General features: G+C 53.5%; 59 protein-coding genes and 2 tRNA genes (2 of these 61 cut by a window edge). 19 read left to right on the top strand and 42 right to left on the bottom strand.

Features of this window, described 5'->3' with window-relative positions; translation table 11 throughout:
* Nucleotides 1-576 carry the start of a sodium:alanine symporter family protein gene (locus IZU99_04515; GenBank protein UOO38519.1) on the bottom strand. The gene continues 870 nt to the left of window position 1, outside the view, so only the first 576 of its 1446 coding nucleotides appear in the window; it begins with the start codon at nt 574-576; its stop codon lies off the left edge, out of view.
* 177 nt (nt 577-753) lie between these two features.
* On the opposite strand from IZU99_04515, the gene IZU99_04510 reads away from it, so the two are divergent.
* Nucleotides 754-841 (top strand) — tRNA-Leu (locus tag IZU99_04510).
* A gap of 268 nt (nt 842-1109) precedes the next feature.
* Nucleotides 1110-1772: a hypothetical protein gene (locus IZU99_04505; GenBank protein ID UOO38518.1), complete on the top strand. Its 663-nt coding sequence runs from the start codon at nt 1110-1112 to the stop codon at nt 1770-1772.
* Nucleotides 1773-1903: 131 nt separating this feature from the next.
* Here the strand turns inward: IZU99_04505 and IZU99_04500 are convergent, their stop codons facing one another.
* A complete protein-coding gene (locus tag IZU99_04500) occupies nt 1904-2218 on the bottom strand; it encodes a hypothetical protein (protein UOO38517.1) in 315 nt (104 codons plus the stop codon).
* A gap of 358 nt (nt 2219-2576) precedes the next feature.
* Between IZU99_04500 and IZU99_04495 the strand changes: the two genes are divergently transcribed.
* The 7 genes from IZU99_04495 to IZU99_04465 all read left to right on the top strand — a co-directional run bounded on the left by IZU99_04495 (nt 2577) and on the right by IZU99_04465 (nt 9127).
* On the top strand, nt 2577-3437 hold the full coding sequence (locus IZU99_04495) for an ADP-ribosylglycohydrolase family protein (GenBank protein ID UOO38516.1): 861 nt from the start codon (nt 2577-2579) through the stop codon (nt 3435-3437).
* On the top strand, nt 3434-3637 hold the full coding sequence (locus IZU99_04490) for a hypothetical protein (protein ID UOO38515.1): 204 nt from the start codon (nt 3434-3436) through the stop codon (nt 3635-3637). Before IZU99_04495 ends, IZU99_04490 begins: the two co-directional genes overlap by 4 nt.
* A gap of 386 nt (nt 3638-4023) precedes the next feature.
* Nucleotides 4024-5286: a hypothetical protein gene (locus IZU99_04485; protein UOO38514.1), complete on the top strand. Its 1263-nt coding sequence runs from the start codon at nt 4024-4026 to the stop codon at nt 5284-5286.
* A gap of 67 nt (nt 5287-5353) precedes the next feature.
* On the top strand, nt 5354-5998 hold the full coding sequence (locus IZU99_04480) for a cobalamin-dependent protein (GenBank protein UOO38513.1): 645 nt from the start codon (nt 5354-5356) through the stop codon (nt 5996-5998).
* Between the two features lie 83 nt (nt 5999-6081).
* The gene (locus IZU99_04475) at nt 6082-6897 is read left to right on the top strand and encodes a methyltetrahydrofolate cobalamin methyltransferase (GenBank protein UOO38512.1); all 816 of its coding nucleotides are present in this window, start codon (nt 6082-6084) and stop codon (nt 6895-6897) included.
* Between the two features lie 314 nt (nt 6898-7211).
* Nucleotides 7212-8435 (top strand): cation:proton antiporter, encoded by a 1224-nt coding sequence (locus tag IZU99_04470; protein UOO38511.1) that lies wholly within the window; start codon nt 7212-7214, stop codon nt 8433-8435.
* 38 nt (nt 8436-8473) lie between these two features.
* Nucleotides 8474-9127, top strand: a complete 654-nt coding sequence (locus IZU99_04465) for a DUF1638 domain-containing protein (protein UOO38510.1) — start codon at nt 8474-8476, stop codon at nt 9125-9127.
* A gap of 72 nt (nt 9128-9199) precedes the next feature.
* On the opposite strand, the gene IZU99_04460 is transcribed toward IZU99_04465, so the two are convergent.
* Nucleotides 9200-9424: a 4Fe-4S binding protein gene (locus tag IZU99_04460; protein UOO38509.1), complete on the bottom strand. Its 225-nt coding sequence runs from the start codon at nt 9422-9424 to the stop codon at nt 9200-9202.
* 216 nt (nt 9425-9640) lie between these two features.
* Between IZU99_04460 and IZU99_04455 the strand changes: the two genes are divergently transcribed.
* Nucleotides 9641-10843 (top strand): FprA family A-type flavoprotein, encoded by a 1203-nt coding sequence (locus tag IZU99_04455; GenBank protein ID UOO38508.1) that lies wholly within the window; start codon nt 9641-9643, stop codon nt 10841-10843.
* A gap of 69 nt (nt 10844-10912) precedes the next feature.
* Here IZU99_04455 and IZU99_04450 read toward each other — a convergent pair whose 3' ends face one another.
* Nucleotides 10913-12121: an aspartate kinase gene (locus IZU99_04450; GenBank protein ID UOO38507.1), complete on the bottom strand. Its 1209-nt coding sequence runs from the start codon at nt 12119-12121 to the stop codon at nt 10913-10915.
* A gap of 70 nt (nt 12122-12191) precedes the next feature.
* On the bottom strand, nt 12192-13394 hold the full coding sequence (locus IZU99_04445; GenBank protein ID UOO38506.1) for a homoserine dehydrogenase: 1203 nt from the start codon (nt 13392-13394) through the stop codon (nt 12192-12194).
* 156 nt (nt 13395-13550) lie between these two features.
* On the opposite strand from IZU99_04445, the gene ytvI reads away from it, so the two are divergent.
* Genes ytvI through IZU99_04430 form a run of 3 tightly spaced genes read left to right on the top strand, consistent with a single transcriptional unit; the run spans nt 13551 to nt 15396 of the window.
* A complete protein-coding gene (gene ytvI / locus IZU99_04440) occupies nt 13551-14624 on the top strand; it encodes a sporulation integral membrane protein YtvI (GenBank protein UOO38505.1) in 1074 nt (357 codons plus the stop codon).
* Nucleotides 14625-14650: 26 nt separating this feature from the next.
* Nucleotides 14651-15004, top strand: coding sequence for a TSUP family transporter (locus IZU99_04435; protein UOO38504.1), 354 nt, complete (start codon nt 14651-14653; stop codon nt 15002-15004).
* A 14-nt stretch (nt 15005-15018) separates the two neighbouring features.
* On the top strand, nt 15019-15396 hold the full coding sequence (locus IZU99_04430; GenBank protein UOO38742.1) for a sulfite exporter TauE/SafE family protein: 378 nt from the start codon (nt 15019-15021) through the stop codon (nt 15394-15396).
* Between the two features lie 10 nt (nt 15397-15406).
* On the opposite strand, the gene ruvX is transcribed toward IZU99_04430, so the two are convergent.
* On the bottom strand, nt 15407-15817 hold the full coding sequence (gene ruvX / locus IZU99_04425) for a Holliday junction resolvase RuvX (GenBank protein UOO38503.1): 411 nt from the start codon (nt 15815-15817) through the stop codon (nt 15407-15409).
* Between the two features lie 344 nt (nt 15818-16161).
* On the opposite strand from ruvX, the gene IZU99_04420 reads away from it, so the two are divergent.
* Nucleotides 16162-19584, top strand: a complete 3423-nt coding sequence (locus IZU99_04420) for a pyruvate carboxylase (protein ID UOO38502.1) — start codon at nt 16162-16164, stop codon at nt 19582-19584.
* An 84-nt stretch (nt 19585-19668) separates the two neighbouring features.
* On the opposite strand, the gene IZU99_04415 is transcribed toward IZU99_04420, so the two are convergent.
* The 12 genes from IZU99_04415 to ruvC form a co-directional block, all read right to left on the bottom strand.
* The gene (locus IZU99_04415) at nt 19669-20670 is read right to left on the bottom strand and encodes a potassium channel protein (protein ID UOO38501.1); all 1002 of its coding nucleotides are present in this window, start codon (nt 20668-20670) and stop codon (nt 19669-19671) included.
* Between the two features lie 135 nt (nt 20671-20805).
* Entirely contained in the window at nt 20806-21576 is a 771-nt protein-coding gene (locus tag IZU99_04410; GenBank protein ID UOO38500.1) for a type III pantothenate kinase, read from the bottom strand.
* Between the two features lie 14 nt (nt 21577-21590).
* Nucleotides 21591-22208: an ECF transporter S component gene (locus IZU99_04405; protein UOO38499.1), complete on the bottom strand. Its 618-nt coding sequence runs from the start codon at nt 22206-22208 to the stop codon at nt 21591-21593.
* Between the two features lie 124 nt (nt 22209-22332).
* Nucleotides 22333-23121: a Nif3-like dinuclear metal center hexameric protein gene (locus tag IZU99_04400; protein ID UOO38498.1), complete on the bottom strand. Its 789-nt coding sequence runs from the start codon at nt 23119-23121 to the stop codon at nt 22333-22335.
* Complete coding sequence (locus tag IZU99_04395; protein ID UOO38497.1) at nt 23115-23807, bottom strand: SAM-dependent methyltransferase; 693 nt, start codon at nt 23805-23807, stop codon at nt 23115-23117. Before IZU99_04395 ends, IZU99_04400 begins: the two co-directional genes overlap by 7 nt.
* 55 nt (nt 23808-23862) lie before the next feature.
* Nucleotides 23863-24063, bottom strand: a complete 201-nt coding sequence (locus IZU99_04390; GenBank protein ID UOO38496.1) for a DUF1858 domain-containing protein — start codon at nt 24061-24063, stop codon at nt 23863-23865.
* Between the two features lie 248 nt (nt 24064-24311).
* Complete coding sequence (locus IZU99_04385; GenBank protein ID UOO38495.1) at nt 24312-24587, bottom strand: zinc-ribbon domain containing protein; 276 nt, start codon at nt 24585-24587, stop codon at nt 24312-24314.
* 65 nt (nt 24588-24652) lie between these two features.
* The gene (locus tag IZU99_04380; protein UOO38494.1) at nt 24653-25255 is read right to left on the bottom strand and encodes a sigma-70 family RNA polymerase sigma factor; all 603 of its coding nucleotides are present in this window, start codon (nt 25253-25255) and stop codon (nt 24653-24655) included.
* A 114-nt stretch (nt 25256-25369) separates the two neighbouring features.
* Nucleotides 25370-26719 carry a phosphoglucosamine mutase gene (locus IZU99_04375; protein UOO38493.1) on the bottom strand — a complete coding sequence of 450 codons (1350 nt, stop codon included), beginning with the start codon at nt 26717-26719 and terminating at the stop codon, nt 25370-25372.
* 206 nt (nt 26720-26925) lie between these two features.
* The gene (gene ruvB / locus IZU99_04370; GenBank protein UOO38492.1) at nt 26926-27981 is read right to left on the bottom strand and encodes a Holliday junction branch migration DNA helicase RuvB; all 1056 of its coding nucleotides are present in this window, start codon (nt 27979-27981) and stop codon (nt 26926-26928) included.
* A gap of 15 nt (nt 27982-27996) precedes the next feature.
* Nucleotides 27997-28608 (bottom strand): Holliday junction branch migration protein RuvA, encoded by a 612-nt coding sequence (gene ruvA / locus IZU99_04365; GenBank protein UOO38491.1) that lies wholly within the window; start codon nt 28606-28608, stop codon nt 27997-27999.
* Nucleotides 28593-29105: a crossover junction endodeoxyribonuclease RuvC gene (ruvC, locus tag IZU99_04360; protein UOO38490.1), complete on the bottom strand. Its 513-nt coding sequence runs from the start codon at nt 29103-29105 to the stop codon at nt 28593-28595. The genes ruvA and ruvC overlap by 16 nt, the downstream gene beginning before the upstream one ends.
* A gap of 225 nt (nt 29106-29330) precedes the next feature.
* Here ruvC and IZU99_04355 point away from each other — a divergent pair, with 225 nt between their 5' ends.
* Nucleotides 29331-30164: a hypothetical protein gene (locus tag IZU99_04355; protein ID UOO38489.1), complete on the top strand. Its 834-nt coding sequence runs from the start codon at nt 29331-29333 to the stop codon at nt 30162-30164.
* A gap of 59 nt (nt 30165-30223) precedes the next feature.
* Here the strand turns inward: IZU99_04355 and IZU99_04350 are convergent, their stop codons facing one another.
* From IZU99_04350 to IZU99_04325, 6 genes are all read right to left on the bottom strand, one after another.
* On the bottom strand, nt 30224-30469 hold the full coding sequence (locus IZU99_04350; protein UOO38488.1) for a 30S ribosomal protein S18: 246 nt from the start codon (nt 30467-30469) through the stop codon (nt 30224-30226).
* Nucleotides 30470-30513: 44 nt separating this feature from the next.
* The gene (locus IZU99_04345; protein UOO38487.1) at nt 30514-30960 is read right to left on the bottom strand and encodes a single-stranded DNA-binding protein; all 447 of its coding nucleotides are present in this window, start codon (nt 30958-30960) and stop codon (nt 30514-30516) included.
* Between the two features lie 10 nt (nt 30961-30970).
* Nucleotides 30971-31267 (bottom strand): 30S ribosomal protein S6, encoded by a 297-nt coding sequence (gene rpsF / locus IZU99_04340; protein UOO38741.1) that lies wholly within the window; start codon nt 31265-31267, stop codon nt 30971-30973.
* Between the two features lie 262 nt (nt 31268-31529).
* Nucleotides 31530-32912: a TrpB-like pyridoxal phosphate-dependent enzyme gene (locus tag IZU99_04335; protein UOO38486.1), complete on the bottom strand. Its 1383-nt coding sequence runs from the start codon at nt 32910-32912 to the stop codon at nt 31530-31532.
* A gap of 64 nt (nt 32913-32976) precedes the next feature.
* Nucleotides 32977-33855 carry a hypothetical protein gene (locus IZU99_04330; protein UOO38485.1) on the bottom strand — a complete coding sequence of 293 codons (879 nt, stop codon included), beginning with the start codon at nt 33853-33855 and terminating at the stop codon, nt 32977-32979.
* Between the two features lie 105 nt (nt 33856-33960).
* Nucleotides 33961-34443 (bottom strand): cytidine deaminase, encoded by a 483-nt coding sequence (locus tag IZU99_04325; GenBank protein UOO38484.1) that lies wholly within the window; start codon nt 34441-34443, stop codon nt 33961-33963.
* A gap of 196 nt (nt 34444-34639) precedes the next feature.
* Between IZU99_04325 and IZU99_04320 the strand changes: the two genes are divergently transcribed.
* The 4 genes from IZU99_04320 to IZU99_04305 all read left to right on the top strand — a co-directional run bounded on the left by IZU99_04320 (nt 34640) and on the right by IZU99_04305 (nt 35877).
* A tRNA-Arg gene (locus IZU99_04320) sits at nt 34640-34716 on the top strand.
* A 123-nt stretch (nt 34717-34839) separates the two neighbouring features.
* Complete coding sequence (locus tag IZU99_04315) at nt 34840-35280, top strand: hypothetical protein (protein ID UOO38483.1); 441 nt, start codon at nt 34840-34842, stop codon at nt 35278-35280.
* Complete coding sequence (locus tag IZU99_04310) at nt 35255-35464, top strand: helix-turn-helix transcriptional regulator (GenBank protein UOO38482.1); 210 nt, start codon at nt 35255-35257, stop codon at nt 35462-35464. The genes IZU99_04315 and IZU99_04310 overlap by 26 nt, the downstream gene beginning before the upstream one ends.
* A gap of 101 nt (nt 35465-35565) precedes the next feature.
* Entirely contained in the window at nt 35566-35877 is a 312-nt protein-coding gene (locus tag IZU99_04305) for a hypothetical protein (GenBank protein ID UOO38481.1), read from the top strand.
* Nucleotides 35878-36132: 255 nt separating this feature from the next.
* Here IZU99_04305 and IZU99_04300 read toward each other — a convergent pair whose 3' ends face one another.
* The 18 genes from IZU99_04300 to lysS all read right to left on the bottom strand — a co-directional run.
* The gene (locus IZU99_04300; GenBank protein UOO38480.1) at nt 36133-36321 is read right to left on the bottom strand and encodes a 30S ribosomal protein S21; all 189 of its coding nucleotides are present in this window, start codon (nt 36319-36321) and stop codon (nt 36133-36135) included.
* 132 nt (nt 36322-36453) lie between these two features.
* Nucleotides 36454-38859 (bottom strand): leucine--tRNA ligase, encoded by a 2406-nt coding sequence (locus IZU99_04295; protein UOO38479.1) that lies wholly within the window; start codon nt 38857-38859, stop codon nt 36454-36456.
* Complete coding sequence (gene rsfS / locus IZU99_04290) at nt 38859-39239, bottom strand: ribosome silencing factor (GenBank protein UOO38740.1); 381 nt, start codon at nt 39237-39239, stop codon at nt 38859-38861. The genes IZU99_04295 and rsfS overlap by 1 nt, the downstream gene beginning before the upstream one ends.
* 79 nt (nt 39240-39318) lie before the next feature.
* Nucleotides 39319-40650 (bottom strand): LCP family protein, encoded by a 1332-nt coding sequence (locus IZU99_04285; GenBank protein UOO38478.1) that lies wholly within the window; start codon nt 40648-40650, stop codon nt 39319-39321.
* Between the two features lie 3 nt (nt 40651-40653).
* Nucleotides 40654-41835, bottom strand: a complete 1182-nt coding sequence (gene nadD / locus IZU99_04280) for a nicotinate (nicotinamide) nucleotide adenylyltransferase (GenBank protein UOO38477.1) — start codon at nt 41833-41835, stop codon at nt 40654-40656.
* Nucleotides 41836-41844: 9 nt separating this feature from the next.
* Nucleotides 41845-42147 carry a YhbY family RNA-binding protein gene (locus IZU99_04275; GenBank protein UOO38476.1) on the bottom strand — a complete coding sequence of 101 codons (303 nt, stop codon included), beginning with the start codon at nt 42145-42147 and terminating at the stop codon, nt 41845-41847.
* Nucleotides 42144-42746, bottom strand: a complete 603-nt coding sequence (locus tag IZU99_04270) for an XTP/dITP diphosphatase (protein ID UOO38475.1) — start codon at nt 42744-42746, stop codon at nt 42144-42146. Before IZU99_04270 ends, IZU99_04275 begins: the two co-directional genes overlap by 4 nt.
* Nucleotides 42743-43651, bottom strand: coding sequence for a signal recognition particle-docking protein FtsY (ftsY, locus tag IZU99_04265; protein ID UOO38474.1), 909 nt, complete (start codon nt 43649-43651; stop codon nt 42743-42745). The genes IZU99_04270 and ftsY overlap by 4 nt, the downstream gene beginning before the upstream one ends.
* Before the next feature lie 21 nt (nt 43652-43672).
* Complete coding sequence (gene smc, locus IZU99_04260; protein UOO38739.1) at nt 43673-47245, bottom strand: chromosome segregation protein SMC; 3573 nt, start codon at nt 47243-47245, stop codon at nt 43673-43675.
* 148 nt (nt 47246-47393) lie between these two features.
* Nucleotides 47394-48410, bottom strand: a complete 1017-nt coding sequence (locus IZU99_04255; GenBank protein ID UOO38473.1) for a radical SAM protein — start codon at nt 48408-48410, stop codon at nt 47394-47396.
* On the bottom strand, nt 48407-49084 hold the full coding sequence (gene rnc / locus IZU99_04250) for a ribonuclease III (protein UOO38472.1): 678 nt from the start codon (nt 49082-49084) through the stop codon (nt 48407-48409). The genes IZU99_04255 and rnc overlap by 4 nt, the downstream gene beginning before the upstream one ends.
* Nucleotides 49085-49167: 83 nt before the next feature.
* Nucleotides 49168-49401, bottom strand: a complete 234-nt coding sequence (gene acpP / locus IZU99_04245; GenBank protein ID UOO38471.1) for an acyl carrier protein — start codon at nt 49399-49401, stop codon at nt 49168-49170.
* Nucleotides 49402-49504: 103 nt separating this feature from the next.
* A complete protein-coding gene (gene plsX / locus IZU99_04240; GenBank protein UOO38470.1) occupies nt 49505-50542 on the bottom strand; it encodes a phosphate acyltransferase PlsX in 1038 nt (345 codons plus the stop codon).
* The gene (gene trmFO, locus IZU99_04235) at nt 50526-51848 is read right to left on the bottom strand and encodes a methylenetetrahydrofolate--tRNA-(uracil(54)-C(5))-methyltransferase (FADH(2)-oxidizing) TrmFO (protein ID UOO38469.1); all 1323 of its coding nucleotides are present in this window, start codon (nt 51846-51848) and stop codon (nt 50526-50528) included. Before trmFO ends, plsX begins: the two co-directional genes overlap by 17 nt.
* Nucleotides 51848-54133, bottom strand: a complete 2286-nt coding sequence (gene topA, locus IZU99_04230) for a type I DNA topoisomerase (protein UOO38468.1) — start codon at nt 54131-54133, stop codon at nt 51848-51850. The genes trmFO and topA overlap by 1 nt, the downstream gene beginning before the upstream one ends.
* 81 nt (nt 54134-54214) lie before the next feature.
* Nucleotides 54215-55444 carry a DNA-processing protein DprA gene (gene dprA, locus IZU99_04225; GenBank protein ID UOO38467.1) on the bottom strand — a complete coding sequence of 410 codons (1230 nt, stop codon included), beginning with the start codon at nt 55442-55444 and terminating at the stop codon, nt 54215-54217.
* A 26-nt stretch (nt 55445-55470) separates the two neighbouring features.
* Nucleotides 55471-56235 carry an RNA methyltransferase gene (locus IZU99_04220; GenBank protein UOO38466.1) on the bottom strand — a complete coding sequence of 255 codons (765 nt, stop codon included), beginning with the start codon at nt 56233-56235 and terminating at the stop codon, nt 55471-55473.
* Between the two features lie 61 nt (nt 56236-56296).
* Nucleotides 56297-57671 carry the 3' portion of a lysine--tRNA ligase gene (lysS, locus tag IZU99_04215; GenBank protein ID UOO38465.1) on the bottom strand. The gene runs 125 nt beyond the window's last position, so the window shows 1375 of its 1500 coding nt (coding positions 126-1500); the start codon falls outside the window, past its right edge; the stop codon is at nt 56297-56299.

Raw genomic sequence — 57671 nt, 5'->3', positions numbered from 1 at the left:
GCCTGCCGCCGCTGGGTAAAAAGACCCGATTGCGCTGGTGATGGAGCTTGTCATCGTCCCGACCTGCACGGCGTTGCCAACGCCGAAGGCGGCCACCGCGCCAAAAATGCTGAAGGTGACAGCCAGCCACCGAAAATGCCCGCCAAGGCCGTTTTGAATGGTGTACATCGGACCGCCGACGTAGTCGCCCTTGGCGTTTTTTTCTCTGTAGTGAACGGCCAGCAGGATCTCGGCATATTTCGTCCCCATGCCGATGATTGCCGATATCCACAGCCAGAAAATTGACCCCGCCCCGCCAAGCGTGACGGCAGAGGTAATCCCGGCGATGTTGCCGGTGCCGACTGTTGCCGCCAGCGCCGTTGTCAGCGCCTGAAAGGGCGTGACGGCACCCTTTGCCGATTTTTGCTTCTTGAAGGCTTTGCCAATTGTGTTTTTCATGGCATAGCGGAATTCGAAAATCTGAATAAACCCGGTGCGGATGCCGATATAAAGGCCGGAGCCGACGATGAGCGCCAGCATCGGCCACCCCCAGACAAACCCGCTTAAAGCCGCGTTGAATTCCTTAAACCCTACCATTTGCTCCGCTCCCGTCGCGCCGGGTATCCGCCCGGCTGTTTTGCCAACATCTTGTACTATGCTTATTAGTAAAACACTGTCGGCAGAACAGGCAAACAGACGCGCACAAGGCGACATTTTACAGCGGTTGGGGCTTGACATTGATTTGACGTAATGTTACTATATCAAAGCACTCACGCGCGAGTGGTGGAATTGGCAGACTCGCTAGATTCAGGTTCTAGTGTCCGTAACGGACGTGGGGGTTCAAGTCCCCCCTCGCGCACCATGATAAAAACAAAGGGTTGAAGCTTTTTTATGCTTTCAACCCTTTGCTTTTTAGTTTAATAATTGGAGACCACTATAACCACTTTACAAAATATTTTAGTGTATATTATCTTAAATGGTTATTATTTATATTATTGGCAAATAGGCGATAAAATAACTGTCCGACGTTTTCATATGCTGTAAGTTTTCCAATTACTTTGACTTCAAATGATAAGGCTTCATATGATGCCGCTTATGCTAAATACAATTTGTTTTAGGGAGTAGAAATCATGAAAAAAATAACTCAGAATAGAAATATGCTGTTCTTTATATCATTGATTTCCTTTGTAATTCTTGCGGGTGCTGCGTATATTAGTATCGATCATTTTGCAGGCAAGGATACTATACCAACTTATTACGTACATGCATTATATCCTATAAATCGAGAAGACAAACAGATTACAGTAGGTGATGCGGACTATGTTTTTGTTGGGTATGTGGACAAATTAGTAAATACAATTTATAAATATCCTCTAACAATCGAAACAGAAAACGGGACAAAAACTGTAACCAGCCCGTACACAAATTATTATGTTACAGTTCTCAAAAACATAAAAGGTAATTTGCAAACAAACGTTTCTATTCCTGTTCAAAAAAATGGTGGGATAAGCGAAGATGGATCTATGTATATTATTCCTGAAAATGATGTTCTGCCGCAGGTTAATAACACGTACATTTTTTTAGTCTATGTACAGGAAGATGGCACCATTTTAGTTACAGGCGTTAATTCAAATGTTAAACTAGATATTTCAAATAGAGATAAAATAAACATAAGTTCTTCTCAGATCATAAGCACTAAAGGCTATAGTGATTATGTATGGGCTTATAATAATGAGAAAAGCACAAATAGGGTAAGATTTAATTCGAAATATGAAGTCACAAACCAAAAATAGTTCGTACTCGGCACTTAACCCCAAATCCAGTTTACAAAAAACAGTGACCGATATAACGGTCACTTTTTTTCTTCGGTTGTGTTTAATACTCCGATGGTCTAGTCTTTGTCTTTTTAATCCCAGAACCCGGTTTATCTAAATGCGAATACCAGCGTTATGAAGAGCGATATGACGGTTAACACAACAAAGAAGAGCATACTGCTTCTAATTGATTTAAGATAAAGCACTTGTCGATAAAGAAAAAAGCTTTCCAGCTCTTCTCTTGTCAAGTCGCTTTCGATATATCTATAAAAACCGGTATCATCAGACAGCACACCTTCCGGCAACTGCTGTTTTTCCTTTTTCAGTTTACTATATTGCTTTTCCTCTTCTTTTGAAGAATAGACTTTTTGTATTAAATTAAGCTCAAACCGCATCTGTCGTAATTCATCTCGCAGGTTTTTCATTTGATTGTCTCCCTTGTACGTCATCAAAACAAAATTTTATGGGTTTGACGGCCTCACGGCAATCAAGCACATTTAGTGAGGCCGTCGGCTCAACGGCAAAAATAACGTCCGGCTCCATGAGGGCCCGCGCGACGGCAACCCGCTGGCGCTCACTGCCCGAAAGCAATCTTAACAATTACTGATTATTTTGTCAATATATATAAATTTTTCTATTATTTTCTGATACGCCAAAACTGTAAACGAAAAGGCTCGATGAAAAAAGTCTTATTTTGACGCAAGAAGGCCTTGTCGACTGCGAAAATGCGTGGTAAAATAAAAAGCCGCAGCGGGTTGCGCCCGCATGTCAAGGAGGGCTACTATGATCGGTGCAATCATCGGCGATATCGTCGGCTCCCGGTTTGAGTTTAATAATCACAAAAGCAAGGATTTTGAGCTCTTCGCGGACGGCTGCCGCCCGACGGACGACACCGTTATGACGCTGGCCGTTGCCAAGTCCCTCATGGTTACAGAACATATTAAAGAGACCGCCGACAACCTTGAAGGCGATTACGGCGGCGCGCAGACACTTCTGAAAAACGTCAGCGTCACCTATATGCAAAACTTCGGCCAGCGTTACCCCGATAGTGGCTACGGCGGCCTGTTTTTCCGCTGGATTTTTGACGAGCTGCCACGCCCATACAACAGCTTTGGCAACGGGGCGGCCATGCGCATCAGTCCCGTCGGATATGTCGCACAGACGGCGGACGAGGTGACGGTCATGAGCCAGATTGTCACGGGCGTATCGCACAATCACCCAGAAGGCCTTAAAGGCGCGGAGGCGGTGGCCATGGCCGTTTTTCTAGCGCGCCGGGGCCTGTCCAAAGAGGCTCTGCGCGAAAAACTGCGCAACTATTACCCGCTTGACAAGACAATTGACACAATCCGCCAGACGTATGAGCCAAGCACAGCCTGCCAGAACAGCGTCCCGCAGGCGCTGACAGCTTTTCTGGATTCGACGTCCTTTGAGGACGCCATCCGCAATGCCGTCTCTATCGGCGGTGACAGCGACACGCTTGCCGCTATAACCGGTTCTGTTGCTGAGGCGTTTTACGGGGTGCCAGAAGACCTGCAGGCGACGGCCTTATCGTACCTAGACGACGCACTGTCGGCCACCGTGGCAGAATGGAATACGTTTATGGTCAACCGGCTCCACAACGAAGCGGCAGGGCAAAACGAATGAAGCAAATCAAAATTCAAAATGGCCACCGGTATGTAACACCGCAGCAGGCGTTGGAGGCCGTCGGTTTTGAAAACATCATAGACTTCATGGATGAGGACGTTTTACAAAATGCCCGCGCTGCGGCAGGCCCCAACTGTTCGGCGCTTGCGCTGATCGAAAAGTATCTGGAATTGGCTGAATCCGACCTCATTGTCGGATAGCTACGCGCTTTTACTCTTTATAGTACCGAAAGTTATTTTTTTGTAATTTAGACGATATTGAGCGCTTTTTTATATGCATATTCACATAAATTCGGCATCAATATTATACTTTTCTGAATATTGACATAGACTCCAATATGATATAGCATATTGATGATCATTTACTAATAGTGAAAGGATGATTCTATGTACGATGCGTTACATAAGTGTCGTGATCTGGCCATCCCTCCTTAGTGAAGCAGTGACATCGAATTGACCAACTGTATTACTTATGTAACATCTGTCACATCGATCCCTGATGAATATTCCGTGAATATTTATCGACAAGCGCCCTAGGCGAGTTTTTTCTGTGTTATCATATGAATTTGTAGAAATGAGGGATATTTATGATAAATATTGGTGCTAGCAGCTACGAAGAAAAACTCCAGAGAATGGACAACGCCGCAAAGTTGAAGAAGGTTGACCGTGTGCCGATCGGTGTCAACACGCTTTACTTCCCCGCGAAGTATTCGGGTCTTACTTACGAGGAAATGTTCTACGATCAGGAAAAGTTCATTGCCGCCTCGACAAAGTTCGCTCGTGACTTTAACTGGGACGCAGCCGGTATTATCCGCACTTTTGAAACCGTAACGCTTGGCCTCGCCCTTGCCGGTACAGATGCTCCGACGGCTATCAATGTCGCGCTTGCTTCCATCGCCGGCGGCGGTTTTGCACACGATATCCTCAAGGATCATTATTCTTCGCATCCCGGCAGAGAAATTTCTGTCAACAACGAGTCTCAGTTCAAGATTAAAGATACGCTGATGAGCGCTGAAGAATATGACGATCTGCTTGCCGATCCGTTCGGCTTCATCAATGAGAAGATCGTTCCGAGAGCGTATGGCGCGCTGTCCAAGCCCGGCAGCGGCGAAGCGACAACCGCCCTCATCAACTTCGGCATGAAGTTGGGCCCGGCACTGGAAGGCGCTGTCAAATATACGCAGGAAATGAAAACTGTCGGCACAACACCGCCGTACTTCTTCTCCGCCTGCCCGAACCCGCTGGATGCGCTTGGCGCCTTCCTGCATGACTTCGACAAGGTCATTATGGACGTGCATCGTGTCCCGGCGAAGGTTAAGAAGGTCTGCGAAGCTCTGGCGCCCGTTCTCCTTGCTGTCGGCAAGATGACCGGCGACCTCTCCTACCAGCTGACCGGCTCACGCCGCGTCTTCTTCCCGGTGTGGTACAACAGCTTCCTCTCCAAGAGAGAGTTCAAAGAATTCCACTGGCCGTACCTCAAATGGATCGTCGAAGAGCTCATCAAGGACGATTACACCCCGCTGCTCTCGCTGCAGGGCAACCACGACCACCTGCTCGATACGCTGCTGGAGCTGCCGGAAGGCAAAGCGATCGCCTGGATGGACAGAACGAATCTCACGAAGGCCAAGGAAGTTATCGGCAACCACATGTGCATCGGCGGCGGCTGCTCACCGGCCCTCTTAATCGGCGGTACACCGGAAGAAGTCGACGCGCGCGTCAAGGAAATCCTGGACGAAATGAAATCCTGCCGCGGCTTTATCTGGACGCTGCCCTTCAACGCGATTGGCCCGGCGAAGGTCGAGAACATTGTTGCAATGACCGAAGCTGTCCACAAATACGGCGCGTATTAATCTTATTGTTACACTTGATTATTTTTTCAAGATAATTAGTAACTATATATAACTGGAGGTTTATTTTATGTTGGATTTAAAAGCACTCACCGAAGCCGTCGGCGCTCTTGAGGAAGAGAAAGTCGTCGCCATGCTGACGGAATTCGTCGGCACGAACCCCACAGAAGCGCAGGCTCAGGAAGCCATCGCCGCCTGCCAGGACGGCATGGGCATCGTCGGCGGCCTCTTTGAAAAAGGCGAATACTTTGTCGGCGACCTGATCTTCGCCGGCGAGCTCCTCACAGGCGCTGTCAACGTTCTCAAGCCGATCATCGGCGGCGAGAGCACAAAGAAGGTCGGCGTGATTGTCCTTGGCACTGTCCATGACGACCTGCACGACATTGGCAAGAACATCTTCAGAAGCACGGCCGAAGCCGCCGGCTTCGAAGTTTATGACCTCGGCATCGACCAGCCTGTCAGCGCTTTTGTGGACAAGGTTAAGGAAGTGAAGCCGGACATCGTTGGCCTCAGCGGCGTTCTGACACTGGCTATCGACTCCATGAAAGACACCATCGACGGTCTCAAGGCTGCCGGCCTGAGAGACAGCGTTAAGGTCACAATCGGCGGCGCTTGCGCCAGCGAAGACGCCATGATTGTCACCGGCGCCGACGCTTGGTCCACGAACGCGGCGAAGACCGTTCAGGTCTGCCTCGACTGGGTCAAAGGCAAGTAATTATTTATAATGTTAATGTTCCGCCCGCTCACGCGGGCGGAAGATTATATTTAAACTGCAATAAAAAGGACGAGGTTACTAAAATGATCATTATTGGTGAAAAACTCAACGGTACCATCCCCAGCATGAAAAAGGCCATCCTGGCACGCGACGAGCAGACGCTCCGCGATCTTGCCAAGAAGCAGGCCGACGCCGGTGCACACTTCCTTGACGTTTGCGCCAGCACATCCCCTGAAATCGAAGTCGAAACCTTAAAGTGGATGATTGATGTTGTCCAGGATACGGTTGACACCCCGATTTGCATCGACAGCCCGAACATCAAGGCTCTTGAAAAGGTTATCCCCTATATCAAGAGACCGGGCCTCATCAACTGCGTTGCTCAGGAAGGCGGCAAGTGCAATATCATCTTCCCGCTCATCAAGGGCACCGAGTGGCAGGTTATTGCCCAGACAACGGACGATAACGGTATCCCGAACGACTCGAAGGGCCGTGTTGCCATCACAAAGTATGTTGTTGAAACAGCTGCCAAGTATGACATCACGCCGGACCGCATCCACATTGATCCCCTGATCACCGCCATTTCCGCAGACAACAACTCCGTAATAAACTTTGCGGAGACAGTCAAGGAAGTCAAGGCGATGTATCCGACGATCAAGATCACGGCTGCGATCAGCAACATCTCCTTTGGCATGCCGCTGCGCAAGATCCTCAACCAGCACTTCTATGCCCTGGCCGCTTACATCGGTCTGGACTCTGCTGTTATGGATCCCTGCAACCGCGATCTGTACACCTCGATGCTCGTGACGGAGACGCTGCTCGGCCGCGACCGCCTGTGCAGAAAGTTTACAAACGCATACCGTAAGAACGAGATTGGCCCCATCAAAGTCGAAGGCAAATAAGCTATTTCGCAAACCAAAAAGAGATACGGGTTTACCGTATCTCTTTTATTATGCGATGTTCAGTATTATTCTGCAGCAAATATCATTATTTCCCATATTTATTTTTTAAAATACTTAACAATTTTATTATAAATCTTTATCGCCTAAAATGCAAACGTCAATTTTATTATAATTCTAGCAATACCAACGAAATTAATTTGTTTAATGTTTTAATCTTTATGGATTTATCCGGTCTCGTTCGTTGACATGCAAAACCTAATGATATAGACTATTAATAAAGATTTAACAACTACTTAGTTTTTGGAGTGATATCAGTGCATCTCGAAGTCAATTATTTTTCCCTTGCGATCGTTTTTGTCATCGCCGTCCTTTCCCCGATCATTGTCAGCAAAATCAAAGTCATCTCGATTCCGGAGATTATTGTTCAGATTATAGCCGGCATCATCATTGGTGACAGCGGATTAAAAATCATAGGTCACAGTAATATTGTCGACTTCCTGGCATCCTTCGGATTCGTGTTCTTGATGTTTTTAAGCGGCTATGAAGTCAACTTCAATCTGCTTAAGCGCAGCAAAAACATATCTGATCAGTCGGCTACACCGCTGAAAAAGGCGCTTATGATTATGAGTTTAACGCTTGTGTTTTCAGCTGCTTTTGCTCTAGGCTTGTATTTCCTCGGGCTCGTCAAAGACTTTTTACTGCTGACGCTCATTTTCTCAACAACATCGCTTGGCATTGTTGTTTCCGTTCTGAAGGAAAACGGCATTATCAAGAACAAATTCGGCCAAACACTATTGGTTGCTTCTCTTGTTGCCGATTTTTCCACACTGTTTCTTCTGCCGATCGTTCTCTACTTTATCAAAGGCGAAAGGAACTTCGGCCTGCTGCTATCCCTTCTGCTGATCGTCGCGTTCATCGTTCTCTACTTTGTCCTGAAGCTCTTCAAGCGTGTTGACTTTGACAAAGCCATTCACAAGGTAACGCATCTTGAGGTACGCATTACGCTTGCCGTTTTGTTCCTGTTTGCCATCCTATCCGAGACCATCGGTCTTGAAGTCATTATTGGCGCTTTCATGGCCGGCATGCTCTTCTCTCTGCTTTTCAAGGACAGAACCGAGCATCAGGAGCTCAGCACAAAGCTCGACTCAATCGGTTATGGTTTCTTAATACCGATCTTCTTTATCATGATCGGCGTCCGCTTCCAGTTAAGCTCTGTCTTTTCCCCGGATACCCTGCTGCTCCTGCCACTCTTCATTATCATCGTCTACCTTGTCAAGCTGCTGCCATCCGTTATCGTTCTAAATAGAGAATACAGACTCAAAAAATCATTGTCAGCGGGCTTTATGCTGTCTTCCCGCTTAAGCTTAATCGTCGCCATTTCACAAATAGCTTTATCCGGCGGTTTCATCACGATGAGCACATATTCATCCTTTATCATCATCGCCATTGTTACATGCCTCATCTCGCCAATCGTCTCCCTCAAGCTGTATGGTAAAAAGGACATCGATCTGAAGATTCTTGAAAACATTCAAATCTAAGAAAACGTTCTTTCAGTCTTTGAAGTTGTGAGGTCAATTTGGGCAAAACGATGATTATCGCCTGCCGGTCGTTCCACCATGAGCTTGAGGCGGCTTTTGACACACTCGGTTTTTCACAGCCGATCATATGGCTCGAATCCGGCCTGCATAACTTTCCCGATAAGCTGCGCCTTGAGCTCCAAAAAACGCTTGACGGGCTTCATGATGTGGACCGAGTCTTGCTGATCTTCGGCTTCTGCGGCAACGCCGTCGTCGGCTTGAAAACAGGCAGCTTTGAACTCGTTCTGCCGCGCGCTGACGATTGTATCGCTGTTTTCCTCGGTTCATCCGAGGCCAAAAGGAAGCTGGAACGCACCTATTTTCTGACGAAAGGCTCCCTTGAGGGTGAACGCAACATCTGGGCGGAGTATCAGTACGCCGTCAATAAGTACGGCATCGCCTCTGGCAAACGCATTTTCTCCGCCATGCTGGGTAACTATAAGTATCTCGGTATTTTGGATACGGGTGGTTACGATGTGGCCTCCATTCACGCGATAACAGATGAAATAGCAGCCGCTTTGGAGCTTGAAAAAAAGGTTATTTCGGCCTCTTTTTCTTACATCACCGCGCTTCTCACCGGCCCATGGGATTCAAGCCGTTTCGTCACCGTTGCCCCGCAAACGGAAATTACCTTAGCCAGTCTGCATGCTTAACACATACAAAACCCGCATTCATGATGAATGCGGGTTTTGCTGACATATTTAACGGGATATAAACCGACGCTATTATGCGAAGGCAATGGCGCGCATCGGGCAGAATTTGACGCATTTACCGCAGCTGATACAGCTTTTTTCGTCGACGATGGGGGCGTCAAACCCTTTCTGATGTAGCGCGCCGACAGGACAGACCCGGACGGACGGGCACGGATGATTCTGTGGGCAGCGTTTTTTATTGATGGTCAGCGTTGGGGTATCCGTTCCACCGCTGTTACTGATTGTTTTTTGGAGCATTTCATCACACCTCAATTCCAAATGATGTTTGAAGTATACCACCCCCGGGGGGTATTATCCGTGATAAAATCACCATCATTTTCGGAACTTTTTGCATTATGCTTGTACTTTTTTTGCTCTTTTTTGTATTTTTTTAGCGTTGTATATTGTTTTTGTTGCGTCCAATCACGCCTTCATATAAAATTGACATAATACTTTAGAAACGAGGTCATCGATATGAGTGTCATAAAGCTCATGGACGGTCTTTACTCTGTCGGTGTGCTGAACCCCGCATTGCGCGTCTTTGACGTTGTTATGAAAACGGAATACGGCACATCGTACAACGCCTATTTATTAAAAGGTGAAAAAAATGTCCTGATTGATACTGTACACGCCCGCCATTTTGAAGAATATATTGAAAACGTCAAAAGCCTTGTCGATTTGAAAAGCCTTGACTATATTATTTTAAATCACAACGAGCCCGACCATTCTGGCTCTCTTGAGCGCCTGATCAAGATTGCCCCACAGATTCAAATCCTGACGTCGCCCGCCGGCAAAATTTATCTTCCATTTATTACGAACGACCCGATGATCAACATGCGGGCTGTCCGAGATGGGGAAACGCTTGATATTGGCGGTGGCAAAACGCTGCAATTTATCCACGCGCCCTTTCTCCATTGGCCGGATTCCATGTTTACCTGGTTTGAGCAGGATCAGATTGCTTTCACCTGCGATTTTCTTGGGACGCACTTCTGCGAGCCGACAATGTCGGACGCGCTGGTGCAGTACAAGCAGGCGTACTATCAGACGTTCAAATCCTATTTTGACGCCATATTCGGCCCGTTTAAGCCTTATGTCCAAAAAGGGCTTGATAAGCTCAAGGCACTTGATGTGAAGTATGTCTGCCCCAGTCACGGCCCTGTGCTCCGGCGCGGCGTTTTCCTGGAGGAAGCCATGCTCGCCTATGACGACTGGAGCACCCCGAAGCGGCATGAGCACCCCGTTATTCCGATTTTTTATTGCAGCGCCTATGGCTGTACGGCCCGTATGGCCGTGAAAATTGCCGAGGGAATTAATCATGTCTTGCCGGAGGCAGCTGTGAGCATGTACGACCTGGTGCACGTCTCCCCTTGCTCCCTGTGTGAGACGATTAACGAGGCCGACGCGTTTTGCATCGGCTCACCGACAATTAATAAAAACGCCCTGCCGCCTGTCTGGGAATTGATTCATATGCTGGAGGGGACAAACTGCAAGGGTCGCCGTGCCGCCCTTTTTGGCTCGTACGGCTGGAGCGGCGAGGCGCTGCCCCTGCTGTCGACGCATTTGAAATCCCTCAATGTTGATGTTTTTGAGGACGGCTGCCGCTGCCGCTTTGTCCCGTCTGAAACGGAGCTCCAGGAAGCCTTTGACTTTGGCGTCCGCTTTGCCAAATCGCTATAAACTGTCTTAAATAAAAAAACAGACGTGCCTTTTGGGCGCGTCTGTTTTTTTATGGCATGATGGCAACCATTAGTTTTCAAAGAACTTGGCGTGGATGGCGGAAACGGCTCTGTCGGCATCGTCGGCATCGACGAGGACGGAGACCTTGATTTCACTTGTGGAGATCATATTGATATTGACCTTAGCGTCATAAAGCGCTTCAAACATGATGGCGGCGATGCCGGATGAGGACATCATCCCGGCGCCGACGATGCTGACCTTGGCGACATTAGACGTCACGCTGATATCCGTAAAGCCAATGGCATCCTGCGCCTCACGAAGCACCTTTTCCGCCTGAAGCATATCACCCTTGGCTATAGTAAAGCTGATGTCCTGCGTATTGTTTCTGCCGATGGACTGGAGAATGATATCGACATTGATTTTGGCTTTGGCCAGAACCCTGAACACCTTAAAGGCGATACCCGGTTCGTCCTTGAGACCGATGAGCGCAATGCGCGCGACGTCGGCATCCTTGGCGATACCGCTGATTTTTGTCTGCTCCACTTTCGTAACCTCCTTGACTTTTGTGCCGGGCTTTCTGACAAAGCTGGAGAGCACCTCCAGGTCGACGCCGTACCGTTTGGCCATTTCCACCGAGCGGTTATGCAGAACCTGCGCGCCGAGTGACGCGAGCTCCAGCATTTCGTCGTACGTAATTTCTTCAAGCTTGTGCGCATTGGGCACCTTGCGCGGGTCACTTGTGTAAACACCCTCCACGTCGGTGTAAATCTGGCAGAGATCGGCGTTCATCGACGCGGCAATGGCGACGGCCGACGTATCCGACCCGCCGCGCCCGAGCGTTGTGATATCGTCATGCTTATTGATGCCCTGAAATCCGGCAACAAGGACGATTCGGCGCTTATCAAGCTCTTCCCGGATGCGCTCGCATGTAACCTGCTTGATGCGCGCGCTGCCGTAATCGGAATTTGTCTGCATGCCGATTTGCCAGCCCGTTAGGGAGACGACGGGAAGGCCCATTTTTTCCAGAGCCATCGCCATTAAGGAGATTGAAATCTGCTCTCCAGTGGCCAGCAGCATATCCATTTCCCGCTTTGACGGGTGGTCGTTTATTTCCGCGGCTTTCTCGATAAGGTCATCCGTTGTATCCCCCTGCGCGGACAGAACAACGACGACATCGTTGTTGTCGACAAAGGTGTCGGCAATAATCCCTGCCACACGACGGATTCTCTCGGCGTCCGCCACGGAGCTGCCACCAAATTTCTGAACAATTAGCGCCATAAATATCCTCCATTGCCGCTTTTGCCATAATGGCACCACATTGCGGCGCATAAGATCATAACAGGTCCGCTCAGTCGATGATTCGGAACGCCGCGCGCACCGAAAGCTTTTTTAAAAGGTCGTCCGCCTTCATTTTGTTCATGACAGCCGTTGTGAAGGCTGTCTCCCCGGCGCGCTCACCGATAATCGTCACCGCGCCGACAGCGCGGCGGACAGTGTCGGCATCGGCGGCGGCACGGACATACCACGCGCTTTCCAGCAGCGCAGGATCGGCAATGAGGTCCGGGTCGCCTTCCGACCAGCTGAGCCATTTACGGGAACCAATATGCTTTGACGCGTCAATCACATCGGCGACAACGGCGCTAGCCGTCGGCAGCTTACCGGCACCGGCCCCGTAAAACATCACGTCGCCAATGGCATTGCCACGGACGAAAATACCGTTCATAACGCCCTCAACGCCGGAAATCATGTTATCGTCACCGACAAGGTGTGGGGCGACATAGGCGGAAATGCAGTCACCGTCCAGACTGACGGCGCGTCCGAGCAGCTTGATTTTATAGCCGATGCCGGACGCAAAGTTGATATCGTCCAGCGTGACGGCCTCGATGCCTTCCGTCGGCACCTGATCGGGATAGACGTGGCGGCCGAAGCACAAGGCCGATAAAATGCAGATTTTGCGGCAGACGTCATGACCTTTGATGTCGGCCTCCGGGTTTGCCTCGGCGTAACCCTTCTGCTGCGCGTCACGCAGCGCCGCGTCAAAGGAGACGCCGTTTTTCACCATTTCGGTTAAAATGTAATTCGTGGTGCCGTTTAAAATGCCATAGATTTCATTGATTTTGTTGGCGGCCAGACACTGCGTCAGCGGGCGGATGATCGGGATGCCGCCGCCGACGCTGGCTTCAAACAGATAATTGACGTTTTTTTCGCGCGCGAGCTGCGTCAGCTCGAACCCGTGCTTGGCGACAAGCTCTTTGTTGGAGGTGACGACGCTCTTTCCGGCCAGGAGGCTGCGGCGCGTAAAATCATACGCCACGCCCGCGCCGCCGATCGTCTCGACAACAAGCCTAACATCCGCGTCGTTTTCAACAACGGCAAAATCCTTGACAACGAGCTTTTCATACGGCGTCCCTGAAAAATCCCGGACGTCGACAATATATTTGACCCGGATCTCCTGACCTGCGTTTTGGGTTATCATATCCGAATTTTTTTCAATAACCTCCAAAACACCGGAACCGACCGTGCCGAAACCCAGGATCGCAATATCGAACATCCAAAATCACACACCTTAATCATTTAAACGGCTGTAAACCGCGTATATACCTTTTCGTAATTAAGTATACTACCATAGGTTCCTATATTCTGCAACCGTTTTGAGCGCTCAAATCTCATAATTTGTCGGCAGCTGGCCGGAGGTGTGGTGATGATAATGCCGGAAAACAAACATCTGCGCCGGGCACTGTATTTCGCTTACGGCGCTGTCGGCGTGCTTGCCGTCTGGTTTCTTCTGCGCTTTGCTTTGCCGTGGCTTCTGCCGTTTATTGTGGGCTTTGTTATCGCCCAATTGATGGAACCGGCTGTCCGTTTTTTGACGGCGCATTTTCATTTCCGCCGCTCCTACGCCGCCGGGCTTTGCACCGTCGTCATCTTCGCGGCACTTACCGGCCTCACGGCGCTTATCATCGGGCGCGCCGTCATCGAATTGACGGGGCTTGTAAAAAACATGCCTTCCATTCTGATGAGCCTGTCTAAGACGATCGGGCTTATCAGCGACCGGCTCAATGCCGCCATCGGGTCGGCACCGCCGGAAATCCAGAATTACCTGAAAAATGCACTTGACGGATTCGGAGACAAGACAGCCGAGCTGCCCGCAACGCTCTCCGGAAAAATTCTCGGTCTTTTGACGGATGCCGCCCGCTTCACACCGAAGCTCGTCCTATTTTTTCTGACCTGCGCCGTCAGTGTTTTTTTTATCAGCAGCAGCTGGCACGAGGTACGCTTGTTTGTTTTCCGGCAGATACCGCGGAGCCGCCATAAAACGCTGGGCGACATTAAAAATGACTTGTTTGAAACGTTTGGCAAATGGATCAAAGCGGAACTGATGTTATCCGGCATCACCTTTCTGGAGATGGCCGTCGCTTTTTTAGTCCTCCGGATAGAACCCGCCATTCTGCTGGCGCTGCTCGTCGCCGTTGTGGATGCGCTGCCCGTCCTTGGTTCCGGCACCGTCTTAGTGCCGTGGGCTCTCGTTTTGCTGCTTGGCGGTAATTATCAGACGGCCGTTACGCTCATCGTGCTCTTTGGCGTCAACGCCCTCTTCCGGAACATTCTCGAGCCGAAGCTTATCGGCAAGCAAATCGGCTTGCCGCCGATTGCCACGCTCATTGCCATATACGTCGGCTTTTGTACGGTCGGCGTTATCGGGATGGTTCTCTTCCCAATTGGGCTCATTATGATTAAGCACCTCAACGACAAGGGCTACATTCGTCTTTGGAAAAGCTGACAAACCACAAGGCAGGAGGACATGCCATGACACAAAAAGAAAAATGCGCCGTAGCCGGGGCGCTGGCCGGTGCCGTTAACGGCTTTTTTGGTGCGGGCGGCGGCATGCTGCTCCTGCCGCTCCTGCTCCGCTGGGTCAAGCTGGAGGAGCGGCGGGCCTTTGCAACCTCCGTTTTCATTATTTTGCCGCTGTGCGCCGTCTCTGCCGGTGTCTATCTGCTCCGCTCGCGCACCGATTTAATGCTTGCCCTGCCTTATCTCCTCGGCGGTATCATCGGCGGCTATTTCGGCGGGCGCCTTTTTACGCGCGTCCCCACGCGGCTGTTGCGCCTTGTTTTCGGCCTGCTGCTGATTTACGGCGGCATTCGGTGCTTTGTTTGACGACGGGCTTTTCGCTGGCATTTCTTTTTGATGTGCTCGCCGGTCTCGCGACAGGCGTTTTATCGGCTTGGGGCATCGGCGGCGGCTCGCTGCTCATCATTTACATGACTGTTTTGGCACGCCTCCCGCAGCAGGCGGCCCAGGGCGTCAATCTGCTCTATTTCCTGCCAACGTCTGTAACGGCGCTCATATCGCATATCCGCAACGGGCTTGTCGAGAAGGTTCTGGCATACCCCGCCGTTTTGGCGGGTGTGACAACGGCTCTAGGCGGCTCGTTTGCGGCCTCTGTTTTAAGCGCCGCCACCATGCGTAAAATCTTTGGTGTTTTTATCATATTGGTCGGCCTGTCCGAGGTATTGCGCGTCGTGCGGAAAAAGAAAAACGGCCGCTAACGCGGCCGTCTTACCGGAGACTTTGGAGATACCCCTCCAAAATGAGTGACGCGGCGACGGCGTCAACCGTCTGTTTGCGTTTTTTACCACGTACGCCTGTTTCGGAGAGGATACGGTGGGCGTCAACCGTGGTCCGCCGCTCGTCCCACAAGACGACGTCGAGACCAAATTTTTCGCGAAGCGCCGCGGCCAGTGCCGCGCTTTTTTCGGCCCTGGGGCCGAGCGTCCCGTCCATATTCTTTGGGTACCCTAATACAACATTCGTCACGCCGCGGCTTTGTGCCGCGTCAGCTATTTTTTCCGCAAGACGCTCTTCCGACCATTCGGTGATAACGAACGCCTCACCCGCTAAAAGACCCGTGGCGTCGGACACGGCAATCCCCGTCCGCGCGTCTCCATAGTCAACCGCCATGATGCGCATGACGCCGCCTCCTTGTTTTTTTGCTTATTATATCTGTTATTGGACGTTATCTCAACCTTTTCGGCAAATGAACGAAAAAGTTGAAGACACCCTTTCTGTTGATAAAAACCCGAATCTTTGCATGATGAATAATTTTTTATGCAAAATTCATGCCGCCCATACCAAGGGGCCTGGACGCGTTCCGGTAAATGCGACAACTGCATTAAAGCCTTTAAGTATTTAATTGACAATTATCATGATTTACATTAAAATACTTCTGGCATCTTGCTCTTTTTGGTAAAGGCGTTTATAATGAAATTGCAACATTGCATCCTATTTCCTGCATTTTTAGAGGGAGGCCTTATATGAGCGAACAAAAAATATACAAAGTTCTTGCCGCCAACCGCGGTGAGATCGCCATAAGAATTTTCAGGGCTTGCTATGACCTCGGCCTTAAAACGGTCGCCATGTACTCCAACGAGGACACACTCAGCCTGTTTCGGACACATGCCGACGAGGCATACCTGATCGGCAAAAACAAAAGCCCGCTTGGCGCCTATCTGGACATCCCAACCATCATCAGCCTTGCCAAGCAGCACCATGTTGACGCCATTCATCCGGGATACGGCTTTTTGTCTGAGAACGCCGATTTTGCCAAAGCCTGCGAGGCGGCGGGCATTATTTTTGTCGGCCCGCCGTCCGGCGTTTTGGAGAAGATGGGTGACAAGCTCTCGGCAAAGGCCATCGCCGTTGCCTGCGATGTCCCCGTTATTCCGGGCACGACGACGCCTTTGAAGAGCGCTGAGGAGGCGCTTGAAAAGGCCATTTCATTCGGGTTTCCTGTTATTCTCAAGGCCGCCGGCGGCGGCGGGGGGCGCGGTATGCGCCGCTGTGACACGCCGGAGGAGGTTGAGCCGTCTTTTCACCTCGTTAAAAGCGAGGCCATCAAGGCCTTCGGCAATGACGATATCTTTATTGAAAAATTCCTCGTCGATCCAAAGCATATAGAAGTTCAGATTCTGGCCGACGCACACGGCAACGTTCTGCACCTCGGCGAGCGCGACTGCTCGCTGCAGCGGCGCTACCAGAAGGTCGTTGAATTTGCCCCGGCGTTTTCCGTTCCCGAGGAGACGCGGCGGAAGCTTTACGACGACGCCGTCAAAATTGCCAAGTCTGTCGGCTATGTGAACGCCGGTACGGTTGAATTCCTTGTCGACAAGAATGGCGGCCACTATTTTATCGAGATGAACCCGCGCATTCAGGTTGAGCACACCGTGACTGAAATGGTGACGGGTGTTGACCTTGTCAGAGCGCAGATTTTGATTGCCGAGGGCCATCCGCTCAGCCACCCCGAAATCGGCCTGACAAGTCAGGCTGACCTCCGGATGAACGGCTTTGCCATTCAATGCCGCGTGACGACGGAGGACCCGGCCAACAGCTTTGCCCCCGACACCGGCAAAATAACGTCCTACCGTTCCGGCGGCGGCTTTGGCGTCCGTCTCGACGGCGGCAACGCCGCGACAGGCGTTACCATCTCACCGTACTATGATTCCCTGCTCGTCAAGGTCACCGTCTGGGACAACACGTTCCCGGGCGTCTGCCGCAAGGCCTCGCGCGCCATCAACGAGCTGCATATCCGCGGCGTTAAGACGAATATCCCCTTCGTTACAAATATCCTCCATCACCCTGTTTTCCTCTCCGGCGACTGTTATACGAAATTTATCGACAACACGCCGGAGCTGTTTGAATTCACCGGCTCACGCGACAGAGGCACACGCGTGCTTAAATACATTGCCGGTATTCAGGTGGCGACACCCGACGCATCCCGCCAGCCCTACGCCGAGCCGCGCTACCCGGAGCCACAGAAGCCCGTTGGTAACGGCTTAAAACAGCTTTTAGACCTTGAGGGCCCCGATGCCGTTAAAAACTGGGTGCTGGATCAGAAAAAGCTCCTCATTGGTGATACAACGATGCGCGACGCGCACCAGTCGCTCTTCTCAACGCGCCTGCGCACGCATGACATGCTCATGGCTGCGGAAGGGACGGCCGATATCCTTGCCGACTGCTTTGCTTTGGAGATGTGGGGCGGCGCAACGTTTGACGTGGCATACCGCTTCCTGCACGAGTCCCCTTGGGATCGTCTTGAAAAGCTCCGGCAGAAAATCCCGAACATTATGTTCCAGATGCTCCTGCGCGGCTCCAACGCCGTCGGCTACACCAACTATCCCGATAATCTCGTCCGCGCCTTTATCGCGGAGGCCGCCAAGGGCGGGATCGATGTCTTCCGTATCTTCGACTCGCTCAACTGGATTCCCGGCATGGAAATCGCGATGGACGAGGTTTTGAAGCAGAATAAGATTTGCGAGGCCGCCGTCTGCTACACCGGCGACATTCTCGACCCGAAGCGTGACAAGTACACGCTGAAATACTATGTCGATTTTGCCAAAGAGGTCGAAAAGCGCGGTGCGCACATTTTGGCAATCAAGGATATGTCCGGCTTGCTGAAGCCCTACGCGGCGAAAAAGCTTGTGGCGGCGCTCAAGCAGGAGGTCGGTATCCCTGTCCGCTTCCACACGCACGATACGAGCGGCAATCAGGTTGCGGCAATCCTTCTGGCTGCCGAGGCCGGTGTTGACATTGCCGACACGGCCATCGCCTCCATGTCCTCCCTCACCTCCCAGCCGTCGATGAACTCCGTCGTAGCGGCCCTGCAGGGTACCGAGCGCGACACGGGCTTTGATCTCGAGCGCCTGCAGGCGCTTGAAGAGTACTGGGCCGACGTGCGCGACCGCTATATCTGCTTTGACAGTGGCCTGAAAAACCCCATGACGGAGATTTACCGCTATGAGATCCCCGGTGGCCAATATACAAATCTGCAACCGCAGGTCGTCTCCCTCGGTCTCGGCAGCCGCTTTGACGAGGTCAAGGAGATGTACAAAACCGTCAACGACATGCTCGGTGACCTCGTCAAGGTCACGCCGTCGTCCAAGATGGTCGGCGACCTCGCCATCTTCATGGTGCAGAACAATCTGACGGCAGAAAACGTTGCCCAAAAGGGCGAGGCACTCACCTTCCCCGATTCCGTCGTCAGCTATTTTAAGGGCATGATGGGCCAGCCTGCCTGGGGCTTCCCGGAGGATTTGCAGCGCGTCGTCTTAAAAGGCGAAAAACCGATTACCTGCCGCCCCGGCGAGCTTTTGCCGCCAGTCGACTTTGACGCCATTGAAAAGGACGTCAAGAAATACATCCCCAATCCGAAAGAGCGCGACCTTATCTCTTGGTGTTTGTATCCGAAGGTCCTCGCCGATTACTTCGAGCACAGTCAGGAATACGGCGATATCGCCAACATGAACAGCCACGTCTTCTTCGAGGGCATGGAGGTCGGCGAGACGACGCAGATCACCATTGAGGACGGCAAAACGCTCGTTATCAAATACCTTGGCCTTGGCACGACGAATGACGACGGCACGCGCAACGTCCACTTTGAGCTCAACGGCATGCGCCGCGACGTCGCCGTCCCCGACCCGACGGTCGCGGATACGACGAAGCATGTCACGCTGGCTGACCCGGAGGACAAAGCGCAGGTCGGCGCGTCGATCCCCGGTATGGTGTCTAAAATCAATGTCGCTGTCGGCGATACGGTTGAGGAAAATCAGGTGCTCGCCGTCATCGAGGCCATGAAAATGGAGACGAGCGTCGTTGCCCGAATGGCTGGCACCGTTGACAAGGTGCTCGTCAGCGCGGGGCAAACCGTTAAAGCCGGTGAGCTGCTCGTGGAAATCAAATAAAAACAGCATAAACAAAACTGCCTTCCCACCGGGAAGGCAGTTTTTTATTATGAAAACGGGTAAATGCAAACGGGCTGATGCCCTTTACGCGCTGACGATGGCCTCCAGCCTGTCCACCTGATCGCTCGTTCCGATGACGATAATACTGTCACCGGCACCGAGAACCTCATTCGCTCTGGGATTAATTTTAACATTGCTCTCGTCCTTCTTTTTGAGCGCCAGGACAATGAGCCCCGTCTGCTCCGGTATCTTTGCCTCGCTCAGGTTTTTTCCGGCGATGGACGACTGCGGCGTAATGATAACCTCTTCAATATCAAGCATCACATCCCCTGTGCGGGTCATCACATCGAGAAAGGACGTGACGGATGGGCGGATCATTGCCGCAGCGATTCTTTGACCGCCGATTTCATTTGGGGAAATTGTTTTGTTGGCGCCGGCTTTAATGAGTTTGTTGTGGGCCGTACGCTCGACGGCTCTGGCGACGATATATATCTGCTCGTTGAGTCCTCTGGCTGTCAGCACGGTAAAAACATTGTCGGTGTCTGACGACAGCGTGCAAACCATGCCCTTCGCTTGCATAATACCGGCTTTATGAAGCGTTTCCTCGTGTGTGGCGTCGCCTAAAATTGTCAGAACACTCTCCTCAACGAGTTCATCGTGGCGATCGGCATCCTTTTCGATCACAATGAAATCCACGCCGCTGTCTTTAAAATACTCGATCACCGTATGCCCGACGTCTCCGGCACCGCAAACAATGTAATGACTATTAAGCGCGCTGATTTTTGCAGACATACGCCTTCTCCTCCATGCATTCTTGATATTGCCTTCAAAAATAAAGGTAACGAGGCTTGTAAAGCTATAGCCGACAATGGAAAGCCCTGCAAAAATTATAACGATGGAAAACAGCTTGGCGGCGTCCGTCATCTTGGCGACCTCGCTGAAGCCGACCGTTGAAATCGTAATGACCGTCATATACAACGCGTCGATAAATCCGACGTGCAGAAAGAACATATAACCCGTTACACCGACAACAAACAGCGCCAGCAATAAGCTCAGAACAAGCGCCAATTTTCGCCCATTATGCACAGATATCATCCTCATCGTTTATTTATCGACAGTATACCAGAGTGCACACGCAGCCGTCCAGCACCGTGCAGACATGATCGGCACAGCGTATCCATCCGGTAAAGGAGGCGGAGGCGCCGTGCGCCTCCGCTTTGGTTATTTCTTTTTGTTCTTCTCGTAAATAATAAAAAGGCCTCGCAAAAGAAGGTTTTCATCATGGATGATTTCATGACGGCAGTATGGGATAATCCGCGCGGACAGGCCGCCGGTGGCAACGACGGTGGCCTTCATGGAGAGTTCCGCCTCCATCCGGTCAATCATGCCGTCAATCATTGACGCCGTACCGAAAATGGCGCCGCTTTTCATGCAGTCAATCGTGTTGCCGCTGACAGCCTTTGACGGCGGTTCAATCGGCACCTTCGGCAGCTGCGACGTCCCGCTTGACAGGGCGTTCATCGACAGGGCAACGCCCGGGTAAATCGCGCCACCGATATAACTGCCGTTCTTGTCAATAACGGAGATCGTCGTCGCCGTCCCCATATCAAAAACAATGACCGGCAGGCGATATGTGGCAATAGCGGCAACACCGTCTGCCACGAGGTCACTGCCAAGCTGCGCGGGATTGTCGATCAGAATATTCATCCCCGTCTTCACCCCGGCACCGACGACGAGCGCGTCAAGACCGGTGAGACTTTTGACGGCTGTCTTCAGCACCGGCAGGAGCGGCGGCACAACAGACGAGATGATCGCCCCGTCGAACCCGTCGCAGCGGATACCTTCAAATTCGAGAATGTTTTTAATGCCAACGGCATACTCACACTCGGTTCTTGAAATATCGGTCAGCATGCGGAAGACGTGTGAAATCTCGCCGCCGTCAATACAGCCGATGACAATATTGGAATTACCGACATCGATGGCAAGCAGCATGGGCTTCTCCCTTTCTATGCGATTTTAAAATACCGGAGCGCTTTGCAGACGCCGATGACAAGTATGCACGAAACAGCCGCCTCGGCAAGACCGTTTGTTAGGGCAACAGTCCCGACAAGAGGCAGCACGGCGCCGAGTGCCAGCTGATACTTATCCGCAATAATCTCTTTTGCCAGCAAATACAACGCGCCGAGATAAAAGACGGTATTCGTCAGCGATCCTAGAACACCGGATATACCAAAGGAAACGACATCTTTTTTCTGTTTCAGCAAATGATTGCTCAGTTTGTAAACATAACCCGCAAACAGCCCAGTCAAAACGCGCGGGACAAATGCGATGACAAAATAAGCCAGAGGCTCTTGGGCGACGGTGCCTAGCGCCACGATATCCGTCGTCTGACCCGTTACGGCGAGATAAAAGCATAAGAGCCCCCAAATCCCGCCTAAAACGGAACCTGCGACAGGCCCAAGCAGAACGGCACCGATGATAACAGGAACCTGATAAACTGTCGCAACGATCGGGCCGACGGGGATATTGCCGAAATTAAATACTGTCATGATGATGACGATGGCGATTAAAACCGCCATCCTGGCCAGAAGCAAAACACGCGAACTAATGTTTGCACTTTGCATAAAATCCTCCCTGCTGCCGCTTTTCGTTCGAAAATGCAGCGCATTAATAACCGACTTCTCGGTGTGAACATAAAATCCGTGCCGACATTTTACCGAATCGGCCTGATTTTTTCAAGTCGCGCAGTTAAAAAAACTGCGCCGTTTGGCCGTGTATTCCCGATATTGTGACCGCAAGGCCCGGAAAGGCTGCCGTGAGTGTTTCCGCCAAAACGGGCGTCACCACGTTTTCCGTGCAGAAATGGTCACCGTCGATGAGATTGATGCCGCATTCCTTGGCCTCAAGGAAGACATCGTATTTGACATCCGCCGTCAGGAGCGTATCGCACCCGGCGGCAATGGCCTGCCCGAGACTGCTGCCGCCAGAGCCGCCGACAACGGCGACTTTATGAACAGTGCGCCCGGCATCGTGATAGCGCAGCCCATTTGTCTTCAGGGCATTTTTGACCGATGCGAGAAAATCGGGCAGCGCGGCGGGTTTCGAAAGATGCCCGCAACGGCCGTAGGAAAACGGCTGCTCGGCCTCCCACCCGTCAACGCCGAGCAGGCCGACATCACAAAGGCCGACCGTGGCAGCAAGCGCGTCGTTGACGCCGCCTGCGGCGGCGTCCAGATTTGTGTGCAGACAGATTGCCGATATACCGCCGGATAAAAGAGCGGTGACTTTACGCCCGATCTTGTCGGTATCCGTCACGCTTTTGAGCGAAAAGAAAAGCGGGTGGTGCGAGACGATGAGCTCGGCTCCGTGCGATGACGCCTCTTGGATAACTGCGTCTGTAATATCGAGACTGACGAGAATCCGCGTGACAGGGCGCTCGGAAAAGCCCACAAGAAAGCCAACATTGTCAAATTCCATCTTCAGCCCAAGGGGCGCGATCCCTTCGAGCTTATTTTTTACATCGGCGACTGTTACCATGCGTCCGTCTCCTTTTTGAAGCGATTAAGTTCATCCAGCTTCTTTTCAAGGCTGGCGCGCGCGCCGCCTTGAGAGCGCGTAGCTTTTGAAAGGCCAGAAAGCGCCCTTTCCGTTTTCTCCAGCTGCCCCATGAGGTATTCCGGCAGCAGGGGGTCTTTCCGATGCAGCAGGATATTGAGCGGGTTCGTGTGCGTCGACTCCGTTTGCCCGCCTGCCAGCATCACAAGATAAATCCGGCCGCCGTCTTCAGCGAGGACGGCGTCACAGATATCGTAGCCGCTGTCATGCAGCCAGGAGATAAGCACGTCGGCCTTTGACTGCGGCTGGAGAATTAGGCGTATGGCGTCACATCGCGTCCACGGCGCTTCGGATAGGATTTTGATCATCACTTCCCCGCCGAGACCGGCAAGGACGATATGGTCAACCCCGATGCCCGATATCCCGATGAGCCCGTCCGTCTGGATAAACGAAATCCTGTCATAAACACCCGCGTCGCGGGCTGTCCGGCGCGCCCGGTCAAGGGGGCCTTTTTTGATATCGGCGGCAATCAGGCGCGCTGCCGGGTCGACAGCGGCTAGATGCGCCGGGAGATAACCGTGATCGGTGCCGACATCGGCAACGACGGCGCCCGGCTTTATAAACGCACAGACGGATTGGAGTCTGTTTGAAAGCGTATCTTTTTTCATTTGGCACCTGTACTGAAAAAGCGGGGGCAAGCCCCCGCCTTTCACCGCCTGTTAATTATTCGTTGACTAATTCGTTGAGCTTCACGATAAACTCATCGATATCAACGCCGTGAACCTCGCACGCTTCGCCAAGCGTCTCGCCGCTTGCCATGGCGCAGCCGAGGCAGTGCATGCCGATTGACATGAACAAGGGTGCCGACTCCGGCGCAATCGTGAGAATATCCGCAATGACCGTATCTTTTGTAATCTGCGACATCAAATATGCCTCCAATATTTCTAAATATAAAAGACCTTGCTGTCTATATTATATCCTAATAATTTCACAATTTCAACAGCTTGCTTTAAAAAGTATCCTTTTTCTGTCTATTTTCAGCGATGATGAATATGCGGCAGTAAATGACCATAAAAGCACACAAGAGCCAAGGCCCTGTTTTTACAGCGCTTTGACTCTTATTTTGCTGATCGTCAGCCGCGGAGCGGCCGTTCGTTCAAATTATCCGGCGATTAAGCCTCTCTCATCTTTGCAAAGCAGTCGCTGCAGTAGACCGGACGGTCAGACTTGGGCTCGAAGGGAACCTTCGCCTCATTGCCGCAGGAAGCGCAGGTGGCCTTGAAATACTCTCTGGGGCCACGGGCAGCATTCTTGCGCATGTCACGGCAGTTCTTGCAGCGCTGCGGCTCGTTCTGGAAACCGCGCTCGGCATAAAACTCCTGCTCACCGGCGGTGAAAATGAATTCGCTGCCGCATTCCTTGCATACTAATGTCTTGTCTTCGTACATGATGAAACCTCTCTTTTGACAAAAAATACTTTACCCTTTCGGGTTTTTTTATTTGCGCTCAGCTTTCACTGATTATCGCCGTAATTTAACAGGTGTGCAAGCTTTTTCCTGATCCTCTGCACAGCATTGTCCACCGATTTTTGGGGTTTATTCACTTTCAGAGCCATCTCCTCGTAGGAGAAACCTTCCAAATACAGCCCCAAGACGTTTGATTCAAATCGGGACAGAGAGCCAAACAAACAGTCTGTAATTTCATGAACACGCTCTCTCGCTATAACAAACTCTTCAGGATCGCGCAAAGAAAACAACCCTTGGGTATTATTCTCGTCAAGCTCGGGAGATTCCAACGATACATAGTCATTCAGCGGTGTATGCTTAAACCGGGAAGCCGTTTTAATGGCGCTGATTAAACGCCTTCTGATACAAAATTCTGCGTAAGTTTTAAACTGAACCTCTTTGGCGGGATCAAAATGCCTGACTGCCGACAAGAGACCGAGCATGCCTTCTTGAATCAAATCCTCGCTGTCGCCGCCTGCCAAAAAATAGGGACGCGCACATGCTTTCACAAGCCGGCTATATTCAGCGATGAGTTCCTCTTCGGCTGATGCGTCTCCGGTGGAAGCCAGGTTCGTAAGTTCCGCATCGCGGTTACTGTAAAATTTACTCATAAATATACCGAATTAGAAAAACTGACACATGCTGTTCAAATTATAGAGTCCGGCGGTCATTATGTCAAGCATTTTCGTTAAAATTTTATATAAATTCTTAAAACCCCTGACAATTTATAGCGATTTTATCAAATTTATGAGACTATTCGCGGTGTTTAAAGCCGTTTCCTGCGTTTTAGCCTCTACCATGACGCGGATGAGCGCCTCCGTCCCAGACGGGCGGACAAGGATACGGCCTGACGCCCCAAGCTTTTTTTCTTCGGCTGAGACAGCTTCCTGAAGGGCGCTGCTATCCATGATCGCCTCTTTGGCGCTGTTGCCGCCGCTAATCGGCTGGTTGAGCAGCACCTGCGGGTACTGCGGTACATCGCGTGTTAAAACAGAGACAGGCTTTTGTGACGCCGAGACAACGCTCATGAATTTGACGGCGGCCAACTGCCCGTCACCCGTCGTCATATCATCGAGAAAAATGATATGGCCGGATTGTTCACCGCCGAGGTTTCCGCCGCGCGCCTGCATCATTTCCAGAACGTTTCGGTCGCCGACTGCGGCGCAGAGGAGCTCAATGCCGTTTTGAGCGGCAAATTCATGAAAGCCGAGGTTTGACATCACGGTAGCAATGACGGCATTATTTTTAAGCGTCCCCTTTTCCTTCATAAACCGGCCCATCACAGCCATCATCTTATCGCCGTCGACGGCGTCGCCGTTTTCGTCGACAACAAGGCAGCGGTCGGCGTCCCCGTCAAAGGCAAAGCCGAGATCAAAACCACCCGTGCGCACAAAGTCCTGTAGGCGGCCGATATGCGTTGAACCGCAGCCGTCGTTGATATTCGTGCCGTTGGGATGGTCGGATAGGATTTCAAAGGTAATATCGAATTTGGAGAACAGGCGCGCCGCCGTCGACGAGGCGGCGCCGTTGGCACAATCAACCGCGACACGCAGGCCGCTGATCGGCGCCGGTGCCGCGTGCGCGAGATAATCGATATAAAGGTCACTGCCCCGCCCATCATCTTTTAAAACGCGGCCGAGCCCGTTGTGCGTTTTGCGACTGGTAGGGTATTCACCGTCAATCATGCGCTCAATGCGCTCTTCCATAGCGTCTGAGAGCTTAAACCCGCTTTGATCAAATATTTTGATGCCGTTATGCTCATACGGATTGTGTGACGCGGAGATGACAATGCCCAGCTGGGCGCCAAGGCGCACCGTTAAAAAGGCGACGGCGGGCGTTGGCAGAACGCCGAGAGGCATGACGTCCGCCCCCGCGGAGCATATTCCGGCAATGAGCGCCGCCTCCAGCATATCGGACGATAGGCGCGTATCCTTCCCGATCAGGATGAGCGGCTTGCGCCCGTCGTCCGCCGCTAAAACAGTCGCGGCGGCACAACCGACACGGTAGGCCGTTTCCGCGTCCAGCGTCTCATTGACGATGCCGCGGATGCCGTCCGTCCCGAAATATTTTCCCATGTAATCATTCCTTTAAAATAGTAGCGAACTTACAGAGCCTTCCCTTTGGGGAAGGTGGCACGACTGAAAGCCGTGACGGACGAGGGTTCTTTGTAACGCGGAAAGATTACCTCATCAGTCTCGCTTCGCTCGCCAGCTTCCCCAAGGGGAAGCCATAAATTAATTCTTCGCAGGGCGGGACCGACTTGGCCCGCCAGCATTTCATATCAAAAACTCAATTGATCATTTCCGGCAAACACAAGCCCCAAATGCTCGTAGGCCAGGCGCGTAACGCACCGCCCGCGCGGCGTTCGCGTTAAAAAGCCCTGCTGCATAAGGAAAGGCTCATAGACGTCTTCCAGTGTCACCGACTCCTCGTTAATGGTGGCGGCAATTGTCTCAAGCCCGACAGGGCCGCCGCCGTAATTTCTGATAATGCTCTCCAGAAGCCGCCTGTCAATGGCGTCCAGGCCTGTGCGGTCAATTTCCAGCTGTGAGAGCGCCATATCTGCCGTCTCGTAGGTGATGACGCCGCTGCCCATGACTTCGGCAAAATCGCGCACGCGGCGCAAGAGCCTGTTGGCAATACGCGGCGTGCCGCGGCTGCGGGAAGCAATTTCACGCGCGCCATCCGGTTCTGTCGGAATCCCAAGCAGCTTTGCGGAGCGTTCGACAATCCCGCGGAGCTCCTCCGGCGTATACAGCTCCAGCTTGAGGTCGATGCCGAAGCGATCCCGCAGCGGTGAAGAGAGCTGGCCCGACCGCGTCGTCGCACCGACGAGCGTAAAGCTCTTGAGCTCCAGACAGATAGAGGTCGCGGCAGGTCCCTGGCCGATGATAATATCGATCTGCTTATCCTCCATCGCAGGGTACAGGATTTCCTCGATGGCGCGGTTCATCCGGTGAATCTCGTCAATAAACAGTATATCGTTCTCATTCAAATTGGTGAGGAGCGCCGCCAAATCCTTCGGTTTTTCAATCGCCGGGCCGGATGTTTTTCGCAGTGTCACGCCCATTTCATTGGCGATGATGGCGGCTAGCGTCGTCTTCCCGAGACCCGGGGGGCCGTGCAGCAAGACGTGGTCCAGTGGCTCATTGCGGCGGCGCGCACCTTCGATGAAGATGGCGAGGTTTGCCTTCGCCTTCTCCTGACCGACGTACTCCGTCAGCGACTGCGGGCGCAGGCTGCCCTCGCCGTCATCCTCCCGGAGAAAAGACGTGGTGAGCAGCACCTCGTCGTCGGCTCCTTCTTTTTTTCTGTTATCGGTAAAATCAATACTCATATGTCATCTTCCGCATCATGATTTGAGGCTGTTTTTAAGAACGTGGCGGACAATTTCCTCAACGGTGAGTGCTGAAGTATCGATGCTGCGGAGCGATGCCGTAATTTCGCTCTGGCTGTAGCCGAGCACGGCCAGAGCGGACGCCGCGTCTGACAGCTTGGCACCGCTTGTCCCGGCGACAGCCGTTTCCGGCGCAGTGACGCCGCCCGTTTTCAAACCGGCACTCTCCTTGGCAATCTTATCTTTGAGTTCCAGGATCACGCGCTGGGCGATTTTTTTGCCAACGCCTGGGGCGCGCGTCAGCGCCCGCTCGTCGTCGTTGATAATTGACAGCGCCAGCATCTCCGGCGTCCCGGACGACAGGATGGCAAGCGCCGCCTTCGGCCCGACGCCGGAGACGGATAAAAGCTGTTCGAAAAAGCGCTTTTCACCGAGATCGTAAAACCCGTAAATATCAAAGGCGTCTTCTTTAATATGGCAGTATGTATAAAGGCGCGCTTTTTTGCCTGTTTCCAAGTGTGAAAGCGTATTCATCGACGTGTGGCATGCGTAGCCGGCCCCGGCAATGTCAACGACGGCGAGATTCTGGTCGAGCAGCGTAACTGGGCCTTCTAAATAGTAGAACATACCTGGCCTCCGTTTAGATTGAGCAGTGACTGCGCCACGCGCGCGTGGCAAATGGCGATGGCCAGCGCGTCGGCCGCATCGTCCGGCCGTGGCGCCGATTCCATTGACAAAAGCCGCCGCACCATTTCCATGACCTGCTTTTTTCCGGCGCGGCCGTAACCGGCGACCGTTTGCTTGACTTGCAGCGGGGTGTATTCATACATTGGAATTTGATGCTCTTCGCCCGCCAGAACGAGAACGCCGCGCCCGTGCGCAACCGAAATTCCTGTTTTCAGGTTTGTGTTGAAAAACAGCTCCTCAACGGCGATTGCGTCCGGCTTGAACGTATCGATCAGCTGGCAGATGTCCAGATATATATGATGCAGGCGCAGCGCCAGGCGCATGCCCGCGGGCGTTGTAATCACGCCGCAGCGGATGAGTGACTGGCGGCTGCCAGTCGTTTCGATGACGCCGAAGCCAACGGTGGCGATGCCGGGGTCAACACCAAGAATAATCATGTCAACACATGCCTTTAAAGCGCCAGACCCGCATATTCTGTCATAACAGGCGCTGATGATTTAGTCAATTCAGGAGTGTCACTGCCACTATGTCTCATTATTCTACCACACGTGCCAGCCTGTGGCAACCTTCTGTCAAGTCGGCCTATTTCACACTCTCAATGCCCCTGCATACACTATATTGAAGTCAAACACACCCATCATTTTCATCAAGGAGGAAAACAAATGCCAGAACGGGTTTTACCGGGCCCCGTGCAGGAAAACTCCTGCATCAGAGAGGCCGTTTGCGTTCATACACGGAAGATCTACGATTCTTGTAAGGATAAAGACTGCGTCGAAGACCTCCGCCTTTATCCGACACGGGAGTCTCAATGTTACATAGAAAACGCCGTCAGCGTCCGCGCCAAGTCGGCAAAGCTTCTTTATATTTCAATCGATGTTGAAGAGGTCAGCTTTAACAAAGGCTACTATACCGTCGACCTCCGCTATTTTTACAAGGTCAAAGGCGAGGCTTTTTCACTCGTCAACAGACCGGCCGAGATTTCCGGCCTTTGCATTTTCGACAAGCGCGTGATCCTGTTCGGCAGCGAGGGCAGCGCCAAGGTCTTCACGTCAAAGACGTCTCTCCACGGTCTTGATTCTAAAACGATCGAGACGACAAACCTGCCAATCGCCGTTGCCGAAGCTGTCGACCCCATTGTCCTCGGCATGAAGCTCGTCGATGTCTGCGACCATCACAAGGGTGATACCGGTGTTTACGAAATTCCCGGCTTCATCGCTGAGAGTTTTCCCGGCGAGCTGCTGTTTGAAAACACAGACCGCCGCGTCCTGGTGACGCTTGGCCAGTTCTCCATCGTGCGCCTCGAGCGCGACACGCAGCTGCTCATCCCATCTTACGACTACTGCATGCCCGACAAGGAGTGCATTGGCTCCGGCGAAGACGACCCCTGCACGCTCTTCTCGCGCATCCACTTCCCTGTTGACGAATTCTTCCCGCCCGACACGCTCGATTGCCCCGAGGGCTACCGCGAGGCCCGGGCCGACAACCTCAAATCCTGAGGCCCTTTACATAACGAAGCAGCGCCCGCCAGATGGCGGGCGCTGCTTTAAAAATCTGCTTATTCCGTGACGTACGGCAAAAGCGCGATCTGACGGGCGCGCTTGATGGCGACCATCAGCTGGCGCTGGTGCTGCGCGCAGACGCCTGTTGTTCTGCGGGGCAGAATTTTGCTGCGGTCGGACAGGAAGCGGCGCAATTTCGCCGTATCCTTATAGTCAATAGACTGGCATTTGTCCACGCAGAATTGACAAACCTTCCTGCGCTTGCGGCCGTGGCCTCTGCCGTCTCGTTCGTTACTCGCCAAGATGTGTTCCTCCTAACTTTTCAAATGAAAGCAAAGCAAAAATACTAAAACGGGAGATCACCGTCGTCATCCGTCAGCTCGGCAAAATCCGAGCCGGTGACGGGCGTTTGATACCCACCCGAAAAATCGCTTTTTTGCTCAGGCACGTTAAACCCGCTGTTTTCCCTACTTTTTTTGCTGTCGGTAAAATAGATATTGTCAGCAATAACCTCCGCCGAGCGGCGCTTATTGCCATCCTTATCCGTCCAGTCTCGAATCTGAAGCCGCCCGGTTACAGCAGCCATCTGACCCTTTACAAAATACTTGGAGACAAACTCCGCCGTATTCCGCCAAGCGACAATGTCGATAAAATCCGTCTGCCGCTCTCCGCCGTCTTTTGAGGCAAAGCCTCTGTCGACAGCCAGCGAGAACGACGATACTGCTGTGCCCGTCTGTGTGTGCCGGAGCTCAGGATCTCTTGTCAGCCTACCCATGAGAACGACTTGGTTCATGACTATCCTCCTATTCGCCGATAACGGTAATGAGTGAACGCATGATGCCGTCTGTGATCTTTAAGACGCGGTCAAGCTCCGCAGGAAATTCGGGGCCTGATTGAAATTTTGCCAACACATAAAAGCCATCCGGTTTGTCGTTGATCGGATACGCGAGCCTGCGCTTGCCAATTTCTTCGAGCTCATTAAGCGTACCGTTGGCCTCGATAAGCGTCTTGAATTTTTCCGCGATCGCGGAAATTTCCTCTTCACCCTTATCTAGGTCAATGATGTACATAAGCTCATAATTTGCCGTTGTTTTTGCCATCATTTGCACCTCCTTCTGGACATATGGCCCCCGGTCGCGCCGGGAGCAAGGATTTTAGCCCACAAAAAGCAGGCTTAATAATTATACATGAAATGCGGGCTTTGTCAATCTTTGTTTGATTTCGCCAAGATGGCTTCTATCAAAAACCACCCATCTTTCACTATAATATAACATAATTTCTAATAATTACAATCGAAATTTGAGATTTTGACAAAAAAATCTCGTGCCCGCCGAACGAGCACGAGATCAAAAACCTGATTTTTTATTCCTGAATGCCCGGGAGCTTGGGGATGGCGTCAAAGCCGCGCTTTAAGTCCTCGTCTGTTGGGATATAATCCGTCATCGTACCGTCGTTATACGACATATAGGCGGTCATATCGAAATAGCCGGTGCCAGAGAGGCCGAAGAGAATCGTTTTGGCTTCGCCTGTCTCCTTGCATTTGAGGGCTTCGTCAATCGCCACGCGGATGGCGTGGGCCGATTCCGGGGCGGGCAGAAGGCCTTCTGCCTTGGCAAACAGCTTCGCCGCTTCAAAAACGCTTGTCTGCTCGACAGCGCGCGCCTCGTCGATGAAGCCGTCATGATACAGCTGAGAGATGATGGGGCTCATGCCGTGGTAGCGCAGGCCCCCGGCGTGGTTGGACGGCGGGATGAAGGACGCGCCGAGCGTGTACATCTTGGCTAAGGGCGTCACCATACCCGTATCGCAGAAGTCATAGGCAAATTTGCCGCGTGTCAGGGACGGGCAGGAGGCCGGTTCGACAGCGATGAAACGGGGGCTTGTTTTGCCTGCGAGCTTATCGGCCATGAAGGCAGACATCAGGCCGCCAAGGTTGGACCCGCCGCCTGCGCAGCCAATGACAACGTCGGGATATTCGTCAATTTTCTCCATGGCCGTCTTCGCCTCCAGGCCGATGACGGATTGGTGCAGCAGCACCTGATTGAGAACGCTGCCCAACACGTAACGATACCCCTCTGTCGTCACGGCGACCTCCACGGCCTCGCTGATAGCTGTGCCGAGGCTGCCCGTTGAGTCGGGATTGTCGGCAAGCATTTTACGGCCAATATTCGTCGTATCGGATGGTGACGGGATGATGGAAGCGCCGTACGTCTCCATAACAGCCTTGCGGTAAGGCTTTTGCTGCGAGGAGATTTTAACCATGTAAACCTTACAGTCCAGCCCGAAGTAGCTGCACGCCATCGACAGCGCCGTACCCCATTGGCCGGCACCCGTTTCGGTTGTCACGCCCTTGAGGCCCTGCTGTTTGGCGTAAAACGCCTGCGCGAGAGCAGAATTGAGCTTATGGCTGCCGGACGTGTTGCCGCCCTCATATTTGTAATAGATTTTTGCCGGTGTGCCGAGCGCCTTTTCCAAAAAATACGCCCGAAAGAGCGGCGAGGGGCGGAACATTTTATAATACTCGCGAACCTCCTCCGGAATTTCGATAAAGCGGTCTTTATCATTGAGCTCCTGCGAAACAAGCTCGTCACAGAAAACGGGCGTCAGGTCGGCCGACGTGACAGGCTGGAGCGTGCCGGGATGGAGAATCGGGCGGTGGTCCGTCTTCATATCGGCGCGGACATTGTACCACGCCTTCGGAATTTCCTCTTCGCTTAAAACAATTCGATAGGGAATTTTGGACATGTTTATCTCCTTTCAAGATACAAAAGAGTCATTTAAGGCATTGGCGCAAACGCAGAGCTTCTTTTTAATCCACATCCTGATAAACCGTCTCCGGCGGAACGTCCAGCTGCTGCGGATGGCGGATAAAGCTTTTGAAATACTTAAAGACCTGCGCGAAATAAAACCCATCGCTGATGCGCTCGTCTAAAACAAGCGTGTAGTCGATATACTTCTTTTCGACGACCTTCCCGTCGGCCTCCATTTCAAACGCGCGGCGTTTGGCCCCAAAGGCCAGGAAAAGCGGGAGGTTGCCGAAATTATACAGGTGGTGATAGACGGGCGGTATCCCGATCGAGCCGAGATCCGTCACGATGAGCGAGCCGTGGAAAGGGCTTGCATCCACCAGCATCTGCGGCAGAATGCCGTAATAATCGAATATATTCAGAATAAAAACAAGGAATTTCAAGATAAGACGCGGAATTTTCATCATTGCCGCCGCGACGCCGTCCGTGTTCGTCTCCTCCACGCCTTCCTTGATTTTGTCGATCTCGGCGTTGATTTTATGATAGATGTCAGTAATCGTATCGCGCGGGTCAAGCTTCACTTTGATGGACGTTTCGCCCGCCTCGGTCGACATGGCCTTCTTAACCATCATAACGACCTCGATACAGTTGCGCGCGTAGATGCGCTGCCCGGCGACAAAACGGTTGAGCGCCGGTTTCTGACTGACAACGCGGACATAGGCGGACAGAAACACGTGCAGCATGCCCATGCCGGGATACCCCTCGGCGCGCTTTTTCCTTAAAAAGCGGTCAACCTCCGTGATCTCGATGCTGTCGGCAAAGCTGTTGTTGGCGTCGTTTTTGAGCTTCATAATAAACGGCGCGAATTTATACAACGGGTCGAGTGACCGCAGAAGCCTGCCGTCTCTCCTGTCACCAAAACGTTTTTTCGTCTTCTCCATATTCCCCACTCCTCAGGCAATGCCGCACGGCAGCCGCCGTGGCACCATCATAGCTGAAACGGACCGGGATTGCAAGACACACAGCCGATAGGCTGATGTTTTCTGTTATAAAATCGCCGGAAGCGAGTCGTCGTTAAACACCCAGTCACGTACGTGGGTGACGGAAAAAGCGTCTTTCCGCAGGCGGCAGACCACTTTGGATATCCCGGCGTTGATAATGAGCCGACGGCACATTGTGCACGGTGTCGTCCCATTAATGTATTCCCCTGTCGACGTTTCCAGACCGACGAGGTACAGCGTTGCGCCGATGATATCGCGGCGCGGCGCGGATACGATGGCGTTTGCCTCGGCGTGGACGCTGCGACAGAGCTCGTAGCGCTCACCGCTGGGGATTTTGAGGCTCTCCCGGGTGCAGTATTCCAGATCGTCGCAGTTTTTCCTGCCGCGTGGCGCGCCGTTATAACCAGTTGATACTATCTCGTCGTTCAAGACGATTATGGCGCCGTATTGACGCCGCATGCATGTCGACCGCTCCAAAACCGTCTCGGCAATATCGAGGTAATAATTTTCCTTGTCCTTGCGTTTCATGACAGTTGCCCCCCACACGACATTATTCCGCTTGATTTTCTAATATTATACAGAGTGTCGTTCCCCCGGTCAATACAAGAAGTCTCAAAAACCGGTGAATCGCGCCATTTTGCGTGGCAACAAAAGAATCCGCTCGAAACTGTAATTTCCGCTTGCAATTTCCCGGCCGGTATGCTACTATACCAAAGTGCCGTATGCGCCTGTAGCTCAGCCGGATAGAGTGCGCGGCTACGAACCGCGAGACCGGGGGTTCGAGTCCCTCCAGGCGTGCCAGCAGCAAAGCAGCCCATTTTGGGCTGCTTTTTTGTTATTTTAAAACAATTGTTGACTTTACAATAACAAAGTGATATATTTGTCATACTGGAGACAAATATATCACTTTTGGAGGCGTTTTCAATGTTTAGTAAGATAAGTTACAATCGGATTAAGCTAATAAGATTTGTCGCTTCAGTTTTTTTGATTATTACTTATGTACTGGATTTCGTTGCGAAATCATATCTTCCGAAGACATTGCTTTACGATCTTGTCATGATCGCCTTACTTTTTTATATTGTGTCAATTTTTTTGTTCATCGCTGGACAGTTAAAGAGTAAAATAGTTGTCACGGATGAGTTGAGTAAGGAAAATGAAACGAAGGCTGCACAATATACCTATCTCGTTCTGACGATAGCTGTTTTTGCCGGCATCGTGTTGACCCGTTTGACAGATAAAAATATTACGCTTAGCTCCGAAGTCCTCTTTTGCATGATTATTGCTATTTCAGCTTTCAATGACGGGTGCTACCTGTATCTCGAAGGAAGGGGAGGCAAAGGTGCCAATATTGACGACGAAGATTAAAGAGTACCGCCAAAAAGCCGGTCTAAAGCAAGAAGAGCTTGGTGAAATGGTTGGCGTCCGAAGAGAGACAATATTTCGTTTGGAGAAAGGCTTATATAATCCTTCTCTAAAGTTAGCAATGGACATTGCCAACGTATTTGGTGTGACTGTTGAAGCCCTCTTTTCATTTAAAGACGAAAATTAATCAGCGTATTACATTGATTTTATCGATTGTTGATTTATGTTATATTCTGTATTAATATGGTTAAGAGCGATGACATTATCTAACCTAGAGGAGATTGGCTAATGCTACTGATCGAAATTTGTGTTGCAATCGTCGCTATTTTACTCCAGATTTTTCTGTCAAAACGGCAGAGCAAATGGCCGGGGGTTGTTTTGCCTTCGATCAGCTTTGTCATTGCATACCTTCTCGCCAAACAGATTGCGAACAATCTCGATGTTTTAAATGAGCGCGTCATGATGTTGATGGCATTTTATTTGCTGCTGATGAACATCCCGACTGTCGTTTTAGCAGTCATCTATGTGGCGGTCAGGCTGCGGATGAAACGGGCGGCGGAGCTTGACGCGGCGGATATGCCGGATAGAGCGCCTATGTGACTAACTCACAGGACGAGACAACGAAATGATGCCCCCGGCGTAGACTGTATCAGGGTGAATTTGACACTACATATCGGAGGTAAGAGAGATGTTTTTCGAAAAGAACAGTATATGGATCTGGGTGGCGGTCATCGTTTTTGTCCTCCTGTTTTTAAATAAGGACGACAAAGATAATGTTCCCTGCTAAAACAGCAGACGCACAAAAATCGACAAAAAAACAGCAACCGGACTGCCCAGGCAGTCCGGTTTAACATCTTATGAGTAAAACTTCTTATTCTTGTTTTTTCTGGCCGCTTCCGATTTTTTGCGGCGCTTGACGCTGGGACTCTGATAGTACTCTTTTTTTCTGAGATCTGAGAGCACTCCGGATTTAGCACAGTTGCGCTTAAATCTTTTTAGGGCACTATCCAGGGATTCATTATCCTTGACATGGACTTCCGACATTAAACTTCCCTCCCTCCAAATACGCGCTTTTCAGCACGTTTTAAGGGCCATTTGTATGGCTTCAACATTTTTATTATAGTTTGAAAGGCCGATATTGTCAATATGATTTTATCGGCCATGGATGGCACGGGACTATTTTACAATGAGGTTAATGAGCTTGTTTTTGACAATAATCGTCCGGATGATTTCCTTGCCCTCCAGGAGTTTTGCGATCTTTTCATCCGCTTTGGCCGCTGCCAAAACCGTGCCGTCGTCGGCATCCTGCGGGACTTTGACAGTCGATTTGAGCTTGCCGCCGACCTGAACGGCGATCTCCCGCTCGCTCTCGACGGTCTTGCTCTCGTCGTAATCAGGCCAGGGCGCCTTCGCAGCAAAGCCGCCAAAACCCTGAATCTCCCACAGCTCCTCGGCGATATGCGGAGCAAACGGCGCAACAAGCGCTAACAGCGCCTTGATATCGCCGCGGGACGGCGCTTTTTCATAAAAATCGTTCACAAGCGCCATCAGCGTTGCGATGGCGGTGTTAAACTTCATGTTCTCGATATCGTCGCCGACTTTTTTAATGGCGCGGTGAACAACCCGCTCGTTGGCCTCTGAATAGCTTGTGTCACCGCCGAGCTTTTTTTCCGAGAGGTTCCAGACGCGGTCCAAAAAGCGCTTGCAGCCCTTGACGGCGTTTGACGACCAGGGCGCCGCCTTCTCAAAATCACCGATGAACATGATGTACAGGCGCAGCGTGTCAGCGCCGAATTCGCGGACGATGTCGTTGGGATTAATGACGTTGCCGCGGGACTTGGACATTTTCTGCCCGTCCTCCCCGAGGATCATACCGTGGCTCGTCCGCTTGGCATACGGCTCGGGCGTCGGCACGATGCCAATGTCAAAGAGGAATTTGTGCCAGAAGCGCGAGTAGAGCAGGTGGAGCGTTGTGTGCTCCATACCGCCGTTATACCAGTCGACCGGCGTCCAGTAGTCAAGCGCTTCTTTTGACGCAAGCGATGCGTTATTGTGCGGGTCGGCGTACCGCAGGAAGTACCAACTGGAGCCCGCCCATTGGGGCATCGTGTCTGTCTCGCGGTGGGCGACCCCGCCGCATTTGGGGCACATTGTCTCAATCCAGCTCGTCATCGCGGCGAGGGGGCTCTCGCCCGTGTCGGTCGTTTCGTAATTCTCAACGTCCGGCAATAAGAGCGGCAGCTCGGCTTCCGGCAGCGCAACGTAGCCGCATTTCTCGCAATGGACGATTGGGATCGGCTCACCCCAGTAGCGCTGGCGTGAAAAGACCCAGTCGCGCAGCTTGTAATTGACCTTTTTTTCACCGAGGCCCTTGTCCGCCAGCCACGCCGTGATTTTAATCTTGGCCTCCTCGACCGGCAGGCCGTTTAAGAAACCGGAATTGACCATGATGCCCGTTTCGCAGTCGGTAAACGCCTCTTTTTCAATATCGCCGCCCGCGACAACCTCAATAATCGGCAGGGAGAACTTTTTGGCAAACTCCCAGTCGCGTGTGTCGTGGCCGGGAACGGCCATAATGGCGCCGGTGCCGTAAGTCGCCAGGACGTAATCGGAAATGAAAATTGGAATTTCCCCGCCGGTGACGGGGTTTATGGCGCGGACGCCCTTCAGCTCGACGCCCGTCTTCTCCTTGGCCATCTCCGTGCGTTCAAAGTCGGACTTTTTCGACGCGGCATCCTGATAGGCTGCGACGTCACCGCTGTTTGAGAGCGTTGGCAGCCATTTTTTGACGAGCGCATGCTCCGGTGAGACGACCATGTAGGTTGCCCCAAAAAGCGTATCGGGCCGCGTTGTATATACACGCAGCGCATCGCCGGCCGTCGTCTGGAAATCGACCTCCGCACCCGTTGAACGGCCGATCCAGTTCTTCTGCTGGATCTTTACGCGCTCGATATAGTCGAGATCGTCCAAATCGTCAATAAGCCTTTGAGCATACTGCGTGATTTTCAGCATCCACTGGCTCTTCTCGCGCCGGATGACATCGGCCCCGCAGCGCTCACAGACGCCATTGACAACCTCTTCGTTCGCGAGGACACACTTGCATGACGTGCACCAGTTGACCGGCATGGAGGCCTTATAAGCAAGGCCGTTTTCAAAAAGCTTTAAAAAGATCCACTGCGTCCACTTATAATAAAGCGGGTCTGTCGTATCGACAACACGGTCCCAATCAAAGCCGTAACCGAGCATTTTAAGCTGCTCGGTAAAGCGGGCAATATTCTTTTTTGTGACAAGCGCGGGGTGGATTTTGTTTTTAATGGCGTAGTTTTCCGTCGGGAGGCCGAACGCGTCAAACCCGATTGGGAACAAGACGTTATAACCCTGCATGCGCCGCTTGCGCGTGACGATATCCATCGCCGTATATGGGCGCGGGTGGCCGACGTGCAGCCCCTCTCCGGAAGGATAGGGGAATTCGACAAGCCCGTAAAACTTCGGCTCATCCCCCTTGTCCGCCGCCGCGTAAATCTTTTTTTCTTCCCATATATCCTGCCACTTCTTTTCAAGCCGGGCAAAATCGTATTTCATCAAACCAGTCCTTTTTCTGTCTCATCCGGTGTGGTCCACGCTGAGATGTCAATCTCTCGAGCGTCGCGCCACAATCGCTCCAGGGAATAAAATTCCCGGATATCTTTTAAAAAGATATGCACAACGACGGCTCCAAAGTCGACGAGCACCCACCCACCGCCACGATAGCCCTCCGTCCGAAGCGGGTGGTCGCCCTTCTCGGACAGGGCCTTATCAACCTCGTCGGCCAGCGTTTTGATCTGTGTTGTGGAGCTCGCCGTGCAGAGGATAAAATAATCTGCCAACACGGTAACGTCCCGTGTCTCAAGCACCTTGATGTCCTTGGCCTTTTTACTGTCCAGCACACGGACGGCAAGCTCTGCAAGCTCCAAAGATGTCAGCATGAATGCGACCAATCCTTTCATTTGTGAAATGTCATTTCCCCGTGAGCGGGCTATGGCCGCCAACCGGTTGCCCTGATTATGTTGTGGGGGATGTCCCGGCCGGGCTCGTGCTCGTCTTCGGACTTGTGCTGGGGCTTGTACTCGTCTTCGGACTTGTGCTCGTTTTCGGGCTGGTACTTGGACTCGTGCTCGTCTTCGGACTTGTACTCGTCTTTGGGCTGGTGCTCGGGCTCGTGCTCGGCGATGTCGTCGTGCTCGTTTTGGCGCTGCCGCCCCAGCTTGCGTTCCCGGCGTACACGCCGCTCGTGGAATAGAGCGCGCCCGACGCGTTGCGCGTTAGAATGTTCAGTTCACTTTCCTTGATATCTTCAGTAAACGGGTTGAGTTTTTCGTTAATAAGCTGGAGCCATTCGTCAACGTAAATTGTGACGTATGACGAATTGTTGATCGAGTCGTAATCATTGGCGGGCAGCGTTGAAAACTCAACATTTTTGATATCCGTCTTGTAAAATTCCTTGGCAAACCACAGAAGATTGCCGGATTTCAAATCCGTCTGCACGTATTTGAGGAAAATGTTGATGAGCTCCGTCAGGTTGAGCTGATTTTGCTTCTGGATTACCTGCTCGGCAGCCGCCATCAAAAAGTCATGCTGCGTCGAGATACGGCCGATGTCGGCATTCGGATAGACACTGCGGCAGCGGACGAGCTGCTCGGCCGTATCACCGTCTAAATGCTGCATGCCGGCTTTTAAGTTAATATGCAGGTTCTGCTCGGGGTCGTTATATTTCATATCCTTCGGCACGTCGAAATCGATGCCGCCGACGGCGTCGACTAGCTCGCGGAATGCCTCCGTATCAATCAGCATATAAAAATCTACCTGGAAGCCTAAAAGATCCGTCAAGCCGTTGATAACACCGTCAACCCCGCCGTGCGGGTACAGTGAATTTGCCTTTTTGACAGACCACGAGACATTGACGAGCGTATCACGCGGGATGCTGACAACATTGAGCTTATGCGTGTCGGCATCAAAATTGGCGACCATAATCGTGTCGGTATTGCCGCCGCTGACGCCGAGGATGGCAAATGTATACTGATTGGCCTTTCTGCCGCTGGAGACGTTGGGCGCCGAGCCGTCCGTCGTCGCGCTGTTTGGCTTTTTAACCAAACTGACTACTGGCGCTTTCACGTTGAGGCGAATATAGCCGTAAACGACAGAGGTAAGTGTGATGAGAATCAACAAAACAGCGATCAGGATGCGCGCGGCTCTTCGCCGCTTCTTTTTCTTCCTGAGGGCTTTTTGGGCCCCGGGCTCCGGGGGCGCTTCATATCTTTGCCCGCTGACGCGCGGCGTCTGCGCCGACGTTTTCTTCAAGTAGCGGCCGTTTCTTTTATTGCCGGATAATTTCATGAGCTAGTCCCTTTCATTGTGCAGAACGAACGCCCGAAAGCTGTCTACAGCCTCCTGCGTCCGCTGGTGCGGGATGATCCCGCGGCGGCGCATATCGTCGATGCTCATCTCAAGACCCTTCAGCACGGCTTTGTCAAGGTCGTCATAGGCAAGCGCCCGCAAGTCGTCCACCCCGTCAAAGTCCCGCGTCGGCTCGATATAGTCGGCGATGTAAATGATTTTTTCCAAAAGACTCATGTCAGCCCTGCCGGTCGTGTGCCAGAAAATGGCGTCTTTGACGTTCTCGGGGGCTCCGAAATCGGAATAAGCAATTGCTGCGCCCGTTTTTGCATGCAACAGCTTGACCTCCGCCCGCTCGACAGTGTCGATCATAATATCATATTTTTCACACAAGTGCAACTGAGCCTGCAGGTCGAGATACTTCGTAATATCGTGCAGAATCGCCGCTTCGCGCGCGTCATTTTCGTTTTCGCCCCAACGGCGGGCCAGCTTGACGGCCTCGAATTCGCAGCCCACTGTGTGCGGAATGCGTTTGGGCTTCATCATCGAAAAGGCGCGCTCCCGCAGCCAGTTAAAATCGGCCCGTGCGCCGTAGAGCTTATTTTTAATAATATACGCATACGTTTTGTCTTCAAGCCATGTCACGCCACCGCGGTTTTTAAGCGCCTGCCTCAGGGTTGTAGAGGAGATATCGAGTGCCTTGTTTTGAACAATCTGCGTGTCGACTTGATATTTTTGAGCAAGCCGACCGGCGCATGCGTCAATTTTTTCCGTATCACCGGCGCACCGGGAGAATACGGCCGGTGTGACGGCCCGAAGCAGCTTCTCCGGATCCTTCCAGCCCTCCAGTGTTAGAAACATGTCGGTACCCATTAAGAGAAAAAGCGCATCGCCGGGATAGTGCGCTTTAAGCTTTGTAACCGTCTCGGCAGTATAGCTGACGCCGTCTTGCCGGAGCTCAATATCGGAGACCTCGGCGCTATCAAGCCCGCCAAACGACAAACGCGCCATCTCAAGCCGCATCGCCGCCGTCGGCGTCCCATGCGGCAGGTCTTTGTGCGGCGGCGTTCCCGCGGGGATGATGAGAAGCCTGTCGAGCGCCAGCTGCATAGCGGCGTCAGACGCCGCTTTGATATGACCCAGATGGGGCGGATTAAAGGTGCCTCCGAAAATCCCCAGTCTCAATAATATCCCTCACTTTATCAGTCTGATTCTCTTTTCTTTCGGTATGTCGTGGTTTTCTTTATAGAGCACGAAGCGCGAGCCGATGACCGAAACGGGCTCGGCGCGGCAGCGCTCGGCGAGCGCGTCACACGCTTCTCGGGCCGTCATACCCGAATTTTCGAGAACGCGGCCTTTGATCAGCTCGCGGGCGCAGAGCGCGTCCGACGCCTGCTTGATGACGTTATCTGTTATCCCGCCTTTTCCGACCTGCAAAATCGTCTCAATCGGATTGGCAAGACCTCTTAAATAGGCTCTCTGCCTGCTGTTTATCATATCTTCTCCCCTGTTTTCGTCAAATAATTGCGGAGCCTGTCGCTAAAAAGCCGCATGGCCTGTCCACGGTGGGATATGCTGTTTTTCTCGTCCGGCGTTAATTCCGCCATACTGCGGCCGAGTCCCCGCACCAAAAAGACAGGGTCATAGCCGAAGCCGCCCCCACCGCGCGGCGCCGTTAAAATCTCACCCTCGCAGACGCCCTCGGCGGCAATGGTGTTACCGTTTGGGAAGGCACAGACAATTGATGAGACGAATTTTGCGCCGCGATGTTCCACGCCGTTCATGTTTTTAAGCAGAAGTTTATTGCGCTCATCATCGTTTTTTGCCCCGCCGTACCGCTTTGAGTAGACGCCGGGCGCGCCGTTCAGCGCCTCGACAACAAGGCCGGAATCATCGGCAATGGCGGGCTGGTTCGTTGCTTTCATCGCAGCGTTTGCTTTTAAAAACGCGTTTTCATAAAACGTCTGCCCCGTTTCCTCAACGTCTTGAAAAATACCGGCCTGCGCGAGGGAGATAACGGAAATGCCACAGCTTGACAAGATAGCCGTCATCTCGCTGAGCTTGCCCTGATTGTTGCTGGCGAGCACAAACGTCATTTCAGCAGCGCCTCCACAAAGTCCCGCGCATTGAAGGAGAGGAGGTCCTCTGCCTTTTCACCCACGCCGACGAGCTTGACGGGCACCTGCAGCTGGTCGGCTATGGCGAAGGCGATACCGCCCTTGGCCGTCCCGTCGAGCTTCGTTAAAACAAGGCCTGTAATACCGGCAGCCTCTTTGAACTGGCGCGCCTGAATGAGCCCGTTCTGCCCTGTCGTCGCATCGATAACAAGCAGCGTCTCCCTGTCGGCACCGGGCAGTTCACGGTCAATGACACGGCTGATTTTATTCAGCTCGTTCATAAGGTTTGACTTGTTATGCAGCCTACCGGCCGTATCGCAGATGATGACGTCCGCCCCGCGCGCCTTGGCGGCGGCAATACCGTCAAAGATAACGGCGGCGGGGTCTGAGCCCTCCTCATGGCGGACAATATCGGCTCCGGCCCGCTCGGCCCAGACGGTCAGCTGTTCGGCCGCCGCCGCGCGGAACGTATCGCCGGCGCATAGAAGCACCTTTTTGCCCTCGTTTTTTAATTTCAGGGCGAGCTTGCCGATCGTCGTCGTTTTGCCGACGCCGTTGACGCCGATGACGAGGATAACGGCCGGTTTCGTCGCCAGAGCAAAATCGCTGCTGCCGATATCAATAATCTGTGTCAGAATCTCCGCCAGCGCATTCTGGATATCCTCGGCTTTCAGATAGCCCTCGCGCTTTGTCACGGTACGCAGCGCTTCAACGGCGCGGTCCACCGTTTCAACGCCGAGGTCGGCAAGGATGAGCGTCTCCTCCAATTCGTCAAAAAAAGCGTCGTTGGCACCGGTAAAGGTCGCAAACATCCCATTTAACTGGGCGGAAATGTTCTTTTTTGTCTTCGTTAAGCCTTCCCTGATTTTTTCAAAAAAACCCAAAGGTCAATCCTCCTCAATAGGCTATGCCTGCTTACGAAGCGTTTGCTCTGCTTCGCTTAAATCAATTGTCAGAACACGGGAAACACCTTGCTCCTGCATGGTGACGCCGTACAAGACGTCGGCCTCTTCCATCGTCCCGCGGTGGTGCGTGATGACGATCATCTGTGTCTTGCCGGACATTTTGCGCATGTTTTCGGCAAAACGAAGAACGTTTGCCTCGTCGAGCGCAGCGTCGATCTCGTCCATGACGACAAACGGCGTCGGTCGGACCTTCAGGATGGCAAAATAGAGCGCGATGGCGACGAAAGCCTTCTCACCACCGGACAATAATGTGATCGTTTTAAGTGATTTACCGGGCGGCTGCACCTTGATTTCAATACCGCAGTTTAAGATATCCGACGGATCTTCTAATTCGAGCGAGGCCTGCCCGCCGCCGAAAAACTCCAAAAACGTCTCTTTAAAGCTCGCGCCAATCCCGTCAAACTCACGGGCAAAGATTGTTTTCATCTCCTGCGTGATGTCCTTGATGATGGAAAGCAGCTCGTTTTTCGCCGTTTCAACATCGTCACGCTGCTCGGTGAGATACGTATAGCGCGTGTTAACTCTGTCATATTCCTCAATTGCCCCAAGATTCGGGTTGCCGAGCGCTGAAATATCGTTTTTAAGCTCCGCAATACGCCGCCTGGCCTCAGAAAGGCTTGGCAGCGCTTGCTTTAAACCGAGCGCCGTTGTCCGGCTGATTTCATAAGTATCCCACAGCCTGTCGATGATCTGCTTTTCCTCCAACTGGGCGGCCAGCTTTTTTTGCTCAAGCCGCGCGCATTCGCGCTCAAGCGTTAAAAGCGTGTTGTTTTTCTCCTGCAGCTCCTTGTCCCGCCGCGTGCGCTGCGCCTCCAGCGCCAGCTTTTCAGCCGTCAGACGGGCGGCTTCCTCTTTCAGGGCTTTGGCCGACGCCGCAATCTGATAGAGAGCCGATTCGCTCTCGGCAATCTCCTTTAAAATGTCCTCCTGCCGGATTTTCAGCGTGGCAAGAAAATCAATCTGCTGGTGGCGGCTGCCGGTGAGCACCTCGCGCAGCTCGGACAGCTCCGTCACCGCCTTGACGAGCGCATCGCGCTCGGCATCACACGAGGCCTCCTGCGCGCGCAGGTCGGACAGCTGCGCCGTGATCGTATCGCGCTCACGCGTGAGCGCCTCCTGACCCTCGGTATCGGCGGCGATTGACGCTCTGACGGCTTGAAGCTTTTCGTCAAACGCGGCAATCTCAAGGCGCACCGCTTCCGTCTCCCGGCCATTTTGCGCGATGCGGGACGCGAGGGAGGATGCGTCTTCTTTAAGGCCGTCAAGATTTTCCTGCGCGGCCGTCAAAAGAATGTCGTAATGCTTTAAGTTTGTTTCAAGCTGCAAAAGCTTGTCCTCAAACGCGCGCCTGTCGCCGCTTGCCGTCTCCAGTTCATAGGCGGCGGCGTTTTGTTCACGGACGGCTTCGTTGAAGGCGCGCAGCGTGTTGTCAGCTTCCTCTTTAAGCTGCGCCTCACGCTGCGTCAGGGCGGCCAGCTCGTTGGCTCTTGAAAGAATACCGGCGTTGCCGGAGGATGAGCCGCCCGTCATCGAGCCGCCGGCGTTCATAATCTGGCCGTCGAGAGTGACGAGGCGAAACCCGTACCCGGCTTTTCTGGCGATACGCACGGCATCGTCAAGCGTTTCGACGACGATCGTTCTGCCCAGCAGATTTTTATAGATGCCCTCATATTTTTTGTCATAACCGACGAGGTCAAGCGCGAGACCCTCAAACCCATCTTCAGATTGAAGCGCGCGGGTATCGAGCACATTGCCGCGGATGGCGGAAATGGGCAGAAACGTTGCCCGGCCGCCGTCGCGCCGCTTGAGGTAAGCAATGGCGGCTTTGCCGTCCTCCTCGGTGTCGACAATAATGTTCTGCATCGCGCCGCCGAGCGCCGTCTCAATGGCGACGGTGTATTTGTCCGCCGTCTTCAGAAGATTTGCAACAGTACCGTGAATGTTTTTGAGGATGCCGCGCTGCGCCTCCTGCATGACGAGCTTGACGGCCTTGGAATATCCCTGATAGTCCTTTTCCATTTCATTGAGCAGGGCGATGCGCGACGTCAACGCGCCGAGTTCCATTGTGACGGCCGTTTTCCGCTTTTCGGCTTCCTCCGCCTTTTTCCGGCGGCTTTCCAGCCGCAGCGCATACCCGCTGATGATGTTTTTAATATTCTGGACGTCTTCTGCCGCGCGGCGGTGCGCGTCACGGCAGACGTCGCGCTCCTCTTCCAGTGCCCGCAGCTTTTCAGTTGCTGCGGCGATGTCCTGCGCCACCGTCTCGTCCCTGTCGTACATCTCCTGCGCGGAAGATGCCAGCGCCGACAGCCGTGCCTTGTGATCGCCCAGGGCTGCCTGCATGTCATTTTCCGCCCGAACATGCTCGGCCAGACGTTTTGACGATGCGCCCGCCGAATCGGCGACCGACGATAAAGCGTCAAAAAGCGCACCGGCTGCCGCCGTCAGACGCGTTTTCTCGGCCGTCAGCGCGGCGATGCGGGACTCTCGCTCGTCAATCTGCGCTTTAATGCCGCCGTCGCGCCCTTCCTGCTCATCAAGCTCTCGGCGGACGCGCTCGGCTTCGGCCGTCATATTCTCAAGCTTTTCCTTTAAAACGGCAACGGTACTCTCATATTCCGCGCTTTTGGCGTCTTCGGTCGAGATGGCCCCGCGAACGGTGTCGAGCGCCAAGTCCTTTTCATGCATGCTCTCGGCAAAATGCTGGGCGTCGTCATAGTCCGATTCGATCTCACCGCCGACACGCTCTTTCTGCGCCGCGGCTGTTTCAAAGTCCTCATTGAGCTTCGTCATCTGCTCGGAAAGCTTTTCAAGGCCGTCCATCCAGACGGAGATTTCGAGACCGCGCAGCTCGTCACGCAAAAAGAGATAGCGCCGGGCCGTCTCGGCCTGCTCAAAAAGCGGCTCGACCTGCAAGGCCAGTTCGCTGATTTTATCATTTAACCGCACAAGGTTTTCATCGGTGTGCTGGAGCTTGCGCTCGGCCTCCTCTTTCCGGTGGCGAAAGCGTGAAATGCCGGCGGCCTCTTCAAATATTTCGCGCCGGTCAGTGCTCTTGGCCGACAGGATCGCGTCGATTTTACCCTGGCCGATGACGCTGTAACCCTCGCGCCCGAGGCCCGTGTCCATAAAAAGCTCGCTCAAATCCTTCAGCCGGACGAGCTGACGGTTGATGAAATATTCGCTCTCACCGGAGCGGTAATACCGCCGCGTGATCATGACCTCCGTGAAATCCATGTCGAAAACGCGGTCTGCGTTGTCCAGTATGAGCGAGACCTCCGCAAAGCCGACCTGCCCGCGGCGGATCGTCCCGCCGAAGATAACGTCTTCCATCTTGCCGCCGCGCAGCGTTCTCGTCGATTGTTCGCCCATGACCCACAAAAGTGCGTCGGAGATGTTTGATTTGCCGCTGCCGTTCGGCCCGACAATGGCTGTAATCGGTTTTTCAAATGTCAGACGCGTTTTTTCCGGGAAAGATTTAAAGCCCTGAATTTCCAACGACTTTAAATACATGCTCACACCGCCCCGCCTTGAACTTATCCTGCCTGCAACATACTTGAGTGTCCGTCTTTTATCCAAAAAAATATGCCGCCTCCCCGGGCTGCGGCACCGGAAAGACTTCGGCCGTATGGTTTTTGCTTTTCAGGATATTATATCCTTTTCACCCGCCATAATCAATGCGCATTATGACGATTTCTCCGCGCGCGGCATCTGCCGCCAAAGTGCGCACCCGCCCGATATGGAGCGCTTTCTCGAGTGCCGTCACCGACGCACGCCGGTGACCGGTCATATAAGACACGCACCCCGGATGGACGCCAAGCGTGACACTTTGCGCGCCGCGCGCGCATTGCAAAAGCGCCAGCGCCTTGTCATAATAGACGCGCGACAAGACGAGCTGGCCGAATGCCGGATGGTACGCCCCACCGACGGCCGCCCCGCCGGAGAGCGCCGTCGTCGGATTAAGGCCGATCCGGATCACGGGGATTCCCGACGCCTCGAACAGCTGATACAAATCGGCACAGAGCGCCACCGCGTCGTCTACCGTGTGTTCTTTATACATACCGGCGCGCCACATGTCGAAAAGCGGCGTGTTCTGCAAAATGACCGTCGGATAAATCCGCACGCCGTCCGGCCGGAGGGCAATGAGGCGCTCGGCCGTCCAGCGCGCCTTTTCAGGCGTGTCGCCCGGCAGGCCCGTCATCATCTGGAGGATGAGCTCAAACCCCTGTTCGCGCACAAGGCGCGCAGCCTTATCGGTGTCGGCTGATGTATGCCCGCGGCAGGATGCCTGCAGCACGTCGTCGCACAGCGACTGCGCGCCGAGCTCTATTGTCCGAACGCCAAAAACGCGAAGGCGCTCGAGCGTCTGTCTGTCAACGGCGTCCGGCCGTGTTGAGAGGCGCAGGGTCGCGTTTTTGTGCGTCGTCAGGAATGGTTGAACCGCACGCAACAGCGATATCTGCTGCTCAACCGGGATGGCTGTAAAGCTCCCGCCGTAAAAAGCAATCTGGCAAGCCGCATCCACGGGCAGCGCCAGCGCGTGCAAGGATGCTGTGACCGTTTCCGCCGCAACTGGTTCTGCCGACCCCGTAATCCGGTGCTGGTTGCAGAAAACGCAGCTGTTCTGGCACCCGAGATGCGGCACAAAAAAGGGAATGACGCGACGGCCCGGCGTCATTTCGCCAGCGCGCGAAGCGCCATTTTGGCCGCCGCCTGTTCGGCTTCCTTTTTGCTTCTGCCAATACCCTCGCCTTTTTTAATGCCGTTTAGCAGCACCTCGACGATAAATTCTTTCTGATGATCCGGCCCGCGCGCGCCGACAAGCGCATAGGCGAGCGTCTGCCCGCTCTTTTTCTGGACGAGCTCCTGCAGCGCCGTTTTGAAATCGCCGCCGGACGGCTCACCGCCAAAATCATAATTTTCCAAAATTAGGCGCTCGACAATGGTTTTGGCCGCGTCAATGCCGCCGTCAGAATAAACAGCGGCGACAAGCGCCTCCATCGCGTCGGCCAGAATCGACGGGCGCTGCCTGCCACCGCCCTGCGCTTCGCCGCGCCCAAGACGCAGATGCGCGCCAAGACCGAGGCGGTTTGCCGCCGCTTCCAAGCTTTTTTCACAGACGAGCTCGGCGCGCAAGCGCGTCATCTGCCCTTCCGGAATCGGCGGCTTTTTGTGATATAACTGTTCGGCCACGATAAAGCCGAGCACGGCATCGCCCAGAAACTCCAGGCGCTCATTATACAAAACGCCGTCTTTTTTATTTTCATTGGCATACGAGCTGTGGGTCAGCGCCGTCTGCAAAAGAGACCTGTCGCGGAACGTATAGCCGAGTTTCTGTTCAAGCTTGTCCATGCACGTCCACCTTTCAAGCGGCCATTAAACCGACCATCTAACAAAAAGGGCGGGTTGTCACCCGCCCGAAATTCCTATGGCTTTCAGTCTATTTTACCGGAGATATAGCGATAGACATCGCCGACGGTAACGAGCTTATAAAGGTCTTCCTCGTCCGCTTCCGGAATATCGAATTCTTCCTCAATCGCCATCGTCAGCTCAACAACATCGAGTGAATCGGCACCCAGATCATCTGTAAAGGAGGTGTCCATGTCGATGGCATCCTCGCTGACGGAAAACTGCTCGGCTATTAAAGCACGCAGCCTCTCAAAAATCACATTGCTCACCTCTCGTCACGTTTGAGCGGCGTGCAGCCGCTTTGCCTAACGAAATATTAAAGCGTCCCTATTCATTTGTCAACAGTTTTTAACGGCACTTTTTTTACGAATTTTTGTCGGAAACATCTGCTATTTTCATGCGCTCAATGTTTTTTACGATATCGTCATTTATGCCGGACTTGACGGCACAGACGGCTTGCCAAACGGCGTTTTTAATGGCACCGGCACCCGACGAGCCGTGGGCTTTGATGACGGGCCTGGCAATCCCTAATAGCGCCGTCCCGCCGATTTTATCCGCGTCGAGCCGTTCCTTAAGCGACCTGAAATCCTTTTTAATCAGGAGGGCCGCCAGCTTCGTGAGCGCATTCTTCATGAAGACGCCTTTGATCTCGCGCATCAGAAACGACGCCGTCCCTTCAATCGATTTCAGAAAAATATTACCGGTGTATCCGTCCGTCACCACAACGTCGCATTCGCCCTGCATAACGCCTTTAGCCTCGACGTTGCCGATAAAAGTAATCGACCCGTCGGCGGCCGCCTGTTCCAGAAGCGTATAGGCTTCGATTTGCAGGTCGGTGCCTTTGATGCGCTCGGTACCGATGTTTAAAAGGCCGACGCGCGGCTTGTCAATATTCAAAACACGATTGGCGTAAAAAGAGCCCATAAACGCAAACTGCAATAGGTATTCCGGCGTGCTTTCCGTGTTGGCCCCGCAGTCGATGAGGATAACGCCTTTGTCGCCAACGGGAATAACAGGCGCGAGCGCCGCCCGGCGAATCCCCCGAATACGCTTGACGACAAGCGTTGCACCCGATAAAAGCGCCCCTGTGCTGCCCGCCGAGACAACGGCGTCACCGGCACCGTCACGCAGCATAGCCAGCGCAACCGTCATCGAGGCATCCTTTTTCTCGCGGATGGCCGTGACGGGGTCCTCGTCCATCCCGATGACATCGCTTGCATTGGCAATTTCAATGCCCTTCGGCAGCTCTTTTCTGCCCATTTTCTCAAGGCTGCGAAGGATGTCCTCGCCACGGCCTGTTAGGATGGCCTCGATTTGAAAGTCCTCGCAGGCCATGACGGCACCGCGGACAATTTCGTCCGGCGCGTTGTCGCCGCCCATGGCGTCAATGATGATCTTCATTTTCCCTCTCACCTTTCCATTGGTCAATCCAATCAAGCGACCGCTGCGATATGGCCTGATTCTTATTTCTCTTACCTTTGACGCGTTGTTCCAGAGGCCGGATGATGCCAAAATTGATATTCATCGGCTGAAAATTCGACACGGCACCGCCCGAGACGTATTGAGCCAAAGCGCCAAGCGCCGTGACGTCCGGAAAATCGGCAGGTGTCAGCCCCGAGAGTTCCCGCGCCGTCTCCAGGCCGCAGAGAAGGCCGCTGGCGGCCGATTCAACGTAGCCCTCCACGCCGGTCATCTGCCCGGCGAAACGGACGCGCACATCTGCTTTCAGCCGGTAATACCGGTCCAGCAGGCGGGGCGAATTGAGATAGGTGTTGCGATGCATGACGCCGTAACGTACAAAGTCGGCGCTGCCGAGCGCCGGTATCATTGAAAAGACGCGCTTTTGCTCGCCAAATTTCAGATGCGTCTGAAAACCGACAAGGTTATACAGCGTCCCCGCGGCGTTATCGCGGCGGAGCTGGACGACGGCGTATGGCTCGCGTCCCGTCCTCGGGTCCGTGAGCCCGACGGGCTTTAGGGGCCCATAGCGCATCGTGTCCTCACCACGGCGCGCCATCACCTCGATGGGCATACAGCCCTCAAAGACACCCGCGTCTTCAAAGCCGTGAACCTCAGCCTGCTCGGCGCGGCAAAGCGCCCGGTAAAACGCCTTGTAGGCGTCTTCATCAAGGGGGCAATTTAAATAATCGGCCGTCCCTTTGCCATAACGGGAGGCTTCAAAGGCGCTTGCCATATCAATGCTCTCTTTTGTAACGATCGGCGCGGCCGCATCGAAAAAGCTGAGATAGCCTTCATTTTGAATCAGGCGCGCCACAGCCGCGGCCATCGCGTCAGACGTCAAGGGCCCCGTCGCGACGATGACAGGGCCTTCTGGAATCGCCGTCACTTCCTCTTCGCGCACCGTGATGCGCGGGTGGTTCTTGATGGTCGCCGTCACGCGGGACGAAAAGCCCGTCCTGTCGACGGCGAGTGCGCCGCCCGCCGGAACGCGTGTTTGATCGGCACAGGCCATCACAAGGCTGTTAAGCCGACGCATTTCTTCTTTCAGAAGGCCGACGGCATTGGCCAGCTCATCGCTGCGCAGCGAATTGGAGCAGACGAGCTCGCAGAAATCATCGGACACATGCGCCGGTGATTTTTGCCGGGGCTTCATGTCGATAAGCGTGACGAGATGGCCGCCCTGCGCCAGCTGCCAGGCCGCCTCGCAGCCGGCAAGACCCGCGCCAACAACCGTGACTGATGCCATCAGCCGGCGGCGGCCGACTTGCGCCCGGCCCCTTTCTTCGGTTTATCCGTTTTGGCGGCCGGTTTTTTCGCTGCTTTTTTTACCGGCTTTTTTGTCGGCTTTTTCGCCGTTTTTTGCTCTTGCTTCTGCTCCTGTTTTTGATCCGGCTTGGCGTTTTCGGCATTATCCGTTTTCTTTTTGTAGCCTCTCTTGTCCTCGGGCAGGAAGTTCGGGCAGGCCTCGTTGATGCAAAACGGCTTTTTAAAGCCTTTGCCTGACTTTTTAAATAATGTATGCCCGCAGTCGGGACAGTTGTCCTTGACGGGGACGTCCCAAGTCAAAAAGCCGCATTCCTTCAGCTTTTCGCAGGCGTAGTAGGTATAGCCGTTTTTTGATGTGCGCTTTAAGATGCGGCTTTGGCACTTTGGGCACCGGCCGGGCATCTCCACGACGAGCGGCTTTGTAAAATTGCACTCCGGGTACCCCGGGCAGGCGAGAAAACGACCGAAGCGCCCGGCTTTGACGACCATCTGGCGACCGCAGCGGTCGCAGACCTCGTCGGACACCTCGTCCGGGATTTTGATCCGCTCTCCCTCCAGGGCGGCCTCCGCGCTATCGATGGATTGCCGGAATCCGCCGTAGAACTCGGAGAGCAGGCTCTGCCAGTCCTTAACACCCTTCTCAACGCTATCGAGGGATTCCTCCATGCGGGCCGTAAACTTTAAATCAACGATGTCGGCAAAGCGGTCTTTCATAAGACCTGTGACAACCTCGCCGAGCGCCGTCGGACGGAGATTTTTGCCGTCCTTGACGACGTACTCGCGGTCTAGAATTGTCGAAATCGTCGGCGCGTAGGTGCTCGGCCTGCCGATGCCCGTCTCCTCCATCGCTTTAATAAGCGTGGCTTCGGTGTAACGCGACGGCGGCTGTGTAAATTTCTGCTCGCTGGCGATATCCTCCAGCCGGAGCGTCTCGCCGGTCTCCAGCTCCGGCAGGGGCGACGACTGCTCCTCCTTGTCGTCGTCACGGCCTTCCTCATAGACGGCCGTAAAACCGGAGAATTTGATGACGGCGTTCGTCGCCCGGAAAACGTATCCGGCGGATACCACATCAACTGTGACGCTGTCGTAAACGGCGCTTGTCATCTGGCAGGCGACAAAGCGGCTCCAGATCAGGCGATAGAGCTTGTACTGGTCGCTTGTGACGCTGCCTTTAATCATGTCGGGCGTGATAAAGACGTTTGACGGGCGGATAGCCTCGTGCGCGTCCTGCGCCGAATTTTTTGTTTTATACCGCGTCGGGCCGCCTGGATAGTAGGACGGGCCGAACTGCTCGATAATCAGCTTCTTTGCGTCGCCGAGCGCCTCTTCAGACAGGCGCAGCGAGTCGGTACGCATATAGGTGATGAGACCGACGGTGCCCTCGCCCTCAATATCGATGCCCTCATAGAGCTGCTGGGCAATCGACATGGCGCGCCGTGGCGTCATACCGAGCTTGCGAGATGCCTCCTGCTGGAGCGTTGAGGTGATAAACGGCGGCGGTGACGACCGCTTTTTTTCCGTCTTTTTGATTGCGCCGACCGTAAACGGCGCGTTTTCAACGGCATCGACAACAGTTTTGACCTCAGCCTCGCTGGTCAGTTCCATCTTTTTGTCGCCCTTGCCGTGAAAAGAGGCTTTGAAACGGCCGTCCTTCACCGTTCGGGAGACGTTGACGGACAACAGCCAGTATTCCTCGGGGACAAAAGCGCGGATTTCGTCTTCCCGGTCCGTCACCATGCGCGTTGCCACAGACTGAACGCGCCCGGCAGACAGGCCGCGGCGAATTTTTCGCCACAAGAGCGGGCTGAGCTTATAGCCGACGATTCGGTCTAAGATGCGCCGGGCTTGCTGCGCGTCGACAAGGTCCTTGTCAATGGCGCGCGGGTTGTCGATACTCTCACGCACGACGCGCTTTGTGATCTCGTTGAAAGTGACGCGGAGCGCTTCGTCATCGCGGAGACCGAGAAGCTCCTTGAGGTGCCATGAAATCGCTTCGCCCTCGCGGTCTGGGTCGGTCGCGAGGTAGACCTTGGCGCTGTTTTTCGCGGCTGTCTTCAGCTCGCTGATCGTCGTTTCCCGGCCTTTGACAGGCTGGTAATCGGGGATAAAGCCGTTGTCGAGATCAACGCCCAGCGTACTTTTCGGCAAATCGCGCAGATGGCCCATCGAGGCCGTCACTTTATAGTCACTGCCGAGATATTTGCCGATCGTTTTCGCTTTGGCAGGCGATTCGACAATCACAAGGTTGGTTTTTGCTTTCGCCATTCGGTTTTGTCCTCATTTCAGGTATGGTCACGGCCGCTTTGGCGGCGTGTTATCATCAAGACCGGAGCACAGCGCCGATTCCTATTCCGCGTTGATCCTGTCACACAATTTAAAGTATTTGCCTGAAGACTGCTCGACAACGCCGTCGAGTTCCAGCAGCGTGAGCAGCGACAGAACGTCGCCCGCACGCAGGGCACAGGCGGCGATGATCTCGTCTATGTGGCGCGTCTCCGACCCGATAGCCGTGACAACGGCATATTCCGCATCATTCAGGCGTTCTTTCAGTTTTACTAGGTCAATATATTCCACGGTTTTGGCGTTGTCAATCTCTTTTTTTGCCGAAATCCGTCGATTTGTGTCGGCTGCGCCGCGTGCCAGATTGTCCGCACGCTTTTTGTCAAGCGGAACTTTCTCCCTGTCAAGACAGATTTTTTCGGGGAAAAGCGCCATATATTCCTCGGCAATTTCGCGACCCGATGTGACGAGCACAGCCCCCTCGCGCAGCAGCTGATTAGACCCCGCGCAAGCCGGTGCGTCGACATTGCCCGGCAGGGCGTAAACGTCTCTGCCCTGCTCTAGGGCGAAATTTGCCGTGATAAGCGCGCCGCTTTTTTTCGGTGCCTCCACAACGGCAACGGCGACGCACAGCCCGCTCATGATCCTGTTGCGGCGCGGGAAGTGCTCGCCAGCCGCGGGCGTCTGAGGCGGGTATTCGCTGAGGATGGCGCCGACCGCGGCGACATCCTCAAAAAGCTGCCTGTTTTCGGGCGGATAGACGATATCAAGCCCGGAGCCAAGAACGCCGACGACGCGCCCGCCCGCGCGCAGCGCCCCCAGCGCCACGGTCGTATCGATTCCACGCGCAAGACCCGTGACGACGAGACAGCCGCAGCGCGTCAGCTCATAGCCCAGCCGTTCAGCCTCTTTGACGCCGTAAGGCGTGCATTTGCGCGTTCCGACAACGGCGATGGCCGCCTCCTCGTCCATCACGGGCAGCCGCCCCCGGACGTATAAGACAAGCGGCGGGTCTGCGATGTTCAAAAGCCGCGCCGGATAATCACCGTCGCCGAGGGTGATGATGCGATAGCCGTTTTCCGCGCAGGCCTCAAGTGTTTTGGCGGCAGAAGACAAATTCTTGTCCGACAGCGCCTCAATATCACGCGGGGTTAAGCCGCCGACATCCCGGTACGCCTGCTCGGGTGCAAAAAAGACCTGCTCAGGCGAGGCGAACCAGTTGAGAACCCTCAAGGCCGTCAGCGGCCCCATACCAGGCCGTGAGGACAGCCAGACCCAATACTTCAGCGATGCCATGGCGTATCTCTCTCTTTCTTTTAGGTCTATGAGATGCTGAACAGATGCTTTTTTGCCTCCCACATGAGGATGGCGGCGGCGACAGCGGCGTTTAAGGATTCGCTGTCCGGCGCCATGGGAATCATGACGCGCGCGTCACAGAGGTCGAGCAGCGCTTGGGACAAGCCGCCCCCCTCGCTGCCGACGGCGATCGCCGCATTTTGAAGCGAAACTGCACGGACGTCCCGGCAGACGCCGGCGAGCGCCGCGCCGTAAAGGGCAAGACCCTGCGCCTTCAGCGCAGCAATCGCGCCGAGTTCCAGAAGAACGACACGCTGCCGGAAGAGCGCCCCCATCGTGGCGCGAACCGTTTTGGGGTTATACAAATCGCAGCAGCCGCCCGTCAGGATGACGCCGTCCATCTTGAAAGCGTCAGCCGTGCGGATGACAGTACCGACGTTGCCGGGATCCTGCACGCCCTCAAGAATGATAAAGGTGCCGGCAGGGTCAAGTGCCGCCGCTGCCGCCGGAATGCCGCAGGAGAAAATGACGCTCTGCGGATTTTTCAGGGGTGATATGGTGCGGATGATATCAGGCGTGACAAAATAGACCGGCACGGCATCCGGCAGCGCATCGGGGCATTTCCCGCTTGTGATAACGGCATGGATTTCGGCTCCGGCGGCAATCGCCTCGTTGAGCAGCTTGGCGCCATCGCAGACGAACTCACAGCAGGCGCGCCGGTAATCGCCGTCAGCACCAAGCTTTTTAAAATGCGCCATAATGGGGTTTTTGCGGCTTTTGATTTCTGTCATGTCGTCATCCCTTATACAAACAAAGCTGTGGCATCGTGTCAAGACGCCGCAGCTTTATCGTTCAGTCTTCGATTGGTTTCATGGTCGGGAACAAAAGAACGTCTCGAATGGAGGCGCTGTTTGTGAGCATCATGACACAGCGGTCGATCCCGATGCCGAGTCCGCCCGTCGGAGGCATACCATATTCAAGCGCCGTTATAAAATCGTCGTCCATCATACAGGCCTCGTCATCACCGGCACATCGCAGGGCGACCTGACGCAAAAATCGCTGCTTCTGGTCGATGGGGTCGTTGAGCTCCGAGAAGGCGTTGCCCATTTCATTATGGCAGATAAACAGCTCAAAGCGTTCGGTCAGGCGCGGGTCATCCGGCTTGCGCTTGGCCAGCGGCGAGACCTCAACGGGGTGATCGATAATGAAGACCGGCTGTATGAGCTTGTCCTCAACGCGCTGGTCGAAGCATTCGTAGAGTAAATCGCCCCATGAAGGCTCCTTGCCGTCCGGCATCTTGACGCCGATTGCGGCGGCGGCTTTGACGGCGTCTTCCGTCGATGTAAAGGCCATGAAGTCAACGCCCGTGTGCTTGAGGACGGCGTCGGCCATCGACAGGCGCGGCCAGCCGGGCGTTAGGTCAAGAGTGTCCGATTGCCAGCTGACGCTATATGTTCCGAGAAGCGCCATCGCCGCCTGAGACAAGAGCGCTTCAAAAAGGTCCATCATAACGTGATAGTCGGCATAGGCCTCATAGAGCTCGACGGTTGTGAACTCCGGGTTGTGCTTTGTATCCATTCCCTCGTTGCGGAAAACACGGCCGATCTCATAAACGCGCTCAATACCGCCCACGATGAGGCGCTTGAGATGCAGCTCGGTCGCGATGCGCAAATACATATCGAGGTCAAGCGTGTTGTGATGCGTGATAAACGGCCGTGCCGTCGCGCCGCCGGAGATGGTGTTCAAAACAGGCGTTTCAACCTCCATATAACCGCGCGCGTCCAAAAAGGCGCGGATATGGCGGATAAAGCGGCTGCGGATATCAAAAACGCGCCGCGTTTCAGGGTTCATAATGAGGTCGACATACCGCTGACGGTACTTGAGCTCCTGATTCGTCAGGCCGTGGAATTTCTCCGGCAGTGGTCTGAGTGATTTGGCGAGCAGGCGCACGGAACGGCAATGCACCGAGACTTCTCCCATACGCGTTTTAAACACAAAGCCTGTAATGCCGATGATGTCGCCAATGTCGCCGCGCTTGAACGCTTCAAAGGCTTCTTCTCCGACATCGTTTAATCGGATATACAGCTGGATACGGCCTTTGTCGTCCAGCAGGTCGGCAAAAATCGCCTTGCCCATGCCGCGGCGCGCCATAACGCGGCCGGCCATGGAGACATCGCTGTTTTCCATGGCCTCGAATTGATTGAGAACATCGGCGGAAAAAACCGAC

Source organism: Oscillospiraceae bacterium CM (assembly GCA_022870705.1).
GTDB lineage: Bacteria > Bacillota > Clostridia > Oscillospirales > Oscillospiraceae > Sporobacter.
The sequence above is the reverse complement of the archived record's forward strand: the minus strand, read 5'-3'. Positions and strand labels throughout refer to the sequence as shown.

Coding starts and splice junctions, on each gene's coding strand:
- IZU99_04490 (UOO38515.1), top strand. CDS start 3,434: ATGAAGCAAATCAAAATTCAAAATGGCCACCGGTATGTAACACCGCAG.
- IZU99_04485 (UOO38514.1), top strand. CDS start 4,024: ATGATAAATATTGGTGCTAGCAGCTACGAAGAAAAACTCCAGAGAATG.
- ytvI (UOO38505.1), top strand. CDS start 13,551: ATGCCGGAAAACAAACATCTGCGCCGGGCACTGTATTTCGCTTACGGC.
- topA (UOO38468.1), bottom strand. CDS start 54,133: ATGGCGAAAGCAAAAACCAACCTTGTGATTGTCGAATCGCCTGCCAAA.
- rpsF (UOO38741.1), bottom strand. CDS start 31,267: ATGGCAAAAACAACGGCAAATTATGAGCTTATGTACATCATTGACCTA.
- IZU99_04495 (UOO38516.1), top strand. CDS start 2,577: ATGATCGGTGCAATCATCGGCGATATCGTCGGCTCCCGGTTTGAGTTT.
- smc (UOO38739.1), bottom strand. CDS start 47,245: ATGTATTTAAAGTCGTTGGAAATTCAGGGCTTTAAATCTTTCCCGGAA.
- IZU99_04480 (UOO38513.1), top strand. CDS start 5,354: ATGTTGGATTTAAAAGCACTCACCGAAGCCGTCGGCGCTCTTGAGGAA.
- IZU99_04220 (UOO38466.1), bottom strand. CDS start 56,235: ATGACAGAAATCAAAAGCCGCAAAAACCCCATTATGGCGCATTTTAAA.
- dprA (UOO38467.1), bottom strand. CDS start 55,444: ATGGCATCGCTGAAGTATTGGGTCTGGCTGTCCTCACGGCCTGGTATG.
- IZU99_04445 (UOO38506.1), bottom strand. CDS start 13,394: ATGTTCGATATTGCGATCCTGGGTTTCGGCACGGTCGGTTCCGGTGTT.
- trmFO (UOO38469.1), bottom strand. CDS start 51,848: ATGGCATCAGTCACGGTTGTTGGCGCGGGTCTTGCCGGCTGCGAGGCG.
- IZU99_04355 (UOO38489.1), top strand. CDS start 29,331: ATGCCAGAACGGGTTTTACCGGGCCCCGTGCAGGAAAACTCCTGCATC.
- IZU99_04325 (UOO38484.1), bottom strand. CDS start 34,443: ATGAAACGCAAGGACAAGGAAAATTATTACCTCGATATTGCCGAGACG.
- IZU99_04405 (UOO38499.1), bottom strand. CDS start 22,208: ATGCAAAGTGCAAACATTAGTTCGCGTGTTTTGCTTCTGGCCAGGATG.
- IZU99_04270 (UOO38475.1), bottom strand. CDS start 42,746: ATGACGTTTGTGCTCGCCAGCAACAATCAGGGCAAGCTCAGCGAGATG.
- IZU99_04395 (UOO38497.1), bottom strand. CDS start 23,807: ATGAAAAAAGATACGCTTTCAAACAGACTCCAATCCGTCTGTGCGTTT.
- IZU99_04460 (UOO38509.1), bottom strand. CDS start 9,424: ATGCTCCAAAAAACAATCAGTAACAGCGGTGGAACGGATACCCCAACG.
- IZU99_04275 (UOO38476.1), bottom strand. CDS start 42,147: ATGATAAACAGCAGGCAGAGAGCCTATTTAAGAGGTCTTGCCAATCCG.
- IZU99_04335 (UOO38486.1), bottom strand. CDS start 32,912: ATGTCCAAAATTCCCTATCGAATTGTTTTAAGCGAAGAGGAAATTCCG.
- IZU99_04450 (UOO38507.1), bottom strand. CDS start 12,121: ATGGCGCTAATTGTTCAGAAATTTGGTGGCAGCTCCGTGGCGGACGCC.
- IZU99_04500 (UOO38517.1), bottom strand. CDS start 2,218: ATGAAAAACCTGCGAGATGAATTACGACAGATGCGGTTTGAGCTTAAT.
- IZU99_04435 (UOO38504.1), top strand. CDS start 14,651: ATGACACAAAAAGAAAAATGCGCCGTAGCCGGGGCGCTGGCCGGTGCC.
- ruvB (UOO38492.1), bottom strand. CDS start 27,981: ATGAGTATTGATTTTACCGATAACAGAAAAAAAGAAGGAGCCGACGAC.
- IZU99_04300 (UOO38480.1), bottom strand. CDS start 36,321: ATGTCGGAAGTCCATGTCAAGGATAATGAATCCCTGGATAGTGCCCTA.
- IZU99_04400 (UOO38498.1), bottom strand. CDS start 23,121: ATGGTAACAGTCGCCGATGTAAAAAATAAGCTCGAAGGGATCGCGCCC.
- rnc (UOO38472.1), bottom strand. CDS start 49,084: ATGGACAAGCTTGAACAGAAACTCGGCTATACGTTCCGCGACAGGTCT.
- IZU99_04285 (UOO38478.1), bottom strand. CDS start 40,650: ATGAAATTATCCGGCAATAAAAGAAACGGCCGCTACTTGAAGAAAACG.
- IZU99_04390 (UOO38496.1), bottom strand. CDS start 24,063: ATGTCGCAGATTACAAAAGATACGGTCATTGCGGATATTCTCACGATT.
- IZU99_04330 (UOO38485.1), bottom strand. CDS start 33,855: ATGGAGAAGACGAAAAAACGTTTTGGTGACAGGAGAGACGGCAGGCTT.
- IZU99_04475 (UOO38512.1), top strand. CDS start 6,082: ATGATCATTATTGGTGAAAAACTCAACGGTACCATCCCCAGCATGAAA.
- ruvA (UOO38491.1), bottom strand. CDS start 28,608: ATGTTCTACTATTTAGAAGGCCCAGTTACGCTGCTCGACCAGAATCTC.
- IZU99_04455 (UOO38508.1), top strand. CDS start 9,641: ATGAGTGTCATAAAGCTCATGGACGGTCTTTACTCTGTCGGTGTGCTG.
- IZU99_04410 (UOO38500.1), bottom strand. CDS start 21,576: ATGCTGCTTGCCATCGATGTCGGTAATTCCAATATTGTCATCGGCTGT.
- IZU99_04345 (UOO38487.1), bottom strand. CDS start 30,960: ATGAACCAAGTCGTTCTCATGGGTAGGCTGACAAGAGATCCTGAGCTC.
- IZU99_04255 (UOO38473.1), bottom strand. CDS start 48,410: ATGACGCCGGGCCGTCGCGTCATTCCCTTTTTTGTGCCGCATCTCGGG.
- IZU99_04295 (UOO38479.1), bottom strand. CDS start 38,859: ATGAAATACGATTTTGCCCGGCTTGAAAAGAAGTGGCAGGATATATGG.
- IZU99_04375 (UOO38493.1), bottom strand. CDS start 26,719: ATGGGAAAATATTTCGGGACGGACGGCATCCGCGGCATCGTCAATGAG.
- IZU99_04420 (UOO38502.1), top strand. CDS start 16,162: ATGAGCGAACAAAAAATATACAAAGTTCTTGCCGCCAACCGCGGTGAG.
- IZU99_04315 (UOO38483.1), top strand. CDS start 34,840: ATGTTTAGTAAGATAAGTTACAATCGGATTAAGCTAATAAGATTTGTC.
- IZU99_04380 (UOO38494.1), bottom strand. CDS start 25,255: ATGAGTAAATTTTACAGTAACCGCGATGCGGAACTTACGAACCTGGCT.
- ruvX (UOO38503.1), bottom strand. CDS start 15,817: ATGCGCATCATGGCGGTTGACTATGGAGACGCGCGGACGGGGATTGCC.
- IZU99_04505 (UOO38518.1), top strand. CDS start 1,110: ATGAAAAAAATAACTCAGAATAGAAATATGCTGTTCTTTATATCATTG.
- IZU99_04385 (UOO38495.1), bottom strand. CDS start 24,587: ATGTACGAAGACAAGACATTAGTATGCAAGGAATGCGGCAGCGAATTC.
- plsX (UOO38470.1), bottom strand. CDS start 50,542: ATGAAGATCATCATTGACGCCATGGGCGGCGACAACGCGCCGGACGAA.
- IZU99_04305 (UOO38481.1), top strand. CDS start 35,566: ATGCTACTGATCGAAATTTGTGTTGCAATCGTCGCTATTTTACTCCAG.
- ruvC (UOO38490.1), bottom strand. CDS start 29,105: ATGATTATTCTTGGTGTTGACCCCGGCATCGCCACCGTTGGCTTCGGC.